We start from the raw sequence: 57,671 nt of genomic DNA on the forward strand, positions 1-57,671 counted from the left end.
GCAATGTTCAAAATTATAGAAGGTGACTTTAAAAATAATATCTACAGCAATGAAGAATATCTTGATAATTGGCCAATGTTATATCTTCTTGAAAATGGAAAACAAATATATATTGGAGAGTCAAATCATGTCAAAACAAGGATGACACAACATAGTTCAAATGTAGAAAAAAAGATTTTTGACAAAGTCCATTTTATTTATTCCAAAATATTTAATCAGTCAGTAACATTTGACTATGAATCAAAATTAATACAATATATTGTTGCAGACGAGCTTTTTCAAGTGACAAATAAAAATTCTGGAATTGCCGATAAACAATATTATAAAAAACAGGAATATGATAAGAAATTTGAATTACTTTGGAGAAAACTGCAAAGGGAGAAATTGGTAAAACATTCTTTAGAGGAGATTGAGAACTCTGATTTATTTAAATACTCCCCGTATAAAGAATTAAATGACAATCAGCGAAATGCAGTAGAAACAATTATTCAGAGGATTAGGGAAGAGGATACAAATCGAATTGTAATAAATGGAATGCCAGGAAGTGGAAAAACGATAGTAGCAGTTTACTTAATGAAATATCTAACGGACTGTGAAGAATTTCAAAACAAGCAAATAGGATTTGTTGTTCCACAGACATCGCTTAGAAAAACTATGAAAATCATTTTCAAAAGTATTTATGGATTAAGACCATCACAGGTATTATCACCATCAGATATTACAAAGAAAAAATATGATATATTATTGGTGGATGAAGCACATCGTTTGCATCAGTATAAAAATATATCTTATATGGGTTCGTTTAAGAAAAATTGTGAAAAACTTGGATTGACGACAGAAGCAGATGAATTGGATTGGATTATAAAACAATCAGATTGTACTATTTTATTCTATGATGCAATGCAGGTAGTAGGTCCATCAGGAATAGATTATCAGCGATTTGACCAAAAGATGCAGAATTCATTGGAACAACGTATGACTTCTTATTTTACATTATTAACACAGATGAGAGTACAAGGTGGAAATGCATATATAGATTTTGTGAAAAGTATATTTGAAGAATCATGTACTGAAAAATATAAATCAGATAAATATGATCTTAAAATATATCTTGATTTTTCAAAATTTGAAAAGGATATGTATCGAAAAGAAACAGAAGTAGGATTATCCAGAATGGTTGCAGGATATGCCTGGCCATGGATCAGTAAAAAAGATCAAACGAAAAAAAACATCGAAATTCAAGGAATCAAGCGCAAGTGGAATCATTGTACAGAAGGATGGGTGCATACACCGGAGGCAATCGATGAAGTTGGATGTATTCATTCGATACAAGGGTATGATTTAAATTATGCTTTTGTTATCTTAGGTAAAGATATAGGATACGATAAAAATACGAAACAGATCATTGTTCGTAAAGAGTTATATTTTGATCAAAATGGTAAACGGTCAACAACATATGAACAATTATTAGAATATATTAAAAATATCTATTATGTGTTAATGACAAGAGGCATTAAAGGAACGTTTCTTTATGTATGTGATGATGATCTAAGAGAATATTTGAGCCAGTACATAGAAGTGGAGAATTAAGATGCGAGAAGAGACGATAAATAAAATTTTAAAATTTAGAGATGACAGGGATTGGAAACAATTTCATAATCCGAAAGATCTTGCAATATCAATTTCGCTGGAAGCAGCTGAACTTCTTGAAGTATTTCAATGGAGCGGTGCAGATGTGTCAAATGAAGGAAAACAAGATAAAATCAAGGAGGAATTAGCAGATGTAGTGAATTATTGTGTATTGATGGCAGATGCTTGTGAACTTGATTTAGATGAAATTGTACAAGAGAAGATTAAGATCAATGAGCGGAAATATCCTGTTGAGAGGGCTAAGGGAAGAAGTGATAAGTATGATAAACTTTAAACTTAGAGATGAAGAAATAAAAGAATTAGAAAAATTTGATTCGGGAAATGGAAGTTACAAGTATTTGACAGAAGACAATATATGCTCTATATATGATCAACGACCAGATGCATGTGATGTTAAAAAAATGTATGAATCAATATATAAAAAGAAAATGGAAGTGCAATATATCGCAAAACAAAAATATGCGTTAAATATGGGAAAAAAGATAGTTTATAAAGTATCTTGTGTAACAAAATAATCCGATTTTAAATTGTACAAAGTTAGGGGGAAGAAGGTATGAAGAAAAGGAATTTAATTATGCTAATGTTTTTAGCATCAGTTGTTTTATTTACTCAAGTGAATGTTAAAGCTGACGATGACGACTGCTATTGGTATAATGAATATGGTGAACATGATTGGGATAGCGATTATGAGTATAAAAAATGTGATGCAACATATCATTATGAATTATTTGAATGTAACGAGTGCAATCGTAAAGAATATTTTAGAAAAGCACATGAATTTGAATATTCAAAATTAATTAAATGGGCAGAGCCGAAAACAAATGGAATTTTTGAATACAAGTGCAGTGATTGCGGACAAACAACAAGAAAAAAAGTAGTTTGGAATTTTAAAAAAGCATATAAAGGTACAGATGGATATGCTAGTTTTGATGTACGTAGTCGAAATAATGTATATCGTAATACTAGGTATATAACTTTAAGAACTTATAGCTATGACAAAGGATATGTTTTGAAAGTTAAAGTAGGTAAAAAAACATATACGAAAAAAATGAATAACAAAACAGATAAATATAGAATTAAAATTAAAAAACCATCGTATGGAAGTAAAATTAGCATAAAAACATATTATAAAAATAAATGCGTTGGTGTAGATAGTAGTAACGCATTTAATAAAGTTTTATATGCCAAAAATATGAAAACAGGTATGACCAAAAAGCAATTAAAATGTACATATAGATTCCTTCATCATTGGGGTAATCCATCCAGTACTGCAACAAGTTCAAATGGCTGGTCATATTGGTATTATGATGACGGCTCTTATATAATTTTTCGACATGGAAAAGTGAACGGATGGTACGATGTAAATTAAAAACACAATTATTTCAGATAAATTAGTCACCAGAGATAATTTAACACAAGTAGAATTTGATACAATGATGGAAACAGGACTTTCACAGGCCAAAAAAGATGATTCAAAAGTAAAAGGAAGAAGTGATAAGTATGATAAGATTTAAACTTAAAAAAGAGCACATTGAATTTCTTAAAAAGACATATCCTGATAATAAGCTGATTCAGAGAGTTTTGAGCTTTGAGAAAGAAGGAATTTTCGAAATGGATGAGGAGAATACATATATTGATTTCATGGATTATTTGGACGATGAGTCTGTAGCTTGGATGGATGAAAATTATGATGCTACACCACAAACAATTATGTTAGAATCAATAAGAGATGATATTTTTTGTCAGACTAATTAGAAGAGAAAGTGGACATTGAAACAAGACCTTATAGTCATAACAGGCCATAAGATCTTGTTACAGGAGAAAATGGATGACGACTTAATCATCATCACGAGGTAAAAACGGTGGTCGGAAGTGGTACAATTCTTCGTAAGATTCAAGCTCGGCTTCTGTTCTTGGAACAACTTGGATCAATCCAGTACAATCCGTGGTAGAACAAATATTGCACATTTCGAAGATATTTTCATCAATTTCTTCGTTTGTAAGTTCTCGTTTCTTCTTCTTATTATTCATGCATTGAAATCTCCTCGTTTCTTAGTATGTGATAATTTAAGAAAAATATTTTGTAAAATAAATCCAATAAAAGATATTATACGAGGAGATAGGAACAATGTATTTTGTACCAGAAGAAAGTAGAGAAAAGGCTGTCCATCCTAGACAGAATGGAAGCCTTTTCCGATAATCTCACTTGTATTAGAAACTAAAAGAAAAGCTTTTGGATCATGTTCTTTGATAAAGTTTCGAAGTTTCACTGCCTGTGAAGGACTAAGAACCGTCAGGATAATATATTTGTCATCCCCTGTAAAGGCTCCGGTTGCATTCACAATGGTTGCTCCGCGCTGTAGATCATTTTGGATAAAATCACAAATACATGTTGCATTGGAAGTTACAACATGAAAGTATTTAGAACGGTTAAAACTTTCAATAAAGTTGTCGATCAACGCAGAACGCATGATCAGACCAAACAAAGAATAAAGTCCTGTTTTGACGTTAAACACTAGGAATCCTGCGAGAGTAAAGATAAGATCAGAGATCATTAAGCCCTTTCCGATATCTACACTCGTATATTTTTTAAGAATCATAGCGATAACATCTGTACCACCACTAGAAGCTCCAATATTAAATAAGATTGCTGAACCAAGCGCTGGCAATAAGATTGCAAAGATCAACTCTAATAATGGCTCATTGGTAAGTGGATGACTCATAGGATAAATTCGCTCTAAAAGAGATAAACTTACAGATAAAAGAATCGTGCTGTAAGCTGTTTTTTCAGCAAAGCTTTTACCTAAGACGATCCATCCAATGATCAGCAATAAAATATTCACAACAAAAGAAAAATCACTGGCAGAAATAGGAAGGAATTTTGCAACTAAAACGGCAATACCTGTGATACCACCAAATGTGAAATTGTTTGCAAATTTAAAGAAGTAAATTCCGACAGCCATAATGAGTGTGCTGATTGTAAGTAAGGAAAAATTTTTAAGTTTTGATTTCATAATACTACCTTCTTTGACGATTGTTTCATTTATAATGATTTCATAATTCAATCATTTATTTTAGCATGAATATTCTATTTTTCAAGAAATTCGGTGGAAATAGTGAGAAAGAACGTATTATAATTTTTGTTATGGAATCTTGCGACAAAATGGATTGGCGCAATCAAGACAAGTATCTATATTTACGTATCCCCTGTTATAACCGTAATACTTTCAGTGTTAATCTTACATGAAAAAATAACAGTGATTTCTATCATTGGAACTATATTAATCCTTATTGGGTTTGTGGTCTCACAAAAAGTTAAGACAACAGACCAGATTAGATGTATAATATGTGATAATAAAGCAAAAAAAGGAGATAGGAACAATGTATTATGTACCAGATGGAACAAAAAAATGCGGATATTATGAATGTAAAAAATGCGGGAATAGATTCCTCTCATTACAGATGATGGAGAAGATTCCATGTCCAGACTGTGAGGCAGAGATCGACTACGAGATTGGACCAGATGAAAATATGGAAGATATTTTAGATACTGCGCAGTTACTTCAGAAAATCGAGGGTGAAGAAGAAGTCGAAAAGATGGATGCTTTACTAAGCCTTGCTATCACGGGTGGAGACTGCAATTGGATTTAAAAATGTATTTTCTAAAAGACTCAGGGACCATGGACTTCTGGGTCTTTTAGATTGCTGCAATAATTGAAACAAGAAGGCAGGAATATCAATTTATGAACGATACACAAGACAACAAATGGGACAAACTATTGCACATCAAAACCATGGGCAGAGACGACTCTCAATCCGATCAATACCGCTATCCATACGAACCAACTCCATATTCTGTACTGCAACGATTAGCAAATACAGGACTTATAAGGAAGAACAATATGCTCTTAGATTATGGCTGTGGTAAAGGAAGGGTAGACTTTTTCTTATCCTACCAGACAAGATGCCGTTGCCTCGGAGTTGAATATGACGAACGCATTTATGAGAAAGTAATGGAAAATAAGAAAGAAGCCGTATCGAAAGAGAGGGTATCATTTTCATTAGCGAATGCAGAAGAATTTCAACTCCCAGAACAGATAGACCGCATCTATTTTTTTAATCCATTTTCCGTAGAGATTTTGAGAAAAGTGATGGCAAGGATCATGGAATCATACTATGAACATCCAAGACAGATTTTATGTTTCTTCTATTATCCATCCGACGAATATCTTACATATCTGATGACGGTGGATGAGATGATGTTTACCGATGAAATTGATTGTTCCGATTTGTTTGGTGGAAATAGTGAGAGAGAACGCATTATGATTTTTGAGATTGGGCAGTAGACAGACTCAGGCCATCTAAATATTTGATCAATATTGCTCAATGAAGATGAATATAAATAGACGAAAAATAATAAATCATGTATAATCATAAATATGCATCTATAGTTACAAAATATGAAATAAAATATAAGAAAAACGGATATAATACAACAAATTATGTAACTTTAGATACACTTTTTAACACAAAAATCTAGAGCAAAATAATAAATGAGGTGATGAAAATGCCATTAACAAATATAGAGGCGGATAATTTTACGGTATTTGATGATATAAAAATTCCATTTAATAAAGGATTAAATATACTAGTAGGCGAGAATGGTATGGGAAAGACTCATGTTATGAAATTAGCTTATGCAGCATGTCAGGCTTCTAAACACGATGTATCATTTTCACAGAAAACAACTATGCTTTTTCGACCAGATCAGTCAAGTATTGGACGATTAGTAAATAGAAAGAAAAATGGGAAAAATACAGCAAAAGTATCCGTAGGATCAGACACAGCAAAGATTGGAATGACATTTTCAACGAAAACCAAAAAATGGGATGCAGAGATTACAACAGAGGAAAAATGGGAAAAGCAAATGTCTGATCTCACAAGTGTGTTTATTCCAGCAAAAGAAATTTTATCCAATGCATGGAATTTAGATGCAGCAGTGAAGATGGGAAATGTAGAATTTGATGACACCTATTTAGATATTATTGCAGCTGCTAAAATTGATATTTCCAGAGGTGTAGATTCCGCTGCAAGGAAGAAATATTTAAAGATTTTACAACAGATTAGCAGTGGAAAAGTTACTTTACATGAAGATCGTTTTTATTTAAAACCAGGTACACAAGCAAAATTAGAATTTAATTTAGTTGCAGAAGGTTTACGTAAGATAGCTCTATTATGGCAGCTTATTAAGAACGGAACATTAGAGAAAGGATCTGTATTATTTTGGGATGAACCAGAGGCTAATATTAATCCGAAATATATTCCTGTGTTGGCAGAATTATTAATTATGCTGGAAAAAGAGGGTGTACAGATTTTTGTTTCAACACATGATTATTTTTTATCTAAGTATATTGAAATAAAACGGAAATCTGACAGTAATGTTCAGTATATTTCGCTGTATAAAGATGAAATGAGTAAAGTGCAATGTGAGATTGCAAAAGAATTTGAATTACTGGAACATAATACGATTATGGATACTTTTCGTCAACTTTATAGAGAAGAAATTGGGGTGGTATTATAGTGAAAGTAATAACAGAATCGGAAATGAATTTTGGAGAATTTGATGAATCTAACTTGTTTCATATTGAAAATTCTAAAATTTATAGGGATCTTGGTGATGGAATTAAGACAGTAGAGTTTATTTTAAAATATAAAGAGGACAGTATTATATTTTTAGAAGCAAAGAAAAGTTGTCCTAATGCGGAGAAACGGCATGAAACAGAGGAGAAAGAACATAAATTTGAAGTTTATTTTTCTTCACTAGTAGAAAAATTTATTGCATCTTTACATATTTATTTAGCTTCTATTTTAGGTAGATATCCGGATATTTCAGAGGTTGGAGATAGCTTACAATCTGTAGATGAAATGAAAAATATGAAATTAAAGTTTGTATTGGTAATTAAGAATGCTGAAGATGTTGCTTGGTTAGTAGGACCATCTGCAGAATTAAAAGCCAGGTTATTACAGATTAGAAAAATTTGGAATATTGAAATAATGGTATTGAATGAAGAGTTAGCAGAAAAGCTTAGTTTAACAGCAAACAATCAAGATTATGCATTATAACCATTAGGTTGTTACCCATACCAATTAGGACCATTATAATGTATTTTCTAAAAGACTCAGGGACCATGGACTTCTGGGTCTTTTAGATTGCTGCAATAATTGAAACAGGAAGGCAGGAATATCAATTTATGAACGATACACAAGACAACAAATGGGACAAACTATTGCACATCAAAACCATGGGCAGTAGACAGACTCAAGTCATCTAAATATTTGATACCAATATTAGAAAATTTATATATTTCTCCAGAAGAATTTTTAAAGGAAATAAAGGAGGTAAAAATAAAATGATAAAAGACATAATGAAAGATCCATTGTTTCTAGCACAGAAATCAACAGATGCAACAAAAGCAGATCAGCAGGTAGTAGTTGATCTGTTAGATACACTAAGAGCTAATTTAGATCATTGTGTTGGAATGGCAGCAAATATGATCGGCGTTAAAAAGAACATTATCGTAGTAGCAGTTGGGCCATTTCAGTTTGCAATGATCAATCCGAAGATTACAAAGAAATCAGGCGTATTTGAGACAGAAGAAGGATGTTTATCTTTGGATGGAGTGAGACCTTGTAAGAGATATAAGGAGATAGAAGTAGATTATCTGGATCAGGACTTTAAAGAGCAGCACGGGAAATATTCTGGATGGACAGCACAGATCATACAGCATGAAATTGATCATTGCAAGGGGATTGTGATATGATTGAATTACAAACAATGGATGAAATACCAATTTTTACGATTGTAAAAATAGAAGCAGAAGAAACAGAAATTCCCATGTTAACTTTTTATGTAAAAGAAGATTCTATAGATGAACCAGAAGAGATTTCAATGGAAGAATTAACAGCTTATGACAGGAATCTAGGGATTGGAGATCAGGTAATAATCGGCCCAGATGAAACTTTGTTTCCGCTAGATATGGCAGAGAATCTTGGAATGTTTGACGAAATCGATCCGTTGAGCCAGATATCAGAAACAGGTCCCAGACAATGGCAGATGGAATGGATGGATAATTATATGGACGCGTTAGAAGAACTGGAGGATTCTACAACTAGGGAATAAGCCAAAATTCATGAAAATAAATCCATTAAAAGCAGATAAATTTATGGAGATGAATGTATTTATGCAGAAATTACAGATAAAACAGAAAGCATGTTATATAGAGCAAAATGGTTCCGGTGGTCCAATCATTTTATGGGGAATGTACCCTCATCGTGGAAATGAAATAGCACATATGTGGGATTGCCTGATGGAGACAGTCAATGATCAGGATTTTCTTTTCTGTGCATTTCAGGTAATAGATTGGAATGCTGATTTTTCTCCATGGAAGTCACCTGCTGCCTTTGGAGATGAAGATTTTAAAGGAAATGGTCCAAAGACTTTACAATGGTTAATGAATGATTTGATTCCAGAATTAAAAGCAGATTACGGGGTAGACAGAGAAATTTATCTGATCGGATATTCCCTTGCAGGATTGTTTGCTCTATGGACATCCTATGAAACGGATATCTTCTCAGCAATTGCAAGCTGCTCCGGTTCTTTATGGTTCGAACAATGGGATGAATATGTGTTACATCATCAAATAAAGTATGAAAGCAATATCTACTTAAGCCTTGGAGGAAAAGAAGAAAAAACAAAGAATCCGGTCATGGCAAGAGTTGGAGATCGAACTAGAACAAAGGAACGAATTTTGCGCAATGATTCTTGCAGACATTAAGAAATCCAGAATTAAGGAAACAGATGGTAGGAGTTGTTACATTTAATATCAACCGGATGTTTGGAAAAAGCAGAATTGATCAATTGAGGAAAGTACAAATGAAAAAAGCAGAATTTAAAAAAGTATTAATCTTATCAGCAAGTCCAAGAAGAAAGGGTAATTCTCAGATTTTATGTGATAAATTTGCAGAAGGCGCCAAAAGTACAGGTCATCAAGTCAAGATGATTCGCCTGTCAGACAAAAAAATTAATTTTTGCATAGCTTGTGATGCATGTATGAAAAATGGAGGATTTTGTGTTCAACGAGATGATATGGGAGATATTTTAAAAGAATATCAACAGGCAGATGTATTAGTTTTGGCAACACCAGTTTATTTTTATGGAATTTCAGCCCAGATGAAAATATTCATTGATCGTACATATCCAATTTGGCAGAATTTAGGACACAAAGATGTTTATTATATTATTTCTGCAGGATTAGGAGAAGACATTATAAAAAGATCCTTAGGGGATCTGGACGGATTTGTCGAGCATTTGGATGATTCAAAAGTAAAAGGAAGAATATACGCAACAAATGTTATGGATGCAGGGCTTGTGAAAGAACAAGAGGACTTATTAGAACGTGCTTATGAAATGGGCAAATCAATATAATATACAAGTAGTTTGGAGAGGCTTCCAATGAACAACAAAACCATAAACTATTATAACAAATACACTAAATCATTCATACAAGCAACAAGATCCGTAGACTTTACAAACATACAAAATAAATTTTTATCTTATCTTCCATCGGGCGCATCCATCTTAGATTTTGGGTGCGGTTCCGGACGCGATACAAAATATTTTCTAAAGCGAAAATATAATGTAACGGCGATTGACGGATCCGAAGAGATTTGTAAGGAAGCCTCAAAATATACAGGAATCAAAGTAAAACAAATGTTGTTTGAAGAATTAAATGACCAGAATATTTATGATGGAATCTGGGCATGTGCATCAATCCTTCATTTATCAAAAAATGATCTTTTTCTTGTATTTCATAAGATGAACAAAGCATTGAAAGAAAATGGAATCATTTATACATCATTTAAGTATGGTGAATTCGAAGGGGAGAGAAATGGGCGTTATTTTACGGATTTTACAGAAGATTCATTGAAAGAATTTATCTTGCAGATCCCTCAATTACAGATCAAAGAAATATGGACAACAGGAGATGTCAGAGAAGGACGAGGTGATGAACGATGGTTGAATATCCTGATTTGCAAGGGAAAAATATCTTAGAAATTGAGCCAAAATATTATAACAATCTAAATATTGATGGATTTTCTAAAATGATGAAAAGTCCATCCTATTGCTATAAATTTTATTGGCTGGAAGCGATCATACAGTTAATCTCTGAGGGAAAAACAGAATCGACATTTGATGAAATCATAGATGAGATGATCACAAATGCATGGTATTCTGTAAGAGAGTTCCATATTCACTTAAGTGGAATGCCACTGGACGGACAGATCAAGGATGGATTGGAGAGAGCAGTTCTTTTGCTAACAGAGCTTAGTGAATTATCGGCGAATGCTTCGAAAGTAGAGATTAAAAACGCGATCAAGCAGTATAACAAGGAATTAAAAACGACGAAAGAACAGCTGACTCATATGGTTCCATACCGAGCATTAGCAGGCTTTTTTACGAGGAGTAATGAAAAAGTAAATTGGAATAGCGCAAATCGCATGACAGCGTATATTCAGAAATTTAATAAAGAAGTCTTAACTCTTCCATACATATTAGGAACAAGCAGCAAGTTAAAAAAAGAAGTATATTTCCAACAAGACTGGATCAAGATGATCCAAGATCATACAGTCAATATTTTGGGTTGGATTCAATACGAAAAAGTAAAATGGCTGCAGAACAATAATCCAGAAGTTCCCGGTCTGGTATATAAATTGACCCCAACAGAAGAAAAGGTGCGAAAGCTTAAAAAAGTAAGAGATCTCTGGCAAGATATCATGGAAGTTCAAGAAATCAGAGACGTCTTTACTGGACAACCTGTGAAGAAGAAAAAATACGATATTGATCATTTTATTCCATGGTCATTTGTTATGAACGATGAACTCTGGAATCTGATGCCGATGGATGCATCACTAAATTCATCAAAGAGTAATCGATTACCAAAATGGAATCCGTTTTTTCAGAATTTTGCACAAAATCAATATCTGATGTATCAAATGATTTATGATGATATGGGAATCTATAACAGATTTAAGGGTTGTTATAAAGATAATCTCCATTCTATCTGGGCAGGACAAGAATTATATCGAAAAGGTAATTCAAAAGAGATGTTTTATAATATACTTGAAAAGAATATGATACCCGTATATGATTCCGCACGTCGACAGGGGTATGAAATATGGGATTATTCATAAGAATTTTAAAAGGGCAGAAGAATATGTGGTTAGAAAAGCAAAGAAAATATCCGAAGAATATATGTAGTAGATTAATGCTAGCTATTTTGTTACTCGCAAGTGTCATAACACTTACAGCATGTAGATCATCAAATATAAAAGAAACAACAAAACAAACAGATCATAAGACAAAGAAGTGGGAACCATTGGTGATAACAAAGCGAGAAAAAGCTCAGGCACAAAAAGAAGTTAAGCAAATTTCAGACATTTGTCAAAACATAAAAATCAATGAGAATAAAGTTACAAAAAAAGACTTACAAATGCTATATGATACATTAACATCCAAAGGTTATCCTGTTGCCCAGATTGGGGAAGAAAAACATAGTACAAAAAATGCACCAGTAAAATTCAAACCATCCAAGACAAGTCATGGTGAGAAATTGAAAACATTTTATGAAAAAACAAAAGCTGGAAAACCAACAACGATAACATTGTTACAGCAAAATAGTTCCGGAGGATTTGCAAATATCCGATTACAAAGCAACAATGGAAAGACAGAAGGAATTTTGACAACGATCTATAAAGAAGATGGTAAATTTTCTATGAGTGAAATGGTAAAGTATCAAGTGAAAAAACTGGAATTGAATGAAAAAAATATTATGACTTTGGAATTTTACTTATCTGATCAAGCAGAATTACAGACGGATGGTACGATGGAATTTCAATGTAATTGAATATTAAATTTTCGCCATTCGTTGCATAGAAATGCATCAAACAGCAGATAATACCATCATAAAAATTTCCAAAGTAGAAAGGAACTCATATCATGGTATTAAAAGAGACAGAAAGAACAGCAATTGAAAACCTAAGAACACAGGAGAAAAGTTGCATAGAAAAGTATCAAAAATACGCACAGCAGGCGATCGATCCAGAACTTAAAAATCTTTTTGAACAGTTACACAAAAAAGAGCAGACACATTACGATTCACTCACACAGGTCTTAGATGGAACAGTACCGTCAAGTGACTGCAATGACAGTGATGGAAGAGACTATGAACCAAGAGCAATCTATACAGCAGCGAGCCAGTCCGAAGATAAGATGCATGATGCATTTCTTGCAACTGATGCAATTGGAACAGAGAAATTGGTTTCCGGAGAGTATAATACAAATGTATTTATGTTTGGGGATAGTGATCTTAGAAAGTTGATGGCAGACATTCAGGTAGAAGAACAGAATCATGCCGAAATGCTGTATAAATATAAGACAGCAAACGGAATGCAGTAATGCAATAGATATATGATAATTTTAAAGGACTCAGGAGCCGTGGACTTCTGAGTCTTTTGTTATCATTACAAAAACATCAATAATGTATGGATTGGATAAGATATGAAAATATGATAGAATTAATACAAATAAAGTACTATACAAGAGAGGACATATAAAAAGATAATGAAGACAGAGCATCATACATTAACAAAGACTTGGGTTGTAGCAGCGCTGGCAAGTTTATGCTGTATTCTATGGGGAAGTGCTATTCCGATGATCAAGACAGGATATCGACTGTTACAAGTAGATACGACAAACACAGCCAGTCAGATCGTATTTGCAGGAATAAGATTTGCGTTAGCAGGACTTTTCGTCTTGATTTTTGCTTCTATACGGGAAAAGAAAGTGACACTGCCCGATGGAAAGATTCTAAAATATGCAGTTCCTGTCTGCCTTGCTCAGACTGTTGGACAGTATTTTTTCTTTTATATCGGCGTGGCACATACATCTGGAGTGAAAGGTGGAATCATTACAGGTTTAGGAAATTTTATCGCAATCCTAATGTCATGTTTGATCGTACGAAATGAAAAACTAACGGGAAGAAAATTAACAGGATGCATCTTAGGATTTGCAGGAGTTGTCGTGATCAATCTTCTTGGGAATTCTTTGGATTTCGGCTTTACGATGATGGGAGAAGGATTCGTTTTGATTTCACAGTTAGCCTATGCAACATCCACGATATTGATCAATTACTATTCAAAAAAAGTATCACCAGTTATATTAAGTGGAACTCAGTTTTTTATTGGTGGAATTGTATTATTTTTAATCGGAAATGCAATGGGTGGACATTTAGATCATGTAACAGTTGGTGGAATTACGGTCGTGTTGTATCTTGCATTGGTATCTGCAGTTGCCTATACACTTTGGTCTGTATTACTTGCATATAATGATGTGTCAAAGGTAGCAATCTTTGGATTTGTAAATCCATTATGCAGTGTAATCTTGTCGGCATTGGTATTGGGAGAAGTCAAACAGGCATTTAATATTGGAAGTCTGATTGCACTCGCACTTGTATGTGTTGGAATTTATATTGTAAATGCAAAGAAAAATAACAAATCAAATGTTGAGTAAGGAGGAAAACATTATGAGATATGAAATTTTAGGTGAAACACTTCCAGTAGTTATCTGTTATCTGGAATCTGGAGAAAAAATGGTTACAGAAGGTGGAGGAATGTCTTGGATGTCTCCAAATATGAAAATGGAAACAACTTCGAATGGAGGAATAGGAAAGATCTTTGGAAGAGCGTTTTCAGGAGAAAAGATGTTCCAGAATGTTTATACCGCACAAGGCGGAGAAGGGATGATCGCCTTTGCTTCATGCTTCCCGGGATCCATCAAGGCATTTGAAATTGCACCTGGACAGGAAATGATATTACAAAAAAGTGCTTATCTTGCCGGTGAGAATGGAGTTGAGTTATCTGCATTCTTTAATAAAAAGATCGGAGCTGGATTATTTGGCGGAGAAGGTTTTATTATGCAGAAAGCATCTGGCCATGGTATCATGTTTGCAGAATTTGATGGTCATGTTGTGGAATATGAATTAGAGGCTGGAGAGCAGATTGTTGTAGACACTGGACATTTGGCCGCGATGACAGCAAGTTGTACGATGGAGATCAAAAGTGTTCCGGGTGTAAAGAATATGTTGTTTGGTGGAGAAGGAGTGTTTAACACAATACTTACAGGTCCTGGGAAAGTATGGCTGCAAACAATGCCGATCAGTAATGTAGCTGGAGTATTAAGCCCATATTTTCCAAGCTCTAGTAAATAGAAAAAACATGAATAGATTAAGGAATGGGGAGTGATCAATATGGCCTTTTTTGACTATGATCGAAATGGGAAAAAAGATTGGAAAGACAATGCCAGAGAATATTATCTTTATAACAAATTGAAAGAAGATGATGCATCGAAGCATAACCGAGAGAAGGAAGAATCATCCGATGATGGGAAATCAAATGTTGGGTGTGGTTCTGTACTATTGTGTTTTTTATTTATGTTTTGTATGATGTGGTTCGCTATGATGGTTGATTCATTATGCAAATAGGGGAGCATAGAACGATGACAAAGACAAAGGCTTATATTGCGATCGACCTCAAATCATTCTATGCTTCTGTGGAATGTAAGGAGCGAAATCGCGATCCTTTAACGACAAATCTTGTGGTTGCAGATCAAAGCCGGACGGAGAAGACGATCTGCCTTGCGGTATCTCCATCGCTGAAAAGCTATGGAATACCAGGCAGACCACGTTTGTTTGAAGTCGTGCAAAAGATTAAAGAAGTCAATAATACCCGCAGGTGGAAAGCTTTAAACAGAACATTTACAGGTTCGTCGGATGACAGCACAGAATTAAATGTAAATCCGGCATTGAAGGTTGATTATATTGTTGCACCACCACGTATGGAATACTATTTGGAATATAGTTCCAAGATTTATAATATCTATCTGAAGTATATTGCTCCAGAAGATATTTTTCCGTACTCAATTGATGAAGTATTTATAGATGCAACAGATTATCTGAATACTTATCAGATGACTGCAAGGGAACTTGCCATGACTATGATACGAGACGTTTTAAAAACAACGGGAATTACAGCAACCGCCGGAATCGGAACGAATATGTATCTGTGCAAGATTGCGATGGATATCGTAGCAAAGCATATTAAACCGGATAAGGATGGCGTAAGGATCGCCGAATTAGACGAAATGTCTTACCGTAGGAAGCTATGGAATCACAGACCGCTTACGGATTTCTGGAGAGTAGGCAAAGGCTATGCGAAGAAGTTGGAAGAACACGGTCTTTTCTCAATGGGAGATGTTGCAAGATGTTCCATCGGAAAGCCAAATGAATTCCATAATGAAGAACTGCTTTATAAGATGTTTGGGATCAATGCGGAACTGCTGATCGATCATGCCTGGGGCTATGAGCCTTGTACTATGGAGCAAGTCAAAGCGTACAAACCGGAAACCAACAGTGTATGCTCCGGGCAAGTACTTCACTGCCCCTATGACTTTGATAAGGCAAAGTTAGTTGTAAAAGAAATGACTGATCTTATGACACTTGATCTGGTAGATAAGAGACTTGTTACTGACCAGATCGTATTGACCGTAGGTTATGATATAGAAAATCTAACGGATCCAGACAGATATAGGAAGTACAAGGGATCTGTTACGATTGATCGGTATGGGAGGAAAGTTCCCAAACATGCTCACGGAACAACAAACCTAAAAAGGCAGACATCATCTACCATGCTGATCACAGATGCAGTGATGGAATTATATGATCGGATCGTGGATAAAAATCTGCTGATCAGAAGAATCAATATCACAGCGAACAAGCTCGTGGATGAAAGTTTTTCAAAGGAAGAAGAAACGTATGAGCAGCTTGATCTTTTTACAGATTATACGGTAAAGGAACAGGAACAAGCCGAAGAAGAGGCTGTTTTAGAGCGTGAGAAACGGATGCAACAGACAATGCTCACAATCAAAAAGAAGTTTGGGAAGAACGCTATCTTGAAAGGAATGAACCTTCAGGAAGGAGCAACGGCAAAAGACCGTAATGAGCAGATCGGCGGACATAAAGCATAGAAAATAAGTATTCAGTGTGAACGGAGGAAGATTATGAAAGATCAGCACAATCATAAATACGATGATATTATCAATCTGCCGCATCCAACTTCAAAGAAACACCCTCGTATGTCACTTTATGCCAGAGCAGCACAATTTTCGCCTTTTGCGGCACTTACCGGACACCAAGCAGCTATTAAAGAAACTGTAAGACAAACAGATGCGAAACAGGTGTTGAGTGAAGAAGTTATAGCAGAATTAAATAAAAAGTTATATCTGATCACTGAAACTATTGGTACACAACAATTGGTTGAGATCACGTATTTTGTACCAGATACTAAGAAAGATGGGGGAGCATATATTACCTGTTCTGGTTGTGTAAAGAAAATTGATAAATATAAACATACAGTTGTTATGACTGATCAGACGATCATCCCTATTGAACAGATAAGTGATATAGAGGGAGAAATGTTTGAAGAATAGTAATGGTGCCTGATTCAATCAAAAAAACAGGCACCATTGCTGTTTCATAAAAATCTACATACTCTGATGGAATGTACGACGAATCACTTCTTCCTGCTGTTCGCGTGATAATCGATTAAAGTTCACGGCATATCCAGAAACACGGATCGTAAGTGTTGGATATTTTTCTGGATGTTCCATAGCATCGATCAAAGTTTCTCTATGCATAACATTTACATTCAAATGATGTGCACCTTGAACAAAGTATCCGTCTAAGATTGTTGTAAGGTTTTGTACTCGTTGTTCTTGATCTTTTCCAAGATCATCTGCGCGGTCGTCATCATTTCCATACTTAGGGAAATCACCAATGGTTTCAAAGTCAATTGCTACACCATTTTCATTGCGGATTGGTTTTACAGTTGCATATTTGATCGCTGATAGAGAGTCTGCGGCAATAGACAGACCAGCAATTCCATAAGCTGCGATTCGCTCTAAGTTTGTATCATGAAGAGCAAACTGGCTGGCTTCATATGCGTATTTATCATGCATAAAATGAATGATATTTACTGTATCAACATATAATTCAGCAACATAAGTCATAACTTTCTTATAGTTTTCCCATACTTTGTCAAAATCAAGAACGTCATCTGTGATCGGTTCGATTCCAGGAACAACCTGGATTCCTTTTTTCTCGTCAATTCCTCCATTGATCGCATAAAGCAGTGATTTTGCCAGATTGCAGCGGGCTCCGAACAGCTGTGTCTGTTTTCCAACCTTCATTGCAGATACACAACAAGCGATCGCATAATCATCCCCATAGACTGGGCGCATAACATCATCATTTTCATATTGGATAGAATCCGTATCAATAGAAACTTTAGAGCAAAAATGTTTAAAGTTGTCTGGCAGTTTTTCAGACCATAAAACAGTTAAGTTAGGCTCTGGAGCAGTTCCAATGTTATATAAAGTATGAAGATAACGGAAAGAATTCTTAGTAACCAGAGGTTTTCCATTAATACCAACTCCACCGATAGACTCTGTGATCCACGTAGGATCTCCACCAAATAGCTCGTCATATTCAGGAGTTCTTAAATGTCTTGTCAGACGAAGTTTGATGATAAATTGATCGATCAATTCCTGAGCTTCTGTTTCTGTGATCACTCCATTTTTAAGATCTCGTTCAATATAAATATCAAGGAATGTAGAAGTACGTCCAAGGGAAGTTGCAGCTCCATTATTTTCTTTTGTTCCCGCAAGATATCCCATATAAACCGCCTGAACAGCTTCTTTCGCATTTTTTGCAGGTTTTGAAATATCAACACCATAAGATGCAGCCATTTCTTTCATTTTAGAAAGGGCACGGATCTGCTCAGAAATTTCTTCACGCAGACGGATGCGGTCTTCTGTCATAGGTCCATCTTCAAAGTCTAAATCTTTTTGTTTTTCTTCGATCAAGTGGTCGATTCCATAAAGAGCAACACGACGGTAGTCTCCAATAATACGTCCACGTCCATAAGCATCAGGAAGTCCTGTTAGAAGTCCAGCAGTTCTTGCAAGACGAGTACGTTTTGGATAGGCATCAAAAACCCCTTCATTGTGTGTTTTTCTGTATTCATTAAAATGGCGGTCGATCTCTTCATTTAGTTTATAACCATATTGTTCCAGTGACTGGTGCGCCATACGTTTACCGCCATATAGATTGACAATACGTTTTAGGGGTGCATCTGTCTGAAGTCCAACGATCACCTCATTTTCTTTATCAATATATCCAGGTGCGAAGTTCGTGATACCAGAAATGATATCTGTCTCAACATCTAAAACGCCTCCTTTTTTCAATTCTTCAGCAAGCAGTTCTTCACATTTATTCCAGACTTTTTTTGTTTTCTGAGATACATCAGCTAAGAAAGAGTCATCTCCTTCATAGAGAGTGTAGTTTTTCTGTATAAAATTTCTTACATTGATTTCTTTTGTCCAGACACCATCGTTGAATCCATTCCATTCGTTTAACATGATTTTTCCTCCATAAAATAAACATGATCAAAATAGGTTTGTTGTAACATCTCTGTTTTCTTTTTATCCATGGCCGGTACACCTTCTAAAGAATAAGGAATATCCATAACTTTATATTTGTTGGTACCAAGTAAATGATAAGGAAGCAGCTCAACTTTCTCTACATTAGGAATCGTTTGAATATAAGCTTTTAACTGAGCCATATGATCTTCGCTGTCAGTAATTCCTGGAACAACGACATGGCGAATCCATATCTTAGTCTGATGTTTTTTTAAAGCATTCAAAAATTCTTCAAAACGATCCATTGATCTTCCTGTCATTTTTTCATAATCCGTTTTATGGATATGTTTCAGATCAAGAAGAACAAGATCTGTATGGTTTAAAATCTCATCATAATCAGAAAGTCCATAACCTGCAGTGTCGATGCAAGTGTGAATGCCTTCATTCTTGCATAGTTTTAAAATCTCTTTTAAAAAATCAGGTTGTAATAAAGGTTCTCCACCAGAAAAGGTAACACCACCATCTTCTTTAAAATAAGGTTTAAATCGTCGGATCTTTGCAACAAGTTCTTCCGGTGTGTATTCGGTTCCGCCAGATAATTCCCAAGTATCAGGGTTATGGCAGAAACGACATCTTAGAGCACATCCTTGTAAAAAGATAACGGTTCGTATCCCTGGTCCATCAACCCCCCTTAATTTTGTCGAAAAACTTCACAAATTGTACAAAAAATGATACAATATACTTATCAAAACAACTTAAAGGAGGATATGCCTATGAAGCTAGAGAAATTGCAGTTCGTTGTAGAAGATGGAGTTGGTATCATCACAATGAACTATATGAAGAATCTTAATGCAATTGATGATCAGATGGCAGACGAGTTGATGTACGTAGTAGATACTTGTGAGAATGACCCGAATGTAAAAGTTGTTGTTTTAAAAGGAATGCCAAAGGCATTTTCAGCAGGAGGAGACATTGGATACTTCTATAACCTGATCCAACAAGGTGGAGAAGTGAATATGGATTCTTTGATCAGTAAAGTTGGCAATGTAACCGATGGTCTGAAGCGTATGAGTAAGCTTGTGATCTCAAGTGTAAGTGGAGCGGCAGCAGGTGCAGGAGTAAGTCTTGCATTTTCAGGGGACTTTGTTGTATGCGCAGACAATGCGAAGTTTATTATGGCATTTGTGAATCTTGGACTAGTTCCAGATACCGGTGGAACGTACCTGTTTGTTAAGAGTCTTGGAATTCAGAAGGCAATGGAACTGTGTGTTACAGGAAGACCAATGAAAGCACAGGAAGCAAAAGATGCCGGAATGGTATATGATGTAGTTCCAGCGGAGAAATTAGATGATACCGTTATGAAACTTGCTAAGAAATTTGCTAGTGGACCATTACTTTCTTATAAGAATATCAAGAAACAGATTTATCAGGCAGGGCTTGCTGATTATAAGAAATACCTGGATGAATGTGAGATTCCGACACAGCGTGAATGTGCGGCATCTTCTGATTTTATAGAAGGAGTCAAAGCTTTTATGGAGAAGAGAAAGGCTGAATTCAAAGGAGAATAAAGCCAGGATCAAACCATGAACATAGAAGGGAGGTCACGCCTTTGAAGTCAAAAGTTGTAACAAGAGAGGAAGCGCTCTCAAGAATTCATGATGGACAGACGATCATGTTTGGAGACTGGCATGGAGAATTTGCAGCAGATGAGATCATTGATGGAATGTTAGAAAAAGGAATCAAAGACATTGATGCGATCGCTGTATCTGCTGGAATGGCGGATCAAGGAGTCGGAAAGCTGATCAAAGATCACAGAGTTAAGAGTTTGATCACAACACATATTGGGTTGAACCCGATCGCCAAGGATCAGATGTTTGCAGGAGAACTTGCGATAGAATTTAGTCCGCAAGGAACCTTTGCAGAAAGAATCCGTTGTGGTGGAGCAGGCTTAGGTGGCTGTCTGACACCAACAGGACTTGGTACAGAAGTAGAAGAAGGTAAACAAAAACTAACGATCGATGGCAAAGAATATCTTCTGGAATTACCATTGCGTGCAGATGTTGCTTTAATCAAAGCAACGAAAGCAGATACTGCAGGTAATATTTCATTCCGAATGAATTCCAGAGCAACAAACAGTACGATGGCTATGGCTGCTGATATGGTGATTGTTGAAGTCGAAGAGATCGTGGAAGTGGGTGAACTAGGACCAGAAGAGATCGATGTTCCAGCACCTGTGATCGATATGATCTATGAAAGAACCGGTGAGAAACGACCAATGTGTCCAATGTGGCAGCGAGCCAAAGCAAAAGCGGAAGGAGGTCAGTGATATGGCAGGATTGACAGGAAGAAAGCTGATCGCATCACGATGTGCAAAGTTTTTTAAAGATGGAGATTTTGTAAATCTTGGTATCGGAGTTCCGCTGATGTGTGTAAATTATCTCCCAGAAGGTGTGGATCTGTGGCTGGAAGCAGAGATCGGAACCGTCGGAAGTGGACCAACCCCAAGCTGGGATAAAGTAGATATTGATGTTATTGATGCCGGCGGACAGCCTGCATCTGTGATCAAAGGTGGAAGCGTGTATGATCATGAGATGTCTTTTGCATTTATACGTGGCGGACATATTGATGCAGCAGTTCTTGGTACACTTCAGGTAGACCAAGAAGGCAATATCGCTAACTGGACGATTCCAGGGAAGATGGTGCCAGGAATGGGTGGTGCCATGGATCTGTGTGCCGGAGTGAAGAAGATCATTGTAGCAACAGACCATTGTGAAAAGAGTGGAAAGTCTAAGATATTAAAGAAATGTACACTTCCTTTGACGGGAGTTCATTGTGTAACAGATATCGTAACAGAACGCTGCTATTTTGAAGTTACAAAAGATGGTCTCGTGTTAAGGGAACTTGCAGAAGGATATAGTGTAGAAGATATCCTTGCATGCACAGAAGCTGATGTGATCGTACCGGATGAAATTGGTGTTATGAGCTGATAATAGACGCAGGAAAGCATATAGAAAAACAGCACTGTACAGGAATAAAATTCCCAATGCAGTGCTGTTTTTATTAGTTTATTTAATCTTCTTTTGGCAACGCAATATTTAAAATAATTGCAACAAGTGCAGCAGGTACGATACCAGATCCTCCAAAGATTAACTGAATTCCTTCAGGAAGTCCGGAAAGAACTGTACTGTTTGCACCGATTCCGTATCCAAGACCAAGTGCTACAGATACGATTGTGATATTTCTCATACCCATTGGCTCTTTTGTGATCAGCTGAATACCACTGATTACGATAGAAGAGAACATCATAACGGCTGCTCCACCTAATACGCTCTGTGGCATGATAGAGATCAGGGCAGCAAGTTTTGGAAATAACCCACAAAGAATTAAGAAGATTGCTCCTGTAGCCAGTGCAAAACGGTTTACGATCTTTGTCATAGTAACAAGACCAACGTTCTGGCTGAATGATGTATTTGGTAAAACACCAAAGAATGCTGCGAGTGTAGATCCGATACCATCACAGACAACACCACCAGAAAGCTCAGAATCTGTAGCTTCACGATCCATACCACCTTCGATAACACCAGAAATATCTCCGACTGTTTCTACAGCGGTTACGATAAACATGATAAGTACAGGAATGATCGCTCTTGCATCAAAAACAATTTTTACAGGCATAAATTTTGGAACGGCAAACCAGCTGGCTTGTGCAACTTTATCCCAATTTAATACCCATGCTTTTGTGTATTCTACACCATCTGCATTCACGGCAGTTGTAGGAAGTACAACACCCATGATTCCCGCAATGATATATCCTGCGATAATTCCAATCAATACGGAAGAAGCACTTGTCATACCTTTTGTTCCATGCTTTAATGCGATGATGATCACAAGAACAATAGTTCCAAGTAATAAGTTCTCAATTGATCCGAAATCATTAGCGGAATTTCCACCACCAAAAGAATTGACACCAACACCGATCAGTGACAATCCAATGGAAAGTACAACCGTACCGGTTACAACCGCTGGGAAAAATCTTCGAAGTGGTTTTAACATAAATCCTAATACAGATTCAAATAATCCACCGATAATGGAAGCACCCATGATCGCACCATATCCAAGAATTCCACCACCCATGACTCCAGCAACACTGCTGCAGACACCGATAAATCCTGAACTGGTTCCCATGATGATTGGAACTTTTCCACCGATTGGTCCAATTGCATACAACTGGATCAGAGTGACAATTCCGGCAATTAACATAGCATTTTGTAAAAGCGCAATCTGAACGTCTGCAAATTCGGTTCCGGAAGCAATACCACAAGCCCCTGTAATGATCAGAACTGGAGTTAAGTTTCCTACGAACATGGCGAATACATGCTGCAGACCAAGGAGAATCGCTTTTTGCAGCGGAAGTTTTCCATAAAAATCGTACTCCGCACCTTTGTTTTTCTCTTGATTCATTTTTCTTTCGTCTCCTTTTTATAATGTATGATGAGCAGTTTTATACTGCTATTTTTACAGCATAATATTATAAAGGATTTGGCAGAAAATGTATAGTTCTTTTTTATGAGCAATTAATTATTATAACTTTATAATTTAAGAATCTGATTAAGAATCTAAAAAATAGAAATATATAAGGAGATTTAAAAGAAAACACAAAATAAGTTTGAATAACTATAACATATTTGCTATAATAAATCATATCAGTATGCAGAAATACAGGAGGCTTTTACTATGGAGAATAAAAGTAGTTACCAGATAAACGAGCAGGGAGTGCTCGGAGAAGTGAAAATTGCAGATGATGTGATCGCAGTGATCGCAGGAATCGCAGCGACTGAAGTGACAGGTGTTGCCAGAATGTGTGGAAATATTACAAATGAATTGGTAAGTAAACTTGGAGTTAACAATTTATCCAAGGGAGTCAAAGTTGTCGTAGAGAATCATCATGTAAGAGTCAATCTTGCATTAGAACTTGATTATGGAGTAAGTATTCCAGAGATATCAGAGAAAGTTCAGAATCGAGTAAAGTCTGCCATTGAGAATATGACGGGATTGAAAGTAAAAGAAGTCAATGTTCGTGTTGCAGGTGTGGCAGCAGAAGAAGAGTAGAAATAATATAAAAGCAAAGTCAGACGGGACTGATCAACAGTTCCGTCTTTGTATCGCAGAAAGGAATCATAATGAAAAGAAGTGAGGTAAGAGAACATATTTTTAGAATTTTATTTTGTGTAGAATTCTGTGAAAAGGAAGAATTTGAAGATCAGGTAGAGTTATATTTTCATGGACATGAGAGTATTAATGAGAAGACTCAGAAAGAGATTACAGCAAAGACAGAGAATCTGATCGAACACTTAGATGAGATTGATGAAGAAATTTCAGCTCATACAAATGCATGGAATCTTGAAAGACTTGGAAAGGCAGAATTGTCTATTTTAAGACTTGCAACATATGAAATCTTATTAGATGAACAGGTGCCAAGAAAGGTAGCGATCAATGAAGCAGTAGAACTTGCAAAGAAATACTGCAACGAGAAAGCAGCTCCATTTATCAATGGTGTGTTAAGTAAGATTGGACAGGATATGAATGAAGAATAAAGTTTTTTCTGTAACACAGATTAATACTTATATCAAGAGAATGTTTCAAAGTGATTATGCTCTGAGAAGAATCTCGATCAAAGGACAGGTATCAAACTGCAAATACCATTCTTCCGGGCATATTTATTTTTCATTAAAGGATGAAGGAAGCCAGATATCTTGTGTTATGTTTGCGAATGCAAGATATGATGGGCTGAAGTTTGAGTTAGAAGATGGACAGGAAGTTGTAGTTGATGGGAATATCAGTGTGTATGAGCGTGGAGGAAGTTACCAGCTTTATGCACAAGAGATCCGCCTCAATGGAATCGGGGAGCTTTATGTAGCTTATGAGATGTTAAAACAGAAGTTATATGAAGAAGGTTTATTTGATCATGAGAAGAAGAAACCAATTCCTAAGAATCCAAAGAAGATCGGAGTGGTAACTGCAAGGACAGGTGCGGCGATCCATGATATCATTAGTACAGCAAAGAGAAGGAATCCTTATGTCCAGCTTATTTTATATCCAGCGAAAGTGCAGGGAGATGGAGCGTCAGATACCATTGTTGCAGGAATTAAAGCATTAGATCAATATGGAGTGGATATCATCATTGTCGGAAGAGGTGGTGGATCCATCGAAGATTTATGGGCATTTAATGAGGAGAAGGTTGCAAGAGCAATCTATGAAGCACAGACACCGATCATTTCTGGAACAGGACATGAGGTAGACACAACAATTGCAGATTATGCTGCGGATCTTCGAGCAGCAACACCAACGGCGGCATGTGAGCTTGCAGTTCCAGATATCAGAGAAGTGATGGAAGGAATCATCAATAGAGAATATACGCTTCGAACATTATTGAAACAGGTGGTTCGTAGATATCAGATGAAATTGCAACAATATCAGATTACAATTGCTAATTTTGATCCTCGTTTTCAATTACAGGAACAGAAGATGCATTTAGCAGAATTGGAAGAACAGATCCATGCAGTAATGAAGAACAAGATGACTGACTATCAGCACAAACTGGAATTGTATACAAAGGAACTTCACGGATTGTCTCCGACGGCGAAACTTATTAATGGTTTTGGATATATCGAAGGATCAAACGGAGAGCCAGTGACAAGTGTTAAGAAGGTGATGGAAGGAGATCAGATTTCATTGACGATTTCTGATGGAACGATCATTACGAAAGCAGAGCAGATCAAGAGAATGGATGAAATTAAGGAAAGTTAAGAAAGAGGAAATTTGATATGGCAAAGAAAAAATTTGATATAGATCAGGGATTTGAGCAGTTAGATGAGATTCTTACAAAGCTTTCCGGAGAAGAGATCAAACTTCCAGAGGCAGTAAAATTGTATACGGAAGGTGTCGGGCTTGTAAAACAGTGCAAAGATTCTTTAGATAAAGTAGAAAAAGAACTGATCATATTAGAAGAAAATGGGGAAGAACATGAACTTTAAGGCTGAGATGAATGAAAGGGTAGAGCAGATTGAACAGATTTTAGATCAATATCTGCCACCCAAAGAAGGATTACAAAAAACAGTTTTAACTGCAATGAATACAACAGTAAAGGCAGGAGGAAAACGTCTTCGTCCAATGCTGATCAATGAAACTTATAAGATGTTTGGAGGAGAGGGAGATATCGTAAAACCATTTATGGCGGCGATTGAGATGATCCACACATATTCTCTGATCCATGATGATCTGCCAGCATTAGATAATGATGATTATCGAAGAGGACAAAAGACATGTCATATTGTTTATGGAGAAGATATGGCGATCCTTGCGGGTGATGCGTTGCTTAATTATGCATATGAAGTTGCAACGAAAGCATTTGATCTTGCGGATCAAGATGAGATGATGAATGTAGTTGAAGCAGTGAAGATTCTTGCGAGAAAACCTGGAATCTATGGAATGATCGGTGGACAGGTTGCAGATGTTGAGCTAGAGGGAACACCGCTTAGTATGGAACAGATTTTGTTTATCCATAAGAATAAGACATCAGCATTGATCGAGGCTTGCATGATGATCGGAGCAGTTCTTGCAGGGGCATCGAAAGAAGATGTTATGGCGATGGAAGAATGTGGGGAATATATTGGACTTGCATTCCAGATTCAGGATGATATTCTGGATCTTACTGGAGATGAAGAAGAGATTGGAAAGCCAGTCGGAAGTGATGAGAAGAATCACAAGACGACTTACGTGACATTAAAGGGATTGGAACAATCTGCAAAAGATGTAGAAGAAATTTCAAAGAAAGCAATTGAGATTTTAGCAAGATATGATGTGGGAAATCGTTATCTTACAAATCTTACAAGATTTTTAATTCATCGAACACACTAAGCAGAGAGAAAGAGGAAGCATTATGTTAGAATATATCAATGATCCAAATGATATAAAACGGATTCAGCCAGAGGATTATAAACTTCTGGCGAAAGATATCCGCCGTTTTCTGTTGAAAAATGTCAGTCGTACAGGAGGACATCTGGCATCGAATCTTGGAATCGTAGAACTTACGATGGCACTTCATCTTGTTCTTGATTTTCCAAAGGATCAGTTGATCTTTGATGTTGGACATCAATCCTATGTACACAAGATTTTGACAGGCAGAAAGGATGGATTTCAGAATCTGCGACAATTTCATGGTATGAGTGGATTCCCAAAGAGAAAAGAAAGTAACTGTGATGCATTCCATAGTGGACACAGTTCCATGTCTTTATCTGCTGCACTTGGGATGGTTACGGCAAGAGATATCAATCATACAGATGAGACGATCGTTGCGGTGATCGGAGATGGTGCTTTATCTGGAGGAATGGCATACGAAGCATTAAATAATATGGCAAGATTGCGTAAAGAAAAGAAAAATCTTGTAGTTATTTTAAATGATAATAAGATGTCTATTGCAGAAAATGTCGGTGGAATGTCTGCATATTTAAATAAAGTCAGAACAAAGAAAGAATATGTTGAATTCAAAGGAAATGTAGAGCAGTCTTTGATGAAGATTCCGGGGATCGGAAGGGAACTGACAACGATCATTAAGAAATCAAAAGATTTGATCAAACAGTTATTTGTTCCGGGAATGTATTTTGAAGATATGGGGATTACATATGTTGGACCGATTGACGGACATAATATTCCTTTAATGGTGGATACATTAAATCGTGCAAAACAATTAGATGAGCCAATCATCATTCATGTTGTAACAAAGAAAGGAAAAGGTTATCGCCCTGCGGAACAAAATCCAGCGAAATTTCATGGAATCAGCCCGTTTTCCCTAAAGACAGGAGAAGTACTTAAAAAGTCAGATAATCCATCTAATACAGCTGTATTTTCCCAGACATTGATCGAAGAAGCAAAGAAAGATAAAACGATCGTTGCTGTAACGGCAGCTATGCCAGATGGAACTGGACTAGGTAAATTCAAGGAACATTTTCCAGATCGATTCTTTGATGTAGGAATTGCAGAGCAACATGCGGTAACATTTTGCGCAGGTATGGCTTCTAGAGGATTAAAACCAGTATTTGCAGTTTATTCCACTTTTTTGCAAAGAGGATTTGATCAGGTTCTTCATGATGTTGCGATTGGTAATTATCCAGTGATCTTTGGGATCGATCGTTCAGGTCTTGTTGGAGCAGATGGAGAAACGCATCAGGGAATCTTTGATATCCCATATTTATCTATGATTCCAAATGTTACAGTTATGGCACCGATCAATGGAAGAGAACTTAAAGAGATGTTAAAAGATGCACTACATCATGCAAAGGGACCAACGGCGATCAAGTATTCTAGAGGAGAAGCTCTTTCTTTGTATGAAGATCAGTTTGAAGAGTTACACTATGGAAAAGGTCAAGTAATCAAAGAAGGAAGCGATGCCGTGATCATTGGTGTGGGTAATATTTTTGATGAGGCAGATCAAGCAGTGAAGATCCTTGGAGAAGAAGGATATAATATTGGACTTGTGAATCCAAGATATATAAAACCATTTGACAAAGAAATGATTCTTGATCTGGCAGGAAAATATGACAAGATCATTACTGTTGAAGAAGGCGTTTTAAATGGTGGTTTTGGAATGATGATCAATGAATTCTTAAGTGAAAATGATTATAAAGGGAAAGTAAGATGCTTTGGAATTGATGATCAGTTTGTAGAACATGGCTCTGTGAGTGAATTAAGAAAAATGCTTAAGATTGATGGAGAAAGTATTGCTGACTCTATCAGACAATGGATGAAGGAATAGAACAATGAAAAAAGAACGTTTAGATGTATTATTAGTAAAGAAAGGGCTTGCATCTTCCAGAGAAAAAGCGAAAGCGATCATTATGTCAGGTATCGTGTTTGTCGATGGACAAAGAGAAGATAAAGCAGGATCTACTTTTGATGAGAAACAGGAGATTGTAGTAAAAGGAAAAACATTAAAATATGTTAGTCGTGGTGGATTGAAACTTGAGAAAGCCATGAATAACTTTGATATCGTACTAAAAGATAAAGTCTGTATGGACGTTGGAGCTTCCACAGGTGGATTCACAGATTGTATGCTGCAAAATGGTGCAGTGAAAGTTTATTCTGTGGACGTTGGACACGGACAGTTAGACTGGAAATTAAGAAATGATGAGAGGGTTGTCTGCATGGAACGCACAAACATGCGTTATATGACAGAAGATGATATTGATGAGAAAGCATCATTTGTATCAATTGATGTTTCCTTCATTTCCCTTACGAAGATTCTTCCTGCGGTATATCGAATCTTGAATATGGGCGGAGAAGTGGTTGCACTGATCAAGCCACAGTTTGAAGCTGGAAGAGAAAAGGTTGGGAAAAAGGGTGTTGTAAGAGATCCGAAAGTCCATGAAGAGGTAATTGAGAAGATTTGTGATTTTGCATCGTCTAATGGATTTGAATTACTACATCTTGATTATTCTCCGATCAAAGGGCCAGAGGGAAATATTGAATATTTATTACATATGAGAAAAACGGAGACAATGGAGAATGGACATACTATGGCAGATCAGATTATAAAGATCGTAGATGCATCTCATAATGATCTGGCGAAAAATAAGGAATAACATGAAGAATTTTTTGATTTTAACGAATGAGCAAAAAGATCCGGGATTTCGTATTTCAAAACAAATTCAGGATTATATTGAGAAAAATGGTGGAAAAAGCCATAGGATGTGTGAGTTTACAAGACATATTCAGAAAGATATGAAATGTATTACGAAAGATACAGAATGTGTGATCGTTCTCGGTGGAGATGGAACAATGCTTCATGCAGCCAGATTGGTTGTAGATCATGATATTCCAATGGTTGGAGTCAATCTTGGAACACTTGGCTTTTTGACAGAGATTGAGTTATCTAAGCTGTATGAGGGCCTAGATGGACTGTTAAATGATACTTTTCAGGTTGAAGAGAGAATGATGCTAGATGGACGTGTGATCCATGCAGATCAGGAAACAGATCATCTTCCTGCATTAAATGATGTTGTGATCGCAAGAAGTGGTTTTTCGAGAATTATTTCATTTCGTATTATGGTCAATGGAAAGCTGCTAGATGTTTATGAAGCAGATGGAATCATTATCTCGACGCCAACAGGTTCTACAGGATATAATTTATCTGCTGGAGGTCCTGTTGTGAATCCGAAAGCTAACGTAATTCTTGTAACACCGATCTGTCCTCATTCATTGCAGTCAAATAGTCTTGTTTTGTCGCAGGATGATGAGATTGATATTTATATTGAGAATGTAAGGGAATCTCAGTTAGAAGAAGCCTATGTTACATTTGATGGGCAGGTTGCACGAAAACTTCAGCCGGGAGATGTCCTTCAAGTAAGAAGATCAAAGAAGATTGCAAGGATCATTAAAGTGAAAGGAGACAGCTTTTACAGAATCCTTCGAATCAAAGTTGGAGGTCAGAATGAAGAAGAATAGGCAGGAAGCGATCATTGAGTTGATTCAGAAGTATCCAATTGAAACACAGGAAGAGTTATTATCAAGATTGAATCAGATTGGCTTTAAGACGACACAGGCGACGATTTCGAGAGATATCAGGGAACTTGCGCTGATCAAAAAACCAGATGCAGATGGGAAACAGATATATTGTCTGATCGATCAAGAAGATGAGACTTCAAGAAAATATCAGAGAATTCTTGCAGAAGCGATTGTGTCCATGGAATTAGCAGAGAATATGCTTGTTGTAAAAACAGTTTCTGGAATGGCAATGGCATCAGCAGCGGCACTTGATTCGTTAAATATTATCGGTATGGTTGGGACGATTGCGGGTGATGATACAATTATGTGTGTCATGAAAGATAAAAATATTGGAAGAACTGCGATCGCAGAGATTAATCATATGATCAAAAAATTAAAAGAATAAAAAAACAGAGAGGAAATCTATGCTGCAGAATTTACATGTAAAGAATCTTGCGTTGATCGACGAGATTGAGATTACATTTGATGAACATTTAAATATACTAACTGGTGAGACAGGTGCAGGGAAATCGGTCTTGATAGGATCCATAGAAAGTGCACTAGGTAAGAAAATCTCTAAAGATATGATCCGTCCAGGTGCTAAAGAAGCAGTTATTGAACTGCTTTTTTGGATTGAAGATGAAAAACTCATCAAAGAAATTGAAGCGTTTGATCTTGAAGTGGAAGATGGGCAGATCTTTATTAAACGTGTGATCAACGAAAAGAGAAGTATTAATAAGATCAATGATAGTACAGTTACATTAAATACGTTAAGAGAAGTATCAAGAAGATTATTTGATCTTCATGGGCAACAGGAACACCAAGTGCTCTTAAAAGAGAAAAATCATCTAAGTATGATGGATCATTTTTTACCAATAGAAGCAAAAAAATCGTTAGAAGAATGCAGGGAACTGTCAAAGAAATATCACAAGATTGAAGAAAAAATTAAAGAAATATCAATCGATGATCAGCAAAGATTAAGAGAACTTGATTTTCTTAAACATGAGATTTCAGAGATTGAGAATGCAAATCTGATCGAAGGAGAAGATGAAGAATTAGAAGCGGTCTATAAAAAGATTCTTCATAGCAAAGAGATCATTACATCTTGTCAGGCGGCAAGTATGCTGACTGGATATGAAGAAGAGATTTCTATCGGGAATCAACTAAGTGAAAGTCTTAGAAAAATGCAGGAAATCAGTCATTTAGATCCGGTAATACAAGGATTTTATGAGCAGTTATTATCCATAGAAGATCTTTTGAATGGATTTCACCAGGAATTGACAGATTATATGGAAGATATGGATTTTGATGAACAGACATATCAGGAAGCAGAAGAACGATTAAATGTCATCAATTCCCTCAAAGATAAATATGGTTCCTCCATTGAAGAGATCCTTGCATACGGACAAAAAGCATCAGAGCGGTATAATATTTTATGTGATGTAGAACATGAGATTGATATACTAAAACAGGAACAAAAACAGATAAAAGAACAATATATAAAAGAAGCTGAAAATCTGTCGCAAAAACGAGAAAAAGAAGCTAAAAAACTGGAACGTGATATTACAAAAGCGTTGGAAGATCTGAATTTCTTAGATGTGAGATTTGAGATCGAAATGACAAGAAAGAATCAGATCTCACCAGATGGAATTGACCAGATACGTTTTATGATCTCAACAAATCCGGGACTTCCAATGCATCCAGTTCAGGAAGTTGCATCTGGTGGTGAGTTGTCACGTATCATGCTTGCATTAAAGTCCGTTTCGGCACAGGCGGATGGTGTTGATACATTGATCTTTGATGAGATTGACACGGGAATCAGTGGAGAAACAGCAAATCGTGTTGCTAAGAAAATGGCAGTGATTTCAAAAGATCATCAGGTAATTGCGATCACGCATCTTCCACAGATTGCAGCTATGGCAGACAGTCATTATTTTATCAGGAAACAGACAGACCAAAAAAATACACAAACAATGATTTACAAATTAAATAAAGAAGAATCATTGAAAGAAATTTCGAGAATGATCAGTGGAGATCAGAGAAGTGAAGCATCCATGGAACATGCAAAAGAAATGAAAACATTGGCAGATCAAACAAAATTATACTGATTATGAAAACGGTAATTTTCATATAATAAAAAGGATATATCAATTACGATATGTCCTTTTTTAGGAGGAAGAATATGAAAAAATACAGTTACCGTAAGCTTCTCATTATACTTTTTATGTTGAATTTATTTGCAATCGCAGTGTTTTATATCAAATATTGTAAATCACAATTGCCAAATACGATTCATATCAAGAAAGGAGAAAAAATATCACTTTGCTATAATATTCCAGCAAGTGCGACGATCAATAACCAGAAGATTAAACTAAACAGAACTTTTATTTTTCAGAAATGCAGCAGTGGGCAGTATGAGATGAAAACTAGTTTGTTTGGGACTATTCCGCTTAAAAAGATTAAGGTAAAAGTAGTTGATGGACAGAAAGTTATCCCGAGTGGACAGGTTGTCGGAATTTATGTTGAAACAAATGGACTTTTAGTGATCGATACCGATGGTTTTACTGGAGAAAATGGAGTCGATCATGCACCAAGCAAAAATAAATTGTATCGTGGGGATTATATTAAAAAGATAGACGGAGCAGATGTTTTGTCGAAAAAGCAGTTTATTGAAAAAATTAATCAAAGTGATGGAAATTCTGTTACATTGACAGTCAGCCGTAGATCAAAAGTGTTGAAGATTAAGATTAAGCCGGAGTTTTCAAAGACAGATCATATGTATAAAATCGGGGCATGGATCAGGGATAATACACAAGGAATCGGAACTATGACATATATAAAAAAAGATTCTTTTGGAGGCTTAGGACATGGAATTTATGATATGGATACAGGAAAGCTTTTAAAGATCAAAGGCGGATTTTTATTAACTCCACAGATTTATTCTATCAAAAAGGGAAAAGCAGGAACACCAGGAGAGATTGTTGGAAGTATCGAGTACAAAGAAGAAAATATTATAGGATCTATAAAAAAGAATACAGAAAAAGGAATTTATGGAACAGTATCGGATACGGAAAGTAAAGCATATGAAATTGGATACAGACAAGACGTTAAGAAAGGGAAGGCTTATATTTTGTCAAATCTTACAGGCTCTATGAAGAAATATGAAATTAGAATTTCTAAAGTTGTTCCATCCGATACAGATGTTTTAAAAAGCATGGAAATTGAAGTTACAGATAAGCGGTTGTTAAATCTTACAAATGGAATCATACAAGGAATGAGTGGAAGTCCGATCATACAGGATGGAAAATTGATTGGTGCAGTAACCCATGTTTTTGTAGATGATCCGACAAAAGGATATGCAATTTTGATGGAAACAATGATTTATGAGATGAAAAAATAGAAGATGCTTTTTAAGTATAAATTTGTTACAATAGAAAAATAAAAAATAGGAGGATGAGGGATATGAAGATTTTGCATCTGGCAGATTTACATCTTGGAAAAAGAGTGAATGAGATGTCGATGATCGAAGATCAGAAGTATATATTAGATCAGATCATAACATTAATCAAAGAAGAAAGTGTAGGAATTGTTTTACTATGCGGAGATATTTACGATAAATCAATCCCTACGATCGAAGCAATACATCTTCTTGATGAGTTTTTAGATCAATTAAGTAAAATGGCGATTAAAGTACTTATGATAAGCGGAAATCACGATTCAATTGATCGTTTATCATTTGGGAAGAGCTTATTTACACGTTCTAATTTATATATTGCATCGCAATTTGAAAATGAAATAGAAAAGATCACAGTAAAAGAAAATGGAATCACAGTGAATTTTTATATGTTGCCATTTGTAAAATCTGCTTATATCAGCCATATATTTCAGCTGCAGACAGACTCATATGAGGAATGTTTCCGATATCTGATTGAACACACAAAGATAGATGAAGAAGAAACAAACATTTTGTTATCCCATCAGTTTGTGACTGCAAATAAGAAAAATCCAGAGTTGTCAGACTCAGAAACAAGTAGTCTTGGAGGAATTGATAATATTGATTTTCATATTTTTGATCCATTTGATTATGTAGCACTTGGACATATTCATAAACCACAGGCGATGGGACGTGAAATGGTTAGATATGCAGGATCGATTCTTAAGTATTCATTTTCAGAGATTCATATGGACAAGAAGGCAACAATTCTTACAATTGATGCAAAGAAAGAAATATCTTTGTCATTTCACCCACTAAAACCTTTGAGAGATATGAGAGAAATTGAATGTTCATTAGAAGAATTATTAAAAAAACAATGTGAGATTGGTAAGCAAGAAGATTATATGCATGTAATTCTTACAGATGAAGAACAGATTTTAGATGCGATTGGAAAAGTGAGAACAATTTATCCAAATGTTATGCAGATCAGTTTCAAAAATCGTAGACACATGAAACAGTTAGAAAGTGCACAGATCAAAGAAGATCAGATTTCAGATCAAAGTCCAGCGGAATTATTTGAGCAGTTTTATAAGATGCAAAATCATATTGATTTGGATGAGAAAAGATTACAGCTGGTGTTATCAGTTTTTGAGGAGGTGATCCGATGAGACCACATACATTGATATTGTCAGCATTTGGACCATTTGCTGGAGAAACTATTATTGATTTTACAAAGTTCAAAGATGGTATTTTCCTGATTTCTGGAGAAACAGGTGCTGGAAAAACAACTATTTTTGATGGTATTTGTTTTGCTTTGTATGGGGAACCAAGTGGTTCTTATAGAAAACAGGATATGCTTCGTAGTGATTTTGCAAAAGAGGATGTAGAAACGAAAGTTGTTTTCTTGTTTTCACATAGAAATATAGAATATAAGATTGAAAGAATTCCATCTTATATGAGAAAAAGTAAACGTGGTGATGGTATGACACGTCAATCACCAGAAGCAGTTTTATATCAGGATGAAGAAATTCTTGAGACAGGAAATTATCAGGTGACAGCCAAAGTAGAAGAACTTCTTGGTATGGATCGGATACAGTATCAACAGATTTCTATGATCGCACAGGGAGAATTTTTAAAACTGCTTTATGCCAAAGGAAAAGAAAGAAGTGAGATATTTCGTAAAATTTTTGGTACTGGTTATTTATACGAATTTCAGGAAAAAATTAAACGGCGTCATCTTTCTTGCAAATATGAATATAGCAATATTCAGGATACGTTATTAGAACAGGAAGATAGTGTTTATATACCAAAAGATGAGCCAGAATATAAGATATATAAAGAATATTATAAACAGAAGCATCAGATTCCGGAATTTCTGGATATTGTAAATAGGTATCATGATCGTAAACAAAAAGAATATGAAGTTTTAAGAGAGCAGAAAGAAAAAGACGAACAAATATGGAATGAGCAGAAGATTGTTTATTCACGAATGAAAGATAAAACTGAGGAGGCTAAAAAGCTTAAATTATTGATCAAGGAACTTTCAGAGGATGAAAAAGAAGCTAAAAGACAGCAGCGTCTGATAAAAAAACAATATGATAAGATTCAGAAAGATGCCCCCAAATTACATAAAAAAGAGCTCCGTGTGGTAGAGATTGAAAAACAGACAAAGCAGTATAAAGAATTGGAAAATCTGGTAAAAAAACAGGAATCATATCAAAATGTAAAACAAAGATATGAAAATCAAAGAGAAGAATTAAACCAGAAAAAAGAAAAAGAACAGCAAAGAGAAAAAACAATTGCAGAGTTTTTAGGTCAGACAGAAGAAATAGAGAAACGATATGATGAACTTCAAAAAGAGGAACTTCGTATGTCTGTTCGTGAAAAGCAGCTGAAGGAACTTTGTAAAGATAAAGAAAAATATCTTAAAGAACTTGTAGTTTATGAAAAGGAAATGAAAATTTATGAGAAAATTCGACTGGAACGCAGAAAATTAAAGGATCGTTTATCTGACTGGCAGGATCAGTATGATTGTAATCAGGCAGGTCTTCTGGCACGAACGTTAATAGAAGGAAATCCATGTCCTGTCTGTGGTTCAACAATACATCCGAATGTAGCACAGTTTAAAGAAAGTGATATTACGCAAGAATTGTTAAAAAATCTTAGAGAACAGACAGAAGAGATTGATCAGGAGTATAATACGATTTTTTCAAAAGTAAGACAAAGAAAAGGGATGGTAGAGGCTCAAAGGAAAAATCTATGCCGAAAAAGTGGAAAAGAACCAGAAAATTTTGAAGAAATTGATCAATTATACGAAGAAACGATCAAAGAGTATAAAAAGATTAAAAAAGCGTTTGAGTGCATAGAGAGACAGAAAGAAAAAATTGCAGATCAGAGAGACAAGATTGAAAAATCGAAACAAAAGCAGAAATCTTATGATGAAAAAATAAATGAATTGTTGGAAAAGATACATGAGAAAGATATTTTATATAAAGAGGTAGGAGCAGGAATTTTTGAAATCAAAAAAAATCTTTTATATAAATCTCTTAAAGAGGCAAATGAAGCAAAACAACAATTGCTTGATGAGATTGCAAAAACACATGAAACGGCAGATGAGATTAAGAACAAGCGGGAAATAATTCAAAGACAAGAAGTCCAGATCATAGCAGCAAGGGAAGAAAAAGAGAAAAATCTTCAAGAACTTACAGTCTGGTTAGAGCAGATGAGGTCATCCAAAGAAGAGTTTATAGATCTTAAAAAGTTTGAATCAAAATTAAACAGAGAACAAAAACAGATTCAAAAACAGACAGAAGTTCTTGAACAATTAAATAAGCAGATTCTTTTAAACAAACAGACGGCTGATCTTATGGGGAAAAAACTTGTGGAATATAAAGAAGCAGAAGAAAATTATACATTGTTAAAGGATCTTTCAGATACAGCGAATGGGGAACAAAAGGGAAAAATCAAAGTTTCTTTTGAACGATTTGTACAGTCTGTGTATTTTGATCGGATTCTTTCTGCTGCGAATCAGCGATTGGCTGTCATGAGTGAACAACGTTATTATCTGATTAGAAAAGAAGAAAATGACAATAAAAAGGGATCTTCTGGACTTGAATTAGAAATTCTTGATGAATGGACAGGGAAAAAAAGAAATATCCGGTCTCTTTCAGGAGGAGAATCATTTAAAGCAGCTTTGTCATTGGCGTTGGGATTAAGTGACGTGATCCAGAATAAAAAAGGCGGGATCACGGTGGATACAATCTTCATTGATGAGGGATTTGGAACACTTGACGGAGATTCGTTAAACAAAGCAATACAGATCATACATTCATTATCGCTTGAAGGAAATAAGCTGGTTGGTATTATATCACATGTTGAAGAATTAAAAGAGCAGATTGATCAGAAGATAGAAGTTTACAAAGATCATGCAGGGAGTAAAGTGAAATAATCAGGAATTCTTGTGACAGAAGATTATAGTCATGTTATACTAAGTGCAAAAGAAAAAATATGACAACGATTTTAAAAAATACAATTAATTTTGTCGAATTATGTCGAATCCTTTGGAAATCAACCAAAACTTGCGGAGAAATATGGGTTGTTTGTAAACTTAGAGAAAATATATAATAAAAATGTAGAGAAAAACAGAATGGGAGGACTGGATATGAACAAGATTAATGTGGCTATTGCAGATGATAACCAGAGAACCGTTGAGATGATGACAGAACTGTTAGAACAAGAAAGTGATATCGAAGTAATTGCAAGTGCTGATAACGGAGAAGATGCGTTGCGCATCATCAAGGAAAGACAACCGGATGTAGTGTTACTTGATATTATTATGCCAAAGCTTGATGGAATTGGGGTACTGGAACATTTGCGGAATGAAAATCTCAGTAAAAGACCAATCATTATTATGGTTTCTGCAATGGGCCAGGAAAATGTCTGTGAAGAAGCTATGGATTTAGGTGCATCCTATTTTATTTTGAAACCTTTTGATTTACGCACGATCATTAAACAGATCAAACAGGCAAGAATAAAGCAAGAGGTGCCTGAAAGACCATTCGTTTCTGTACCAGAGAAGATCCATGGATTAACAGAGAATCAGCTGGAGATCATTATAACGAATATGATTCACGAGATCGGAGTTCCAGCTCACATTAAAGGATATCAGTATTTGAGAGATTCTATTATGATGGCAGTATGTGATATGGATATATTGAATTCTATCACAAAGCAGCTGTATCCATCGATTGCTGAGAAATTTGATACAACACCAAGCAGGGTAGAACGTGCAATCAGACATGCAATAGAAGTAGCCTGGGGAAGAGGAAAAATGGATACGATTGATGCGTTATTTGGATATACGATCCATGCAGGTAAAGGAAAGCCTACAAATTCAGAATTTATCGCATTGATCGCTGATAAGATACGTCTGGAATATGGAGATGAGATAATATCTCAAGGGAAATAGGCAGTAGATATAGACATTGTCATGATCAGGAGGCTGAAAAAGATGGAAAAGAAGTTAAAGATTTTGATTGTAGATGGAGATGTATCGGAGGCAGAGATCCTAGAGTCTAGATTACAAACAGATTTTGAAGTAGCAGGAACTGCATTTGACGGAGTCAGAGCAGTGGAGAAAATCAAAGGACAATTACCAGATGTTGTACTAATTGATATTATGCTGCCACAGATTGATGGAATTGGTGTTATTGAAAAATGCAGAGAAGAGATGGAATATGAACAGCTTCCAGTTTTTATTGTATTGACTTCTATAGGAACAGAGAAACTCATAGAATGTATTAATCATATGGATATTGATTATTGTATGATGCGGCCGTTCAAACAAGAGGTTTTGATTCATAGGATCAAACAAGTGGCAAAGATTAAAGGGTTGGATCAAAAGATCCGTCAGAAGGAAAAACTACAAAGTGTAGAAATAAGAAAACAAAGAACGGTTCTAGATTATGAATTTAATATGAAGCAAGATGTGACAAAAATTATCAGGGATCTTGGAATTCCGGCACATATCAAGGGGTATCAATATATAAGAGAAGGGATTATTATGGCAATTGAAGATATAAATATGATGAATTACATCACAAAACTTTTATATCCGACAATTGCTAAAAAATATAAAACGACATCAAGCAGCGTCGAAAGAGCGATACGTCATGCAATCGAAGTTGCATGGAGTCGTGGAAAAGTGGAATTATTAGAAGAAATGTTTGGGTATACGATCAGTGCAGGTAAGGGGAAACCTACAAATTCAGAATTTATAGCACTGATTGCAGATAAGCTAAGATTAGATTATCATATCAATGCATCCTAAAAAGATGTAGATAGGATGTAGAAGAACAAAAATAGGGAGATTGCTTGGAGGAGAAAATATGGATGAGAGATACAATGTTTTAATTGCTGATAGCTATCCACACGAATCCAAACAATTAAAAGAAGAACTGCAAAAGCAATATAATGTAATAGCAATCGCAGAAAATGGTGAAGAAGCACTTTCTGGAATTATAAGTCTAAAACCAGATTTAGTGATCGTTGATCTGATGTTACCAGGACTTGATGGGCTTGGGGTTATTGAAAGGTGCAGGGAAGTGATGAGCCCAGATGAAGTGCCGGCATTTATAGCCTTGACAATGATGGAAAATCAAGATCTGATGGAGTATATCAGACATTTGAAAGTTGACTACTGCATGATGAAGCCATTTCAAGCAGCGATTCTTGCAGAGAGAATTACACAGATGATAAGAATTCGTTCTGTAAATACAAAGATTCAAAAAGAAATACATAAAGAAAAAGAAGAAATACCATCTATTGGTAATAAAAATGATATTCGAAGAGAGATAAGTCTTTTAGTAAGAAATTTAGGGATTCCAGCACATATCAAAGGATGCCGTTATATAAAGTGTGGAATTTTAATGGCTATGGAAGATGCAAACAGTGTTAATTATATTACCAAATCACTTTATCCGGATATTGCTAAGAAATACAAGACAACGATCGGAAGCGTTGAGAGAGCAATCCGTCATGCGGTTGACATTGTGTGGATCAGAGGAAACAAACAACTGTTAGGTGAAATTTTTGGAACTTTTGTGATTGAGCAGCAGGAAAGACCAACGAACTCTGAATTTATTGCTGCAGTTGCCGACTGGATGAGATTGGAATACCAGATTCGGGTATCATAAAATTTGGAGGAAAATATGAAACAATATATTCCAAGCTATTATAGAAATTTTCAATGCATTGCACAAAAATGTAAAGACAATTGTTGCATTGGATGGGATATTATGATTGATCGGCAATCATATGAACAATATCAAAAAGTTGCAACTCCATTTAAAAAACGTTTGAATGAGGGAATTATTCAGGAAGAGGAACCTAAGTTTTATATGAATGAAGATGGAAGATGTGCTTTTTTAAATGAGAATAATCTATGTGATATATATATTCAGCTAGGGGAAGAGGCTTTATGTGATATATGCACTGAACATCCAAGGTTTCATAATGAATATGGACATATTGTGCAGTCAGGTCTTGGATTGGCTTGTGAAGAAGCAGCTCGATTGATCTTAAACGATTTAGACTTGAAAATAGAAGAAGATGTTTTGAAATCAGAAAAAGAAGATGATGAATGGGCTAATGAATTAATGAAGCTAGAGATGTTGTTATTAAATATTCTGAAAAATAAAGAATATTGTGTGGATGAGAAGATTGATAAAATTTTTGATCTGACAGCAGCATATCAAAAGGAAATAAATTATACAGGAGAACTTACAGTACCGATCGATCAGAAGAAGATAAAACCACAACATCTTATGTTGAAGATGAGGCAGAAAGATTATTTGGAATACTGGTTTGATTTCTATAGTAATCTTGACTATATGGATGAAACATTTCAGAGTCTGCTTAGGAAATCGGTAAAAGAATTTGAAACGTGTAAGAAACAAGATATAAATGATCAATATATAGAGCGATTATTGTATTATTTTATTTATCGGCATTTTATTAAGGCATATGAAGATGATAATCTGATAGATAAAATAAAATTTGCAGTTTTAAGTGTATTGATGATAGAAATTGTGGCAAAGTATTGTAAGGTATACGATAGTTCTTTTGAACTTTTAGATATTGCTAAAATGTATTCAAAAGAAATTGAATATTCAGAGGAGAATATAGAAGCAATCTTTGAAGAACTATTGTTTGACTAATATACATAATATCTTTATAATAATTGAGAGATAGTAAATGATAAATAGAAAAACCGAAAGAGAAATATTGTATGGAAATTCGAAAGAGGAAACCAATAGGAAAGAAAAATATCAAGTATATTGAAGAACTGTATGCAGAATATTCAAAAAGGTTGTTTTTCATTGCAAGAAAATATGTTGAAAATGAAGATTTTGCAGAAGATGTTGTACAGAGTGCATTTGCGAAAGTGTTGACATATCCTGATGGTATTTTAAAAGTGCCGAGAGATGAAGTGTTTTATTTTTTGTCTACAGTTCTAAAACATGAAGCGTATGATATTATTCAGGAAGAGAAAGATAATGAACATGAAAGTCTTGTTTATGACGATGGGACGGAAGGTGATTTTATTGAAGATCCGAGAGATAACTATCTTCAGATGATAGATTTGGATTCATTAAAATATAATCTTTCTCGAATGAAAAGACGTCATCGAGATACATTATTATTTCGGTATGTTTATGGCTTAAAATGCAAAGAGATTGCAGACATATTTAAGATTTCAGAACGAACGGTAAAAATACGATGCAGTGAGGCGAGAGTTCAATTAAAGAAGATGATGGAAGAGGACGAATTATAAAGAGAGATAAGAAAAAGGTTAGCGATAAAATTGTGCTAACCTTTTTCTTAATATTATTGATTTGTAACGATCTCGGTCAACTTGCTTCCAACTTCTTCATATTTTTCTGGGAAGAAAATACGAATTGTATTTTTACCGCTTTTGATCTTTTGAAGATTCAAAGTGAATGTCTTATCGTGCATATCATTGGAAACAGGAGCTGAATTAAAACTATCGATTACATTTGATACCAGTTGTTTTTTAGCATCAGATAACTTCTCAATATGCAGAGGCTTTAACTCATCTAAAGTTGTTTGTTTTGCCTGCTTGAAAATATCAAGGTAATTAATATATTGGCTGGAAACTTTTACAGTTGATTCTTTGTCATTTTTCTTAACGACAGAAACTTTATATTCCAAAGAAACCAGTTTCTTGCTGATTGCTTTAAAAATGTCTTTTGCCTGTGATTTTGTGATCGCAACTCCAGCATCTTTAAAACTTTTCTGGATTGTAGATACCATAGAGGACTGATAGGTTTTTAAAGTTTCCTTTGATTCCTTAGAATCAATTCCAAGATCAGTCATAGCAGAGGTGTCTTGCCTGATGATCAGATCATAAAAGGCCTCCATTGTCTTGTCTGGTTTTGCAATCGCATTGGTTTGTCCGCATCCGGCAAGAGATAATAATAACAAGATACCTAATACACCGGACAGGATTTGTCTGTAAATCCTACGTTTCATACTCTTTATCCTTTCTGTTTATTTGTATATTTAATATTATATGGATTTTGCCAGATAAAGTCAATCATTGTCGAAAGCTGCTCAAAGGTATATAAGATTTGCGTTTGCGTAACAAAAAGTTGTGTGTTAAACTAAATAACCGAAAGATGAAAAGGAGTGTTTTGTATTTATGGCAAGTAAAACATATGATGCTAATAGTATTTCAGTTCTGGAAGGATTGGAAGCTGTCAGAAAACGTCCTGGAATGTATATCGGAAGTGTATCTACAAAGGGACTAAATCATTTAATATATGAAATCGTAGATAATTCAGTGGATGAATTTCTTGCAGGATATTGTAATGAGATCACAGTTTCATTAAATAATGATGGGACTGCAACGATCATAGATAATGGACGAGGAATTCCAGTTGGAATCAATGAAAGAACAGGAAAGACAGCAGTTGAGATGGTATTTACTATGCTGCATGCGGGTGGTAAGTTTGGAGATGGAGGATATAAGATATCAGGAGGCCTTCATGGAGTAGGTGCATCTGTGGTAAATGCATTATCTACATGGCTTACAGTGACTGTCAGACAAGGCGGAAAGATTTATCAGCAAAAGTATGAAAGAGGAAAAATCATAACACCGCTTGAAGTGATTGGAACATGTCGAAAGTCTGATACAGGAACAAAGGTACAGTTTCTTCCGGATCCAGAAATTTTTGATAAAACATATTTTAAAGCAGCGATGGTAAGAAACCGTTTGCATGAGACAGCATATCTGAATCCAAACCTTACGATTCATTATATTAACCAAAGAGAAGGTGAAGAAACCACAGTTGATTATCATGAGCCAGAGGGAATCTGTGCATATGTAAAAAAATTAAATGAAGGAAAGCAAATGCTTCATGAACCAGTTTATTTTAAACGTATGGTTGATGGAATTGAAGCAGAGGTGGCTTTTCAGTATACAGAAGATTTTGGAGAAAATATTCTTGGCTTTTGTAATAATATCTATACGATCGAAGGTGGAACACATATCACTGGATTTAAAACGAAATTCACAACGATCATGAATCAGTATGCGAGGGAGATAGGCGTTTTAAAAGAGAAAGATGCAAACTTTACGGGAACAGATGTAAGAAATGGTATGACAGCGATTGTTTCTGTAAAACATCCTGAGCCAAGATTTGAAGGACAAACGAAGACAAAACTTGATAATCCAGATGCAGCCAAAGCAGTTGGAGAGATTGCAGGAGAAGAACTTGTTTTATATTTTGATAAGAATTTAGATACATTAAAGAAAGTGTTGGCATGTGCAGAAAAATCTGCAAAGATTCGAAAAGCAGAAGAAAAAGCAAAGACGAATATGCTAGTGAAACAAAAGCTATCAATTGACAGTAATGGGAAATTGGCAAACTGTGAAAGCAGAAAAGCAGAGGAATGTGAAATCTTTATCGTTGAGGGAGATTCTGCAGGAGGTTCTGCAAAAACAGCAAGGAATAGAAAAACACAGGCAATTCTTCCAATCCGTGGAAAAATCTTAAATGTAGAAAAAGCAACGATGGATAAAGTACTTGCAAATGCAGAGATCAAGACAATGATCAATTCTTTTGGATGTGGATTTTCAGAAGGATATGGAAATGATTTTGATATTACAAAGCTTCGTTATCATAAGATCATTATTATGACAGATGCCGATGTGGATGGAGCACATATTGCCACGTTACTTTTAACATTTTTCTACCGTTTTATGCCGGAGCTTATTACACATGGACATGTATATCTTGCAACGCCTCCATTATATAAGGCAATGCCAAAAAAAGGAGAAGAAACATATCTTTATGATGATGTGGCACTTTCTAAATACCGTGCAAATCATAAAGGAAGCTTTACATTGCAAAGATATAAAGGCTTAGGTGAAATGGATGCACAGCAGTTGTGGGAAACAACATTGAATCCAGAGAGCCGTACTTTAAAACAGATTGAGATCGAAGATGCGAGAATGGCATCAGATGTAACTTCCATGCTTATGGGAAGTGATGTGCCGCCTCGCAGACAGTTTATTTATGAAAATGCAAATGATGCGATGCTTGATATATAAAAAGAAAGGAAAACATAAATAATGTCAGAACATATTATTAAAGCGGAATTTTCTGAGGTTATGCAAAAATCTTATATTGATTATGCCATGAGTGTTATCTGTGCAAGAGCATTGCCGGATGCAAGAGATGGTTTAAAGCCAGTACAAAGACGAGTGCTTTATTCTATGGATGAGTTAGGCCTCCGCTATGACAGACCACATAGAAAATCTGCTAGAATTGTTGGAGATACAATGGGTAAATATCATCCCCATGGAGACAGTTCGATTTACGAATCATTAGTCGTTATGTCACAGGATTTTAAAAAAGGAATTCCGCTAGTAGACGGACATGGTAATTTTGGTTCCATTGAAGGAGATGGAGCTGCGGCCATGCGATATACAGAGGCAAGACTTCAAAAGATTACACAGGAAGCTTATCTGGCGGATCTGGATAAGAATGTTGTTGATTTTGTATCCAACTTTGATGAGACAGAAAAAGAACCAGAAGTACTTCCAGTTAAGATACCGAATCTTTTGGTAAATGGTGCGGATGGAATTGCGGTAGGTATGACAACAAGTATTCCACCACATAATCTTAGTGAAGTAATTGATGCGGTGAAAGCCTATATGCGTAAGGAAAGTATTACGAATGAAGAATTAATGGAATATATTCAAGGACCGGATTTTCCAACAGGCGGTATTGTGATCAATAAAAAAGATCTTTTAAATATTTATTCTTCAGGAATCGGAAAGATAAAATTAAGAGGAAAAGTGACTTTGGAACCTGCAAAGAAACGAGGAGAAAAGGATAAACTTGTAATTTCAGAGATTCCATATACAATGATCGGGAATAACATATCTAAGTTTTTATCTGATATTGTATCACTGATTGAAAATAAAGTAACAACAGATATCTTAGATATTTCAAATGAATCATCAAAAGATGGAATCAGAATTGTTCTAGAACTGCGAAAAGGGGCAGACGTGGAACGCCTTAAAAATCTTTTATACAAAAAGACAAAGCTTGAAGATACATTTGGTGTTAATATGCTTGCAATCGTCAATGGACGGCCAGAGACATTGGATTTAAAAGGAATCATTGAAAATCATACACAGTTTCATTACGAAGTAACTAGAAGAAAATATAAAACGTTATTAAATAAATTATATGAACAGCGCGAGATCAAGGAAGGATTGATCAAGGCTTGCGATATGATAGATTTGATCATCGAGATCATTCGTGGAAGTAAAAATCAGAAAGAAGTTAAGGCATGTCTTACAAAAGGAGATGTTGGTAATATCAGATTTCAGTCATCTGATTCTATGATCGAAGCAACAAAACTTTCATTTACAGATAAACAAGCAAGTGCGATCCTTGATCTGAAATTATATCGTCTGATCGGTTTGGAAATTTTAATGCTTAAGGAAGAATATGAAGAAATTGTTACAAAGATCGCAGAATACGAAGATATTCTGGCTAATGAAAAATCATTAAAAAATGTAATACGAAAAGAATTAGACTTGATCAAAAAAGAATTTGGATCACAAAGAAAAACCATTGTTGAAGACGCAAAAGAGGCAGTTTATGTTGCAGCACCAATTAAAGAAGAGACCGTTTATTTTGTGATGGATCGCTTCGGTTATTCGAAAACAATGGATAAAGCAACATATCAGAGAAATAAGGATAATATTTTAAAAGAATATAAATTTATTGTGCCTTGCATGAACACAGACAAAATCTGTGTGTTTACCAATCTTGGACTGATGCATCAGATTAAAGTGCTTGATATTCCGGCAGGTAAGTTCCGCGATAAAGGTGTACCGATTGATAATCTTTGTAATTATGATAGTGCGAAAGAATATATTATACAAGTACTTGATGTCCAGACAATGATACATAGTACGTTGCTATTTGCAACTGCAAAGAGCATGTTAAAGGTAATGGATGGAGACTTATTAAATGCATCAAAAAGAACAGTACAGGCGACAAAACTATCCGAAGATGAACTGGTTGCTGTAATTGTGGCAGATTGGAGTGAAGAATCTGAGGATAAAGTTGTTTTACAGACAAAAGATGGAGTATTTTTAAAATTTCCATATGCAGAAATTCCGAAGAAGAAAAAAAGTGCACTTGGTGTGCGAGGAATGAAATTATCTAAAGATGATCTTATCACGAATGTATATGTTATGGATGCACAAAATATAAGTTCCATTATGTATAAGGAAAAAGAACTCGAATTTAACAGATTAAAATTGTCAAAACGAGATACGAAAGGAACTAAGGTCCGCAGATAAAACAGAAAGGAAATGTTATGAAAGTTGATTTGATCATACCGACTTATAAACCTGGAGAAAAATTCAAGAAATCATTAAAACGACTTGCACAGCAGACAAGAAAACCAGACAGGATCATTTTGATTAATACAGAAGCACAATATTTTGATGAGGAGATGATACGTCCATATGACAATGTGGAAGTGTATCATATTAAAAAAGAAAACTTTGACCATGGGGCAACAAGAGATTATGGAGCCTCACTTGCAGAAGATGCAGATATTTTAATGTTTATGACAGATGATGCAATTCCAAAAGATAAATATCTAGTAGAGAATTTGATAAAGGCGTTTAATGATCCAAAAGTTTCAGCAGCATATGGAAGGCAGATGGCAGATCCAAAGAAAAATTATATCGAATATTATACAAGAATCTTTAATTACCCAGAAGAAAGCAGGATTAAGAGGAGAGAAGATCTTGATACGCTGGGAATCAAAACTTTTTTTTGCTCTAATGTATGCAGTGCTTATAGAAAGACAGATTATGATGCAATGGGAGGTTTTGAACACAAAACAATTTTTAATGAAGATATGATCATGGCCTCTAAACTGATCGAAGATGGAAAAGCTGTTGCCTATCAGGCCGATGCAAGAGTCTGGCATTGGCATGATTATAAAGCAATGCAGCAGCTTCATCGTAATTTTGATCTTGCTGTATCACAGGTGGATCATGGAGGTTTGTTCTTGAAAGTAAAATCTGAATCCGAGGGAGTTAAAATGGTTATTTCAACGATCAGACATTTGATAACTAAAGGAAAAATTTATCTGATTCCGAAATATGTGATTGATTCTGGATTCAAACTGATTGGTTATAAGCTTGGAAGAAACTATAAAAAGCTTCCGAGATGGATGATCTTAAAACTTACAATGAATAAGACGTACTGGAATTTTAACGAAAACTTAATAAAATAATCTACAGTTTTTATTGATTCTATGATATAATGAGTAACCGAAAGCAGTCAATTGCGAGGAGGACACGAATGAAGATTAGAAAGTTTAAGATTATCCTGAGTATTTTTCTGATAATCGGAATTGCCGTTGGAGGAATGCTTGGATATTATGATGCACGATTAGAAGCATCTGTGAATCAGGGAAAATCATTAAATTCGGTTGATGTTGGAGATAATCTTACGTTTAACAAAGATGTTGTGAATATTTTACTTGTAGGATCTGACCATGGTGCTATTAAGGGAGATCATGGACGTTCAGACAGTATTATGATCGCTACTGTGAATTTTAAGAGCAAAGAATTAAAACTTACATCATTGATGAGAGATATGTATGTTGAGATTCCAGGTCATGGACACAACAAACTCAATGCGGCATATGCATTTGGAGGAGTCGAGTTATTGTATAAGACGATCGCGAAGAATTTTGGAATTAAGATTGATAATTATTGTGTTGTTGATTTCTCAACATTTGAGAAAGTTATCAATAAAGTTGGCGGAATTGAGATTTCATTAGAAGAGAAAGAAGCAAAATACTTAAATACAACAAACTATATTTCAAAGAAGAAATATCGTAATGTGAAAGTTGGTAAACAGACATTAAATGGAAATCAGGCATTAGGTTATGCCAGAGTACGTTATGTTGTATCTAAGAAATACGGAGATGGAGATTTTGGAAGAACGGGTCGTCAGAGAGCAGTTCTTCAGGCAGCTTTGAATAAAGTATTACAGCAGAGCCCAACAACAATTGCAGATATTGCGCTTGAAGCATTAAAAGATGTGTCAACAGATATGAATGCAAGCTATTTAAAAACACTTGTATTAAAAGTTGTGAAAATGGGAACAACGGAGATCGATCAGATGAGGGTCCCAGTGGAAGGCACTTATAAGATGGGACGTGCACAGAGTAATATGTTTGTATTCTTTACAAACTTTAAAGCAAACAAAGCAGCCCTTAAATATTTCTTGTTTGATAAAGGAACAGAAAAAGACTGGGCAAAAGAATATGGTGGAACTTCAAATGTAGAAATGTTTGGATATGGAAGTGCATCTTCTGATTCAACATCCAGTACGTCAAGTACAAGTAGTTATCGTTCAAATTATAATATTGATACAAGTGACTACACAACAAGAAGTACAAGAAGATCAACTTATGCAACAGAGAGCAAAAGTACTTATCATCGAAGTACAGAAAGTACAACTTCAGAACCTTCGACATCAAGGGTAACTACAGCAGAGCATCATACAACAGTTGCAACAGAGTCGAAACCTGCAGGTGAAGAAGAATAAATTAAAAGCAATTAAAATGAAAATGTGTCAAGAAAGAATGGTGGTTAGAGCTACATTCTTCCTTGACACATATTTGTATAATTGGTAGAATAAAAAAAGTTACCAATACCCTGTAATATACCATTACGGTGATGGAATAAGAAAAGGAAAGGAAATAAAAGATATGCGACAGATTGTTCTTTCTATTTTAGTAGAGAATACTCCCGGAGTATTAAGCCGAATTTCTGGTTTATTTACAAGAAGAGGGTATAATATAGACAGTATCACAGCATGCACAACACAGGATCAGAAGTTTTCAAGAATTACGATTGCGGTTAGTGGTGATGATATGATTTTAAAACAGATCAAGAATCAACTTTCCAAGCTGGAAGATGTCGTAAAGATTTTTGAACTGGAGAATAGCAAGTCTGTTTGCAGAGAATTGATTCTTGCGAAGGTTCGTGCAAATAAGGCAGTGAAACAGGAAGTTGTCACGATCGCAGATATTTTCAGAGCAAAAGTTGTGGATGTATCTAAAGATAACTTGATGATCGAGTTAACGGGTAATGTGAATAAAATTGAAGCATTTATCAATTTGATCAGTGATTTTGAAGTGATTGAACTTGTGAGAACAGGAATCACTGGTTTATCAAGAGGGGAAGACAATTCCCACGTATTTTAATTTACAAGTAATGGGTCATGACCCTTACTATATAAGCCAAAAAATGGAGGAATGAAAAATGGCAAAGATTTATTATCAAGAAGACTGTAACTTATCACTGTTAGATGGAAAAACCATCGCTATTATCGGTTACGGAAGTCAGGGACATGCACATGCCCTTAACTTAAAAGAGTCTGGATGCAATGTTATCATCGGTCTTTATGAAGGAAGCAAATCTTGGAAGAGAGCAGAAGAACAGGGATTTGAAGTGTTCACATCTGCAGAAGCTGCCAAGAAAGCTGATATCATCATGATTCTGATCAACGATGAAAAACAGGCTAAATTATACAAAGAAAGCATCGAACCAAACTTAGAGCCAGGAAACATGTTAATGTTCGCTCATGGTTTCAATATTCATTTCGGATGCATCACACCTCCAAAAGATGTAGATGTAACTATGATCGCCCCTAAAGCACCAGGACATACAGTAAGAAGCGAATATCAGGCAGGAAAAGGAACTCCTTGCTTAGTAGCTGTTGAACAGGATGCTACAGGTAAAGCATTAGACTTAGCACTTGCTTATTCTTTAGGAATTGGTGGAGCAAGAGCTGGTGTTCTTGAAACAACATTTAGAACAGAAACAGAAACAGACCTTTTTGGAGAACAGGCAGTACTTTGCGGTGGTGTTTGTGCATTAATGCAGGCTGGTTTCGAAACATTAGTAGAAGCTGGATATGACCCAAGAAACGCTTACTTCGAATGTATCCATGAAATGAAACTGATCGTAGACTTAATCTATCAGTCAGGATTCGAAGGAATGAGATATTCTATCTCTAACACAGCTGAATATGGTGATTACATCACAGGACCAAAAATTGTCACAGAAGATACTAAGAAAGCTATGAAACAGATTCTTTCTGATATCCAGGACGGAACATTCGCAAAAGACTTCTTATTAGATATGTCTGATGCTGGATCTCAGGTTCACTTCAAAGCTATGAGAAAATTAGCTTCTGAACATCAGTCTGAAGTAGTCGGAAAAGAAATCCGTAGCTTATATAGCTGGAGTAATGAAGATAAATTAATCAACAACTAGATTTTGTTTATCTTACATAAGAATATAAAAGATCAGAGATTTTAGATTTCTGATCTTTTTCTTTTATAAAATTATATAGACAGTTATGTGTCGGGAAGGAAGAAGATTAATGAAATTTGTGATTCAAAGAGTAAAAGAAGCATCTGTAAAAGTAGATGGTGAATATACTGGAAAGATAAAAAATGGGTATCTGGTTTTGATCGGAGTCGGCCACGAAGATACAAAAGAAGAAGCAGATAAATATATTAGAAAAATGATCAATTTACGCATTTTCGAAGATGAGAATGGGAAAACAAACCTTTCTCTAAAAGATGTAGGAGGAGAGTTGCTATTGGTATCTCAGTTTACACTCTATGCAAGTTGTAATAAAGGAAACCGTCCTAGTTTTACACAAGCTGGAAATCCTCAAAAAGCGGAGCAGTTATATGAATATATCATTGGTGAATGTAAAAAAGAAATAGATATCGTGCAGACAGGAGTATTTGGGGCACATATGGAAGTTTCTTTGATAAATGATGGTCCATTTACGGTTGTTCTTGAAGATTTGTAGTGGTAAAATAAATATAACAAATGATTATATTTTTTAAGAAAGGATGATGACGTTATGGATTTGACAAATGGAATTAAAAAGGCATTTTTGGCAAGTGTAGGTGCAGTGGCTACAACGGCTGAAGTTACAAAAGACATCGTTGAGAAAATGATCGAAAAAGGCGAACAGACCGTAGAGCAGGGAAAAGTTCTGAATCAGGAACTTAAGCATAATGCAAAAAAGAAAGTAAAAGAACATGTTTCTGTAGAAGTCACAAAAAAATACGATGATGCGTTTGAATGCGTTGATGAGATGTCAGCAGAAGATCTTGAGTTGTTAAAAGAACGAATTGCAAAGGCAGAAGCACTTCAGGAAGAAAAACAGGAAATGGAAAGTGAAGAATCTGAAACAATGGATTTTGGGGAAGAATCAATCAATTCAGAAGCAGCAGAAGATCTGGAATGATTAAAAAGAGGTTTTTATGAAACAGGAAACAGGGAGACTAAAGGAGATTCTTCATGTATTAAAAGAACATAAAGTGACACAAGGGATTGATCCAGTTAAATTATGTGGAATTTTAGAAGATCTTGGGCCGACGTATGTAAAGCTTGGACAGATTATGTCAATGCGTTCAGATATACTGCCAGAGCGTTACTGTAAAGAACTTGCAAGACTTCGCACGGATGTAAAGCCAATGGATTTTAATACTGTATGGGGGATTCTTAAGAAAGAACTTCATAAAGAACCAAATGAGATTTTTCAGAAGATTAACAAAGAACCAATCGGATGTGCATCAATTGCACAGGTTCATAAAGCTGTGTTGAAAGATAAAAAGAAAGTTGTATTAAAGATTCAGAGGCCAAATATCAAGCAGATAATGGAAGAAGATCTTACATTACTTAAGAAGGCCTCTGGATTTTTAAATTTTGCAACAGGAACAGGAGATCTCATTGACTTTAGGAAAGTGATCGATGAACTTTGGGAGACTTCCAAGGAAGAGATGGACTTTATTAAGGAAGCACAGCATCTAGAACGATTTTATAAGAATCAGGAAGATGTCAGATATGTAACCTGCCCGAAAGTATATAAAGAATATTCGAATCGTCATCTTCTTGTTATGAGTTATATAGATGGAATACAGATCGATCATATTAAAGAATTGGACGAAGAAGGATATGATCGTTATGAAATCGGACAGAAAACAGCACAGAACTATTGCAAGCAGATTCTTTCAGATGGATTTTTTCATGCAGATCCACATCCAGGGAATCTATGGATCAGTGAAGGGCAGATCGTATGGCTTGATCTTGGAATGGCAGGAAACTTATCAGAACATTATCGTGCAATCATGAAACGTGCGATTACAGCGATCTTAAAGAATGACATCTATGAGCTTAAGAATGCATTTTTATCATTTGGCAAAGCAACACAGAAGATAGATCATGCTAGTTTATATACAGATCTTGATGATATGGTCGGCAAGTACATGAACATGGATTTTGGAACCATGGATCTTGGCGAGTTGATGGAAGATGCACTGGACTTGCTGAAGAAACATAAGATAGCAATCGATTCAGACATTACGTTATTAGCAAGAAGTATGGTAACGATGGAAGGAACCTTAAAACTTTGTTCACCACAAGTAAATATGATCAAGATTTTGACATCATATATGTCTGCGAACATGATAAATGAGATTGATCCTAAGAGAGAAGTAAAACACGCATTAAGAGATATTTATGGATCATCTAAAAAATCTTTGGAGATTCCAGCACAGATATCAGATCTATTGAATATCACGAAGAATGGACAAGTAAGGATTAATCTTGAGTCATCACAGATGGATGAAGTAAGACGTGATATGAAAAAAGGAATGGATCATTTGATTCTTACATTGATCGTTATGGCGCTATGGTTTAGCTCTGCTTTACTATGTTTAAGTGATGTTACTCCAAGAATTGATGGAATGCCATATATTAGTGTGGCTGGTTTTATTACGGGATTAGTTATTGTTATTTATTTGCTGATTAAAATGATCATACAAAAAGGAAGACATAGGAAATGATAACACAGATGGGAAACATAAAGATTGAGATTCAGCGTAGAAAAATTAAAAATATGAATATTTATATCAAACCTCCGAAGGGAGATGTTCTTGTCACTGTACCGATGAGAATCTCTGATGAAGAGGTTTTTCGATTCCTTAAGAAGAAAGAACAATGGATTTTGAAAAATCATGAAAAAATGAAGAATCAAAAAACATTTCAACAAAAGGAGATTTCGATAGAACAGCGAAAGTGGCTGGAAAATAAGATTATAGAATATGCAATGAAATGGGAACCTGTAATGGGAGTTCATTGCACTGGTTTTATGATCCGGAATATGAAAACCAGATGGGGAAGCTGCAGCATTCACAGTAAAAAGATTCGAATAAATCTTCAGTTGGCAGCAAAACCAGAAGAATGTATAGAGTATGTGTTAGTGCATGAATTATGTCATTTGCTAGAGCCAAGTCATAATGAGAGATTTTATTATTTTATGGATTTATACCTTCCTGACTGGGAAAATCGGAAGAAAAAGCTCAACGTTTGATTGTGAAGAAAGTGCTAAAAACGAATTTTTATCTTACATTTTTTGAAATTTTGCGTTATGATAAAATGTAAAGCTCAAAAGAAGGAGATAAGATGATAACGAATGATGAATAAAGAGATAACAAAACCAAACGAACAGAATATACTAGTTGGAATCGACGTTGGGTCTACGACAACGAAAATAGTAGCGCTTGATGCTGATCATGATCATCAGCTGTTATTTTCTGATTATGCAAGACATCATGCAAATCAGATTGCTAGTGTGATCAAAAGTATTAAAGAGTTTTGCAGTCATATAAAACAAAAAAAGATCAGATTGTGTCTGACAGGTTCTGGAGCAAAACCAGTTTCTTCTATTTTGAAAGTACCATTTGTACAGGAAGTTGCTGCGAATGCGATTGCTTTGCAGGATAAATTTCAGAAAGTAGGAACGGCAATTGAATTAGGTGGACAGGATGCGAAGATGATCTTTTTTAAAGATTCTGAAAATGGACAGCCACAGAGTGTTGCAGATATGCGAATGAATGGAAGCTGTGCAGGTGGAACGGGAGCATTTATTGATGAGATTGCATCTGTATTAAAAGTTCCAGTGGAACATTTTAATGAATTAGCGCAAAAAGGAACACATCTTTATGATATTTCAGGAAGATGTGGTGTTTACGCAAAAACAGATATTCAGCCACTGTTAAATCAGGGTGCAGCCAAGGAAGATCTTGCATTGTCAGCATTTCATGCAATCGCAAAGCAGACGATGGGAGGACTTGCACAAGGTCTGGAGATCAAAAAACCTGTGGCATTTGAAGGTGGACCATTAACTTTCCATCCGACATTGGTAAAAGTGTTTGCAGAACGTCTGGAACTTAAGAAAGAGGAAATCCTTTGTCCAGAGCATTCAGAATTAATGATCGCATATGGAGCAGCGCTGTCTTTGGAGAAGATGTTCTCAGACAGTAAGGCAAAAGATGTTGATAAACTTTTAGAAACTTTAGAAAGTGCACAGAGAAATAATGCACACATATCAGGAGAAGCTGCGGTACCGTTTTTTGCGTCCAAAGAAGAAAAAGAAAAATTTAAAAAAGCACATCAGAAGAAAAAGGTAACATGGAAGCGGCCTAAAAAAGGTGAAACAGTAAGATGTTTCCTTGGAATTGATGCTGGAAGTACAACAACCAAGTTTGTATTGCTTGATGAACAGGAAGAAATTCTTGATTCTTTTTATGCACCGAATGAAGGAGATCCACTAAAAGTTGCTAAAGATGCACTGATTTGTTTAAGAAAACGATATGAAGATGTAGGAGCGAAACTTGAGATCCTTTCCGCTGGAACAACAGGATATGGGGAAATGCTGTTTTCCAAAGCGTTTGAAATTCCATGCCACACAGTAGAAACAGTTGCCCATACAAGAGCTTCTGAGAAATATGTAAAAGATGCCTCTTTTATTCTGGATATTGGCGGACAGGATATGAAGGCAATCTGGCTGGAAGATGGAGTTATTACAAATATCCTGCTAAATGAAGCATGTTCTTCCGGATGTGGATCCTTCCTTGAAAACTTTGCTTCATCTTTACATATTCAAACAAAAGAAATCGCAGACAAAGCATTTGCATCAAAAAATCCAGCTGTTTTAGGAAGCCGTTGTACGGTATTTATGAATAGTAGTATCATTACGGAACAGAGAAACGGAAAGAATCCAGAAGATATCATGGCTGGATTATGTCGATCTATCATTCAAAATGTATTTACAAAGGTAATCCGTGTATCAAATCTTGATTCTTTAGGAAAGAAGATTGTTGTACAGGGTGGAACTTTTGAAAATGATGCAGTCTTACGTGCAATGGAAGAATATGTAGGACGTGAAGTGGTAAGAGCACCATACCCTGGAATCATGGGAGCTATTGGTGTAGGACTGATTGCTAAGGAACAGTATGAAAAAGATCCGGAAAGTGTGAAAGCATGGGATCTTACAAATCTTGATACATTTTCATATACACAGGAGGCAAATGCACCTTGTCCGTTCTGTACTAACCATTGCCAGAGAACGATCGTACAGTTCTCAAATGGAAATTCATGGGTAACAAACAATCGTTGTGAAAAAGGTGAGATCATCGGTGATCCAAAGAATACGGAAGTATCTAAAAAACTAAAAGAAACCATTAAGAAAAATAAAAGTGTTCCAGATTTATTTGAAGAACGTAAGCAATTATTATTTAAAGAATATCCATACCCAACGCCAAAGAAGGAGAGGAATATTACGATTGGAATTCCAAGAGTGCTTTCCTATTGGGATACGATGCCATTTTGGACTACATTTTTCAAAACTTTGGGATACAATGTGCAGTTATCCGATGAAAGTACAAGAGAGATTTATGAAAGTGGATTATCAGCAGTAACTTCAGATACCGTATGTTTCCCAGCTAAGTTAGTTCATGGCCATCTTAGAAATCTAGTGAAAAAATATCATGTAGACAGAATCTTTATGCCATCGATCACAACAGTACCACCAGAGAATACAGAAAAAACAAGTGAATCTATGTGTGCTGTTGTGAAAGGATATCCAATTGTTATCAGAAACTCCGATAATCCACAGGATAAATGGAATGTTCCATTTGATGCACCATTATTTCACTGGCATACGAAGAAAGACAGACAGCGTCAGCTGCTTGCATATATGCAGGATGAATATCATATTTCAAAAGAAGAAGTGCTTGAAGCAATGAGGGCAGGAGATCTTGCACAGAAATCTTTTGAGGAACAGCTAAAGAAACGTGGACAGAAAATCTTAGATGATGTAGAAGAAAAAGACAGCTTTGCAGTTGTTTTGGCTTCACGTCCATACCAGAATGATACATTGGTAAACCATGATCTTTCTAAAATGTTTATAAAGGCAGGAATTGCAGTATTAACTGCAGATTCACTGC

At 35.5% G+C, this 57,671-nt stretch carries 61 protein-coding genes and 1 pseudogene (1 of these 62 only partly in view); 56 read left to right on the forward strand and 6 right to left on the reverse strand.

All coding sequences use genetic code 11. The features are described 5' to 3' along the window. Positions 1-3: 3 nt before the first annotated feature. The 5 genes from OCV53_RS05945 to OCV53_RS05965 all read left to right on the forward strand — a co-directional run bounded on the left by OCV53_RS05945 (position 4) and on the right by OCV53_RS05965 (position 3,405). Complete coding sequence (locus OCV53_RS05945; RefSeq protein ID WP_055197100.1) at positions 4-1,590, forward strand: DUF2075 domain-containing protein; 1,587 nt, start codon at positions 4-6, stop codon at positions 1,588-1,590. Between the two features lies 1 nt (position 1,591). Then, positions 1,592-1,924 (forward strand): nucleotide pyrophosphohydrolase, encoded by a 333-nt coding sequence (locus OCV53_RS05950; RefSeq protein ID WP_055197102.1) that lies wholly within the window; start codon positions 1,592-1,594, stop codon positions 1,922-1,924. After that, positions 1,911-2,165, forward strand: coding sequence for a hypothetical protein (locus OCV53_RS05955; RefSeq protein WP_055197104.1), 255 nt, complete (start codon positions 1,911-1,913; stop codon positions 2,163-2,165). The genes OCV53_RS05950 and OCV53_RS05955 overlap by 14 nt, the downstream gene beginning before the upstream one ends. 38 nt (positions 2,166-2,203) lie before the next feature. Further along, entirely contained in the window at positions 2,204-3,019 is an 816-nt protein-coding gene (locus OCV53_RS05960; RefSeq protein WP_055197105.1) for a hypothetical protein, read from the forward strand. 131 nt (positions 3,020-3,150) lie between these two features. After that, positions 3,151-3,405, forward strand: a complete 255-nt coding sequence (locus OCV53_RS05965) for a hypothetical protein (protein WP_055197107.1) — start codon at positions 3,151-3,153, stop codon at positions 3,403-3,405. An 81-nt stretch (positions 3,406-3,486) separates the two neighbouring features. Here OCV53_RS05965 and OCV53_RS05970 read toward each other — a convergent pair whose 3' ends face one another. Both OCV53_RS05970 and OCV53_RS05975 read right to left on the reverse strand, forming a co-directional pair. Further along, positions 3,487-3,681: a hypothetical protein gene (locus tag OCV53_RS05970; protein WP_055197108.1), complete on the reverse strand. Its 195-nt coding sequence runs from the start codon at positions 3,679-3,681 to the stop codon at positions 3,487-3,489. Between the two features lie 140 nt (positions 3,682-3,821). Next, positions 3,822-4,664, reverse strand: coding sequence for a YitT family protein (locus OCV53_RS05975; RefSeq protein WP_022375715.1), 843 nt, complete (start codon positions 4,662-4,664; stop codon positions 3,822-3,824). A gap of 126 nt (positions 4,665-4,790) precedes the next feature. Between OCV53_RS05975 and OCV53_RS12425 the strand changes: the two genes are divergently transcribed. From OCV53_RS12425 to OCV53_RS06065, 19 genes are all read left to right on the forward strand, one after another. Next, complete coding sequence (locus tag OCV53_RS12425; RefSeq protein WP_081020018.1) at positions 4,791-5,075, forward strand: DMT family transporter; 285 nt, start codon at positions 4,791-4,793, stop codon at positions 5,073-5,075. Continuing rightward, positions 5,032-5,301 carry an FmdB family zinc ribbon protein gene (locus OCV53_RS05985; protein WP_009265939.1) on the forward strand — a complete coding sequence of 90 codons (270 nt, stop codon included), beginning with the start codon at positions 5,032-5,034 and terminating at the stop codon, positions 5,299-5,301. Before OCV53_RS12425 ends, OCV53_RS05985 begins: the two co-directional genes overlap by 44 nt. 92 nt (positions 5,302-5,393) lie before the next feature. Continuing rightward, the gene (locus OCV53_RS05990) at positions 5,394-5,996 is read left to right on the forward strand and encodes an SAM-dependent methyltransferase (RefSeq protein ID WP_022375714.1); all 603 of its coding nucleotides are present in this window, start codon (positions 5,394-5,396) and stop codon (positions 5,994-5,996) included. A gap of 221 nt (positions 5,997-6,217) precedes the next feature. Next, positions 6,218-7,231: an AAA family ATPase gene (locus OCV53_RS05995; RefSeq protein WP_055197110.1), complete on the forward strand. Its 1,014-nt coding sequence runs from the start codon at positions 6,218-6,220 to the stop codon at positions 7,229-7,231. Further along, the gene (locus OCV53_RS06000) at positions 7,231-7,773 is read left to right on the forward strand and encodes a hypothetical protein (RefSeq protein ID WP_055197112.1); all 543 of its coding nucleotides are present in this window, start codon (positions 7,231-7,233) and stop codon (positions 7,771-7,773) included. The genes OCV53_RS05995 and OCV53_RS06000 overlap by 1 nt, the downstream gene beginning before the upstream one ends. A 213-nt stretch (positions 7,774-7,986) precedes the next feature. Beyond that, the gene (locus OCV53_RS12595; RefSeq protein ID WP_420314429.1) at positions 7,987-8,064 is read left to right on the forward strand and encodes a DUF7724 family protein; all 78 of its coding nucleotides are present in this window, start codon (positions 7,987-7,989) and stop codon (positions 8,062-8,064) included. Beyond that, complete coding sequence (locus OCV53_RS06005) at positions 8,061-8,471, forward strand: peptide deformylase (protein ID WP_008390971.1); 411 nt, start codon at positions 8,061-8,063, stop codon at positions 8,469-8,471. The genes OCV53_RS12595 and OCV53_RS06005 overlap by 4 nt, the downstream gene beginning before the upstream one ends. Further along, positions 8,468-8,830, forward strand: a complete 363-nt coding sequence (locus OCV53_RS06010; RefSeq protein ID WP_055197113.1) for a hypothetical protein — start codon at positions 8,468-8,470, stop codon at positions 8,828-8,830. The genes OCV53_RS06005 and OCV53_RS06010 overlap by 4 nt, the downstream gene beginning before the upstream one ends. A gap of 43 nt (positions 8,831-8,873) precedes the next feature. Then, entirely contained in the window at positions 8,874-9,485 is a 612-nt protein-coding gene (locus OCV53_RS06015; protein ID WP_262568561.1) for an alpha/beta hydrolase-fold protein, read from the forward strand. A gap of 98 nt (positions 9,486-9,583) precedes the next feature. Next, on the forward strand, positions 9,584-10,135 hold the full coding sequence (locus OCV53_RS06020; RefSeq protein WP_055197208.1) for a flavodoxin family protein: 552 nt from the start codon (positions 9,584-9,586) through the stop codon (positions 10,133-10,135). A 27-nt stretch (positions 10,136-10,162) separates the two neighbouring features. Beyond that, the gene (locus OCV53_RS06025; protein ID WP_055197115.1) at positions 10,163-10,762 is read left to right on the forward strand and encodes a class I SAM-dependent methyltransferase; all 600 of its coding nucleotides are present in this window, start codon (positions 10,163-10,165) and stop codon (positions 10,760-10,762) included. After that, positions 10,723-11,901, forward strand: a complete 1,179-nt coding sequence (locus OCV53_RS06030; protein WP_242852130.1) for an HNH endonuclease domain-containing protein — start codon at positions 10,723-10,725, stop codon at positions 11,899-11,901. The genes OCV53_RS06025 and OCV53_RS06030 overlap by 40 nt, the downstream gene beginning before the upstream one ends. Next, positions 11,886-12,614 carry a DUF6070 family protein gene (locus OCV53_RS06035; protein WP_055197117.1) on the forward strand — a complete coding sequence of 243 codons (729 nt, stop codon included), beginning with the start codon at positions 11,886-11,888 and terminating at the stop codon, positions 12,612-12,614. The genes OCV53_RS06030 and OCV53_RS06035 overlap by 16 nt, the downstream gene beginning before the upstream one ends. Before the next feature lie 92 nt (positions 12,615-12,706). Then, positions 12,707-13,165 carry a spore coat protein gene (locus tag OCV53_RS06040; protein ID WP_008390960.1) on the forward strand — a complete coding sequence of 153 codons (459 nt, stop codon included), beginning with the start codon at positions 12,707-12,709 and terminating at the stop codon, positions 13,163-13,165. 165 nt (positions 13,166-13,330) lie between these two features. After that, positions 13,331-14,278 (forward strand): DMT family transporter, encoded by a 948-nt coding sequence (locus OCV53_RS06045; protein WP_055197118.1) that lies wholly within the window; start codon positions 13,331-13,333, stop codon positions 14,276-14,278. 13 nt (positions 14,279-14,291) lie between these two features. Beyond that, positions 14,292-14,975 (forward strand): TIGR00266 family protein, encoded by a 684-nt coding sequence (locus OCV53_RS06050; RefSeq protein WP_226799578.1) that lies wholly within the window; start codon positions 14,292-14,294, stop codon positions 14,973-14,975. A 39-nt stretch (positions 14,976-15,014) separates the two neighbouring features. Beyond that, a complete protein-coding gene (locus tag OCV53_RS06055; protein ID WP_009265904.1) occupies positions 15,015-15,248 on the forward strand; it encodes a hypothetical protein in 234 nt (77 codons plus the stop codon). A 14-nt stretch (positions 15,249-15,262) separates the two neighbouring features. Then, positions 15,263-16,789, forward strand: coding sequence for a Y-family DNA polymerase (locus OCV53_RS06060; protein ID WP_055197122.1), 1,527 nt, complete (start codon positions 15,263-15,265; stop codon positions 16,787-16,789). Positions 16,790-16,822: 33 nt separating this feature from the next. Next, positions 16,823-17,251, forward strand: a complete 429-nt coding sequence (locus OCV53_RS06065; RefSeq protein WP_055197124.1) for a hypothetical protein — start codon at positions 16,823-16,825, stop codon at positions 17,249-17,251. Positions 17,252-17,305: 54 nt separating this feature from the next. Here the strand turns inward: OCV53_RS06065 and OCV53_RS06070 are convergent, their stop codons facing one another. Together OCV53_RS06070 and pflA are read right to left on the reverse strand one after the other, a co-directional pair. After that, on the reverse strand, positions 17,306-19,240 hold the full coding sequence (locus OCV53_RS06070) for a pyruvate formate lyase family protein (protein WP_055197126.1): 1,935 nt from the start codon (positions 19,238-19,240) through the stop codon (positions 17,306-17,308). Beyond that, positions 19,234-19,917 (reverse strand): annotated as a pseudogene (pflA, locus tag OCV53_RS06075) (pyruvate formate-lyase-activating protein); the annotation flags it as partial. The gene OCV53_RS06070 and the pseudogene pflA, both read right to left, overlap by 7 nt. A 96-nt stretch (positions 19,918-20,013) precedes the next feature. Here pflA and OCV53_RS06080 point away from each other — a divergent pair. Genes OCV53_RS06080 through OCV53_RS06090 form a run of 3 tightly spaced genes read left to right on the forward strand, consistent with a single transcriptional unit; the run spans position 20,014 to position 22,227 of the window. Next, a complete protein-coding gene (locus tag OCV53_RS06080; RefSeq protein WP_055197130.1) occupies positions 20,014-20,808 on the forward strand; it encodes an enoyl-CoA hydratase/isomerase family protein in 795 nt (264 codons plus the stop codon). A 41-nt stretch (positions 20,809-20,849) separates the two neighbouring features. Next, positions 20,850-21,566, forward strand: a complete 717-nt coding sequence (locus tag OCV53_RS06085) for a 3-oxoacid CoA-transferase subunit A (protein WP_055197132.1) — start codon at positions 20,850-20,852, stop codon at positions 21,564-21,566. A gap of 1 nt (position 21,567) precedes the next feature. Then, positions 21,568-22,227, forward strand: coding sequence for a 3-oxoacid CoA-transferase subunit B (locus OCV53_RS06090; RefSeq protein WP_009202892.1), 660 nt, complete (start codon positions 21,568-21,570; stop codon positions 22,225-22,227). Positions 22,228-22,309: 82 nt separating this feature from the next. Here the strand turns inward: OCV53_RS06090 and OCV53_RS06095 are convergent, their stop codons facing one another. Continuing rightward, positions 22,310-23,701 (reverse strand): uracil-xanthine permease family protein, encoded by a 1,392-nt coding sequence (locus OCV53_RS06095; protein WP_022374344.1) that lies wholly within the window; start codon positions 23,699-23,701, stop codon positions 22,310-22,312. Positions 23,702-23,974: 273 nt separating this feature from the next. On the opposite strand from OCV53_RS06095, the gene OCV53_RS06100 reads away from it, so the two are divergent. From OCV53_RS06100 to OCV53_RS06185, 18 genes are all read left to right on the forward strand, one after another. Then, positions 23,975-24,349 (forward strand): Asp23/Gls24 family envelope stress response protein, encoded by a 375-nt coding sequence (locus tag OCV53_RS06100; protein ID WP_022374343.1) that lies wholly within the window; start codon positions 23,975-23,977, stop codon positions 24,347-24,349. Positions 24,350-24,420: 71 nt separating this feature from the next. Next, positions 24,421-24,834, forward strand: coding sequence for a transcription antitermination factor NusB (gene nusB, locus OCV53_RS06105; RefSeq protein WP_022374342.1), 414 nt, complete (start codon positions 24,421-24,423; stop codon positions 24,832-24,834). Further along, positions 24,824-26,047: an exodeoxyribonuclease VII large subunit gene (xseA, locus tag OCV53_RS06110; RefSeq protein WP_055197134.1), complete on the forward strand. Its 1,224-nt coding sequence runs from the start codon at positions 24,824-24,826 to the stop codon at positions 26,045-26,047. The genes nusB and xseA overlap by 11 nt, the downstream gene beginning before the upstream one ends. 17 nt (positions 26,048-26,064) lie before the next feature. Continuing rightward, positions 26,065-26,274, forward strand: coding sequence for an exodeoxyribonuclease VII small subunit (gene xseB, locus OCV53_RS06115; protein WP_022374340.1), 210 nt, complete (start codon positions 26,065-26,067; stop codon positions 26,272-26,274). Continuing rightward, positions 26,264-27,157, forward strand: a complete 894-nt coding sequence (locus OCV53_RS06120; RefSeq protein ID WP_055197136.1) for a polyprenyl synthetase family protein — start codon at positions 26,264-26,266, stop codon at positions 27,155-27,157. Before xseB ends, OCV53_RS06120 begins: the two co-directional genes overlap by 11 nt. A gap of 22 nt (positions 27,158-27,179) precedes the next feature. Further along, the gene (dxs, locus tag OCV53_RS06125; protein WP_055197138.1) at positions 27,180-29,051 is read left to right on the forward strand and encodes a 1-deoxy-D-xylulose-5-phosphate synthase; all 1,872 of its coding nucleotides are present in this window, start codon (positions 27,180-27,182) and stop codon (positions 29,049-29,051) included. A 4-nt stretch (positions 29,052-29,055) separates the two neighbouring features. After that, positions 29,056-29,877 carry a TlyA family RNA methyltransferase gene (locus OCV53_RS06130; protein ID WP_022374337.1) on the forward strand — a complete coding sequence of 274 codons (822 nt, stop codon included), beginning with the start codon at positions 29,056-29,058 and terminating at the stop codon, positions 29,875-29,877. 1 nt (position 29,878) lies between these two features. Beyond that, entirely contained in the window at positions 29,879-30,739 is an 861-nt protein-coding gene (locus OCV53_RS06135; RefSeq protein ID WP_022374336.1) for an NAD(+)/NADH kinase, read from the forward strand. Then, positions 30,726-31,184 (forward strand): arginine repressor, encoded by a 459-nt coding sequence (gene argR, locus OCV53_RS06140; RefSeq protein WP_022374335.1) that lies wholly within the window; start codon positions 30,726-30,728, stop codon positions 31,182-31,184. Before OCV53_RS06135 ends, argR begins: the two co-directional genes overlap by 14 nt. A 19-nt stretch (positions 31,185-31,203) precedes the next feature. Then, positions 31,204-32,886, forward strand: a complete 1,683-nt coding sequence (gene recN / locus OCV53_RS06145) for a DNA repair protein RecN (protein WP_055197141.1) — start codon at positions 31,204-31,206, stop codon at positions 32,884-32,886. A gap of 74 nt (positions 32,887-32,960) precedes the next feature. Further along, positions 32,961-34,178, forward strand: coding sequence for a SpoIVB peptidase (gene spoIVB, locus OCV53_RS06150; protein ID WP_055197143.1), 1,218 nt, complete (start codon positions 32,961-32,963; stop codon positions 34,176-34,178). Between the two features lie 62 nt (positions 34,179-34,240). After that, the gene (locus OCV53_RS06155) at positions 34,241-35,380 is read left to right on the forward strand and encodes an exonuclease SbcCD subunit D (protein WP_055197145.1); all 1,140 of its coding nucleotides are present in this window, start codon (positions 34,241-34,243) and stop codon (positions 35,378-35,380) included. Continuing rightward, positions 35,377-38,160 (forward strand): SbcC/MukB-like Walker B domain-containing protein, encoded by a 2,784-nt coding sequence (locus OCV53_RS06160; protein WP_055197147.1) that lies wholly within the window; start codon positions 35,377-35,379, stop codon positions 38,158-38,160. Before OCV53_RS06155 ends, OCV53_RS06160 begins: the two co-directional genes overlap by 4 nt. Positions 38,161-38,358: 198 nt before the next feature. Continuing rightward, positions 38,359-39,180 (forward strand): sporulation transcription factor Spo0A, encoded by an 822-nt coding sequence (gene spo0A / locus OCV53_RS06165; RefSeq protein WP_055197210.1) that lies wholly within the window; start codon positions 38,359-38,361, stop codon positions 39,178-39,180. Between the two features lie 21 nt (positions 39,181-39,201). After that, positions 39,202-40,041: a sporulation transcription factor Spo0A gene (spo0A, locus tag OCV53_RS06170; protein WP_081020024.1), complete on the forward strand. Its 840-nt coding sequence runs from the start codon at positions 39,202-39,204 to the stop codon at positions 40,039-40,041. Between the two features lie 58 nt (positions 40,042-40,099). Beyond that, on the forward strand, positions 40,100-40,906 hold the full coding sequence (gene spo0A, locus OCV53_RS06175; protein ID WP_022374328.1) for a sporulation transcription factor Spo0A: 807 nt from the start codon (positions 40,100-40,102) through the stop codon (positions 40,904-40,906). A 15-nt stretch (positions 40,907-40,921) separates the two neighbouring features. Further along, positions 40,922-41,929, forward strand: a complete 1,008-nt coding sequence (gene fliB, locus OCV53_RS06180) for a flagellin lysine-N-methylase (RefSeq protein WP_055197149.1) — start codon at positions 40,922-40,924, stop codon at positions 41,927-41,929. 71 nt (positions 41,930-42,000) lie between these two features. Then, positions 42,001-42,546, forward strand: coding sequence for an RNA polymerase sigma factor (locus tag OCV53_RS06185; protein WP_055197151.1), 546 nt, complete (start codon positions 42,001-42,003; stop codon positions 42,544-42,546). A 53-nt stretch (positions 42,547-42,599) separates the two neighbouring features. Here the strand turns inward: OCV53_RS06185 and OCV53_RS06190 are convergent, their stop codons facing one another. Beyond that, on the reverse strand, positions 42,600-43,265 hold the full coding sequence (locus OCV53_RS06190) for a hypothetical protein (protein ID WP_055197153.1): 666 nt from the start codon (positions 43,263-43,265) through the stop codon (positions 42,600-42,602). A 169-nt stretch (positions 43,266-43,434) separates the two neighbouring features. Here OCV53_RS06190 and OCV53_RS06195 point away from each other — a divergent pair, with 169 nt between their 5' ends. The 11 genes from OCV53_RS06195 to OCV53_RS06245 all read left to right on the forward strand — a co-directional run. Then, positions 43,435-45,348, forward strand: a complete 1,914-nt coding sequence (locus OCV53_RS06195; protein ID WP_022374324.1) for a DNA gyrase/topoisomerase IV subunit B — start codon at positions 43,435-43,437, stop codon at positions 45,346-45,348. Positions 45,349-45,369: 21 nt separating this feature from the next. Then, positions 45,370-47,622, forward strand: coding sequence for a DNA gyrase/topoisomerase IV subunit A (locus OCV53_RS06200; protein ID WP_055197154.1), 2,253 nt, complete (start codon positions 45,370-45,372; stop codon positions 47,620-47,622). A gap of 17 nt (positions 47,623-47,639) precedes the next feature. Continuing rightward, positions 47,640-48,572, forward strand: a complete 933-nt coding sequence (locus tag OCV53_RS06205) for a glycosyltransferase family 2 protein (RefSeq protein ID WP_055197156.1) — start codon at positions 47,640-47,642, stop codon at positions 48,570-48,572. Positions 48,573-48,640: 68 nt separating this feature from the next. Continuing rightward, entirely contained in the window at positions 48,641-49,897 is a 1,257-nt protein-coding gene (locus OCV53_RS06210) for an LCP family protein (RefSeq protein ID WP_022374321.1), read from the forward strand. Between the two features lie 163 nt (positions 49,898-50,060). Then, positions 50,061-50,558 carry an acetolactate synthase small subunit gene (ilvN, locus tag OCV53_RS06215; protein WP_022374320.1) on the forward strand — a complete coding sequence of 166 codons (498 nt, stop codon included), beginning with the start codon at positions 50,061-50,063 and terminating at the stop codon, positions 50,556-50,558. A 58-nt stretch (positions 50,559-50,616) separates the two neighbouring features. Further along, positions 50,617-51,633 carry a ketol-acid reductoisomerase gene (gene ilvC, locus OCV53_RS06220; protein ID WP_022374319.1) on the forward strand — a complete coding sequence of 339 codons (1,017 nt, stop codon included), beginning with the start codon at positions 50,617-50,619 and terminating at the stop codon, positions 51,631-51,633. 109 nt (positions 51,634-51,742) lie between these two features. Beyond that, complete coding sequence (gene dtd, locus OCV53_RS06225; RefSeq protein WP_022374318.1) at positions 51,743-52,183, forward strand: D-aminoacyl-tRNA deacylase; 441 nt, start codon at positions 51,743-51,745, stop codon at positions 52,181-52,183. 54 nt (positions 52,184-52,237) lie between these two features. Then, a complete protein-coding gene (locus OCV53_RS06230) occupies positions 52,238-52,627 on the forward strand; it encodes a hypothetical protein (RefSeq protein ID WP_055197158.1) in 390 nt (129 codons plus the stop codon). 16 nt (positions 52,628-52,643) lie between these two features. Then, positions 52,644-54,227 (forward strand): ABC1 kinase family protein, encoded by a 1,584-nt coding sequence (locus tag OCV53_RS06235; protein WP_055197160.1) that lies wholly within the window; start codon positions 52,644-52,646, stop codon positions 54,225-54,227. After that, positions 54,224-54,754 (forward strand): M48 family metallopeptidase, encoded by a 531-nt coding sequence (locus tag OCV53_RS06240; protein ID WP_055197162.1) that lies wholly within the window; start codon positions 54,224-54,226, stop codon positions 54,752-54,754. The genes OCV53_RS06235 and OCV53_RS06240 overlap by 4 nt, the downstream gene beginning before the upstream one ends. 102 nt (positions 54,755-54,856) lie before the next feature. Continuing rightward, positions 54,857-57,671: the 5' portion of an acyl-CoA dehydratase activase gene (locus tag OCV53_RS06245; protein WP_055197164.1), read on the forward strand. Its footprint extends 1,679 nt past the window's final position; the window shows 2,815 of its 4,494 coding nt (coding positions 1-2,815); its start codon is at positions 54,857-54,859; the stop codon falls past the right edge of the window.

This window comes from Anaerostipes amylophilus (assembly GCF_025567365.1).
GTDB classification, from domain to species: Bacteria; Bacillota; Clostridia; order Lachnospirales; family Lachnospiraceae; genus Anaerostipes; species Anaerostipes amylophilus.

Excerpts from the sequence above, each read along its gene's own strand:
- OCV53_RS05945 (WP_055197100.1), top strand. The coding sequence starts at position 4 with ATGTTCAAAATTATAGAAGGTGACTTTAAAAATAATATCTACAGCAAT.
- OCV53_RS05950 (WP_055197102.1), top strand. The coding sequence starts at position 1,592 with ATGCGAGAAGAGACGATAAATAAAATTTTAAAATTTAGAGATGACAGG.
- OCV53_RS05955 (WP_055197104.1), top strand. The coding sequence starts at position 1,911 with ATGATAAACTTTAAACTTAGAGATGAAGAAATAAAAGAATTAGAAAAA.
- OCV53_RS05960 (WP_055197105.1), top strand. The coding sequence starts at position 2,204 with ATGAAGAAAAGGAATTTAATTATGCTAATGTTTTTAGCATCAGTTGTT.
- OCV53_RS05965 (WP_055197107.1), top strand. The coding sequence starts at position 3,151 with ATGATAAGATTTAAACTTAAAAAAGAGCACATTGAATTTCTTAAAAAG.
- OCV53_RS05970 (WP_055197108.1), bottom strand. The coding sequence starts at position 3,681 with ATGAATAATAAGAAGAAGAAACGAGAACTTACAAACGAAGAAATTGAT.
- OCV53_RS05975 (WP_022375715.1), bottom strand. The coding sequence starts at position 4,664 with ATGAAATCAAAACTTAAAAATTTTTCCTTACTTACAATCAGCACACTC.
- OCV53_RS05985 (WP_009265939.1), top strand. The coding sequence starts at position 5,032 with ATGTATTATGTACCAGATGGAACAAAAAAATGCGGATATTATGAATGT.
- OCV53_RS05990 (WP_022375714.1), top strand. The coding sequence starts at position 5,394 with ATGAACGATACACAAGACAACAAATGGGACAAACTATTGCACATCAAA.
- OCV53_RS05995 (WP_055197110.1), top strand. The coding sequence starts at position 6,218 with ATGCCATTAACAAATATAGAGGCGGATAATTTTACGGTATTTGATGAT.
- OCV53_RS06005 (WP_008390971.1), top strand. The coding sequence starts at position 8,061 with ATGATAAAAGACATAATGAAAGATCCATTGTTTCTAGCACAGAAATCA.
- OCV53_RS06010 (WP_055197113.1), top strand. The coding sequence starts at position 8,468 with ATGATTGAATTACAAACAATGGATGAAATACCAATTTTTACGATTGTA.
- OCV53_RS06015 (WP_262568561.1), top strand. The coding sequence starts at position 8,874 with ATGGAGATGAATGTATTTATGCAGAAATTACAGATAAAACAGAAAGCA.
- OCV53_RS06020 (WP_055197208.1), top strand. The coding sequence starts at position 9,584 with ATGAAAAAAGCAGAATTTAAAAAAGTATTAATCTTATCAGCAAGTCCA.
- OCV53_RS06025 (WP_055197115.1), top strand. The coding sequence starts at position 10,163 with ATGAACAACAAAACCATAAACTATTATAACAAATACACTAAATCATTC.
- OCV53_RS06030 (WP_242852130.1), top strand. The coding sequence starts at position 10,723 with ATGGTTGAATATCCTGATTTGCAAGGGAAAAATATCTTAGAAATTGAG.
- OCV53_RS06035 (WP_055197117.1), top strand. The coding sequence starts at position 11,886 with ATGGGATTATTCATAAGAATTTTAAAAGGGCAGAAGAATATGTGGTTA.
- OCV53_RS06040 (WP_008390960.1), top strand. The coding sequence starts at position 12,707 with ATGGTATTAAAAGAGACAGAAAGAACAGCAATTGAAAACCTAAGAACA.
- OCV53_RS06045 (WP_055197118.1), top strand. The coding sequence starts at position 13,331 with ATGAAGACAGAGCATCATACATTAACAAAGACTTGGGTTGTAGCAGCG.
- OCV53_RS06050 (WP_226799578.1), top strand. The coding sequence starts at position 14,292 with ATGAGATATGAAATTTTAGGTGAAACACTTCCAGTAGTTATCTGTTAT.
- OCV53_RS06055 (WP_009265904.1), top strand. The coding sequence starts at position 15,015 with ATGGCCTTTTTTGACTATGATCGAAATGGGAAAAAAGATTGGAAAGAC.
- OCV53_RS06060 (WP_055197122.1), top strand. The coding sequence starts at position 15,263 with ATGACAAAGACAAAGGCTTATATTGCGATCGACCTCAAATCATTCTAT.
- OCV53_RS06065 (WP_055197124.1), top strand. The coding sequence starts at position 16,823 with ATGAAAGATCAGCACAATCATAAATACGATGATATTATCAATCTGCCG.
- OCV53_RS06070 (WP_055197126.1), bottom strand. The coding sequence starts at position 19,240 with ATGTTAAACGAATGGAATGGATTCAACGATGGTGTCTGGACAAAAGAA.
- OCV53_RS06080 (WP_055197130.1), top strand. The coding sequence starts at position 20,014 with ATGAAGCTAGAGAAATTGCAGTTCGTTGTAGAAGATGGAGTTGGTATC.
- OCV53_RS06090 (WP_009202892.1), top strand. The coding sequence starts at position 21,568 with ATGGCAGGATTGACAGGAAGAAAGCTGATCGCATCACGATGTGCAAAG.
- OCV53_RS06095 (WP_022374344.1), bottom strand. The coding sequence starts at position 23,701 with ATGAATCAAGAGAAAAACAAAGGTGCGGAGTACGATTTTTATGGAAAA.
- OCV53_RS06100 (WP_022374343.1), top strand. The coding sequence starts at position 23,975 with ATGGAGAATAAAAGTAGTTACCAGATAAACGAGCAGGGAGTGCTCGGA.
- nusB (WP_022374342.1), top strand. The coding sequence starts at position 24,421 with ATGAAAAGAAGTGAGGTAAGAGAACATATTTTTAGAATTTTATTTTGT.
- xseA (WP_055197134.1), top strand. The coding sequence starts at position 24,824 with ATGAAGAATAAAGTTTTTTCTGTAACACAGATTAATACTTATATCAAG.
- xseB (WP_022374340.1), top strand. The coding sequence starts at position 26,065 with ATGGCAAAGAAAAAATTTGATATAGATCAGGGATTTGAGCAGTTAGAT.
- OCV53_RS06120 (WP_055197136.1), top strand. The coding sequence starts at position 26,264 with ATGAACTTTAAGGCTGAGATGAATGAAAGGGTAGAGCAGATTGAACAG.
- dxs (WP_055197138.1), top strand. The coding sequence starts at position 27,180 with ATGTTAGAATATATCAATGATCCAAATGATATAAAACGGATTCAGCCA.
- OCV53_RS06130 (WP_022374337.1), top strand. The coding sequence starts at position 29,056 with ATGAAAAAAGAACGTTTAGATGTATTATTAGTAAAGAAAGGGCTTGCA.
- OCV53_RS06135 (WP_022374336.1), top strand. The coding sequence starts at position 29,879 with ATGAAGAATTTTTTGATTTTAACGAATGAGCAAAAAGATCCGGGATTT.
- argR (WP_022374335.1), top strand. The coding sequence starts at position 30,726 with ATGAAGAAGAATAGGCAGGAAGCGATCATTGAGTTGATTCAGAAGTAT.
- recN (WP_055197141.1), top strand. The coding sequence starts at position 31,204 with ATGCTGCAGAATTTACATGTAAAGAATCTTGCGTTGATCGACGAGATT.
- spoIVB (WP_055197143.1), top strand. The coding sequence starts at position 32,961 with ATGAAAAAATACAGTTACCGTAAGCTTCTCATTATACTTTTTATGTTG.
- OCV53_RS06155 (WP_055197145.1), top strand. The coding sequence starts at position 34,241 with ATGAAGATTTTGCATCTGGCAGATTTACATCTTGGAAAAAGAGTGAAT.
- OCV53_RS06160 (WP_055197147.1), top strand. The coding sequence starts at position 35,377 with ATGAGACCACATACATTGATATTGTCAGCATTTGGACCATTTGCTGGA.
- spo0A (WP_055197210.1), top strand. The coding sequence starts at position 38,359 with ATGGGAGGACTGGATATGAACAAGATTAATGTGGCTATTGCAGATGAT.
- spo0A (WP_081020024.1), top strand. The coding sequence starts at position 39,202 with ATGATCAGGAGGCTGAAAAAGATGGAAAAGAAGTTAAAGATTTTGATT.
- spo0A (WP_022374328.1), top strand. The coding sequence starts at position 40,100 with ATGGATGAGAGATACAATGTTTTAATTGCTGATAGCTATCCACACGAA.
- fliB (WP_055197149.1), top strand. The coding sequence starts at position 40,922 with ATGAAACAATATATTCCAAGCTATTATAGAAATTTTCAATGCATTGCA.
- OCV53_RS06185 (WP_055197151.1), top strand. The coding sequence starts at position 42,001 with ATGGAAATTCGAAAGAGGAAACCAATAGGAAAGAAAAATATCAAGTAT.
- OCV53_RS06190 (WP_055197153.1), bottom strand. The coding sequence starts at position 43,265 with ATGAAACGTAGGATTTACAGACAAATCCTGTCCGGTGTATTAGGTATC.
- OCV53_RS06195 (WP_022374324.1), top strand. The coding sequence starts at position 43,435 with ATGGCAAGTAAAACATATGATGCTAATAGTATTTCAGTTCTGGAAGGA.
- OCV53_RS06200 (WP_055197154.1), top strand. The coding sequence starts at position 45,370 with ATGTCAGAACATATTATTAAAGCGGAATTTTCTGAGGTTATGCAAAAA.
- OCV53_RS06205 (WP_055197156.1), top strand. The coding sequence starts at position 47,640 with ATGAAAGTTGATTTGATCATACCGACTTATAAACCTGGAGAAAAATTC.
- OCV53_RS06210 (WP_022374321.1), top strand. The coding sequence starts at position 48,641 with ATGAAGATTAGAAAGTTTAAGATTATCCTGAGTATTTTTCTGATAATC.
- ilvN (WP_022374320.1), top strand. The coding sequence starts at position 50,061 with ATGCGACAGATTGTTCTTTCTATTTTAGTAGAGAATACTCCCGGAGTA.
- ilvC (WP_022374319.1), top strand. The coding sequence starts at position 50,617 with ATGGCAAAGATTTATTATCAAGAAGACTGTAACTTATCACTGTTAGAT.
- dtd (WP_022374318.1), top strand. The coding sequence starts at position 51,743 with ATGAAATTTGTGATTCAAAGAGTAAAAGAAGCATCTGTAAAAGTAGAT.
- OCV53_RS06230 (WP_055197158.1), top strand. The coding sequence starts at position 52,238 with ATGGATTTGACAAATGGAATTAAAAAGGCATTTTTGGCAAGTGTAGGT.
- OCV53_RS06235 (WP_055197160.1), top strand. The coding sequence starts at position 52,644 with ATGAAACAGGAAACAGGGAGACTAAAGGAGATTCTTCATGTATTAAAA.
- OCV53_RS06240 (WP_055197162.1), top strand. The coding sequence starts at position 54,224 with ATGATAACACAGATGGGAAACATAAAGATTGAGATTCAGCGTAGAAAA.